Source organism: Rhizobium sp. WYCCWR 11128 (genome assembly GCF_013416305.1).
GTDB lineage: Bacteria > Pseudomonadota > Alphaproteobacteria > Rhizobiales > Rhizobiaceae > Rhizobium > Rhizobium indicum.
Map to the genome: position 1 here is coordinate 114705 of NZ_JACCEZ010000004.1, position 57671 is coordinate 172375.

50 protein-coding genes, 1 tRNA gene and 2 pseudogenes (2 of these 53 cut by a window edge) are annotated in these 57671 nt (G+C 58.0%); 32 read left to right on the forward strand and 21 right to left on the reverse strand.

The genetic code is table 11. The features are described from left to right. The 5 genes from HX898_RS15320 to chvE all read right to left on the reverse strand — a co-directional run. Window positions 1-98 carry the 5' portion of an aldehyde dehydrogenase family protein gene (locus HX898_RS15320; RefSeq protein ID WP_180195027.1) on the reverse strand. Its footprint begins 1336 nt before the window's first position, so only the first 98 of its 1434 coding nucleotides appear in the window; its start codon is at window positions 96-98; its stop codon lies off the left edge, out of view. 69 nt (window positions 99-167) lie between these two features. Next, window positions 168-1163 carry an AraD1 family protein gene (araD1, locus tag HX898_RS15325; protein WP_180195028.1) on the reverse strand — a complete coding sequence of 332 codons (996 nt, stop codon included), beginning with the start codon at window positions 1161-1163 and terminating at the stop codon, window positions 168-170. 118 nt (window positions 1164-1281) lie between these two features. After that, entirely contained in the window at window positions 1282-2487 is a 1206-nt protein-coding gene (gene mmsB, locus HX898_RS15330) for a multiple monosaccharide ABC transporter permease (RefSeq protein ID WP_011653085.1), read from the reverse strand. After that, on the reverse strand, window positions 2484-4022 hold the full coding sequence (gene mmsA / locus HX898_RS15335) for a multiple monosaccharide ABC transporter ATP-binding protein (protein WP_029872334.1): 1539 nt from the start codon (window positions 4020-4022) through the stop codon (window positions 2484-2486). Before mmsA ends, mmsB begins: the two co-directional genes overlap by 4 nt. 92 nt (window positions 4023-4114) lie before the next feature. Then, window positions 4115-5179, reverse strand: a complete 1065-nt coding sequence (gene chvE / locus HX898_RS15340; RefSeq protein ID WP_029872335.1) for a multiple monosaccharide ABC transporter substrate-binding protein — start codon at window positions 5177-5179, stop codon at window positions 4115-4117. A 271-nt stretch (window positions 5180-5450) separates the two neighbouring features. On the opposite strand from chvE, the gene HX898_RS15345 reads away from it, so the two are divergent. From HX898_RS15345 to HX898_RS15355, 3 genes are all read left to right on the forward strand, one after another. Beyond that, entirely contained in the window at window positions 5451-6455 is a 1005-nt protein-coding gene (locus HX898_RS15345; RefSeq protein ID WP_129421650.1) for a LysR family transcriptional regulator, read from the forward strand. Window positions 6456-6615: 160 nt separating this feature from the next. Continuing rightward, entirely contained in the window at window positions 6616-7089 is a 474-nt protein-coding gene (locus tag HX898_RS15350; RefSeq protein ID WP_138386852.1) for a hypothetical protein, read from the forward strand. A 311-nt stretch (window positions 7090-7400) separates the two neighbouring features. Continuing rightward, window positions 7401-8285, forward strand: coding sequence for a Hint domain-containing protein (locus HX898_RS15355; RefSeq protein WP_180195029.1), 885 nt, complete (start codon window positions 7401-7403; stop codon window positions 8283-8285). A 329-nt stretch (window positions 8286-8614) separates the two neighbouring features. Here the strand turns inward: HX898_RS15355 and HX898_RS15360 are convergent, their stop codons facing one another. Next, on the reverse strand, window positions 8615-8896 hold the full coding sequence (locus tag HX898_RS15360) for a hypothetical protein (RefSeq protein WP_003542043.1): 282 nt from the start codon (window positions 8894-8896) through the stop codon (window positions 8615-8617). A gap of 281 nt (window positions 8897-9177) precedes the next feature. Here HX898_RS15360 and iolG point away from each other — a divergent pair, with 281 nt between their 5' ends. Continuing rightward, entirely contained in the window at window positions 9178-10170 is a 993-nt protein-coding gene (gene iolG, locus HX898_RS15365) for an inositol 2-dehydrogenase (RefSeq protein ID WP_138330291.1), read from the forward strand. A gap of 360 nt (window positions 10171-10530) precedes the next feature. On the opposite strand, the gene HX898_RS15370 is transcribed toward iolG, so the two are convergent. Then, window positions 10531-11781, reverse strand: a complete 1251-nt coding sequence (locus HX898_RS15370) for an ROK family transcriptional regulator (RefSeq protein ID WP_138386850.1) — start codon at window positions 11779-11781, stop codon at window positions 10531-10533. Between the two features lie 227 nt (window positions 11782-12008). Here HX898_RS15370 and xylF point away from each other — a divergent pair, with 227 nt between their 5' ends. From xylF to HX898_RS15395, 5 genes are all read left to right on the forward strand, one after another. Next, window positions 12009-13049, forward strand: coding sequence for a D-xylose ABC transporter substrate-binding protein (gene xylF / locus HX898_RS15375; protein WP_003542055.1), 1041 nt, complete (start codon window positions 12009-12011; stop codon window positions 13047-13049). A 266-nt stretch (window positions 13050-13315) separates the two neighbouring features. Continuing rightward, window positions 13316-14629 carry a sugar ABC transporter permease gene (locus HX898_RS15380; protein ID WP_017989150.1) on the forward strand — a complete coding sequence of 438 codons (1314 nt, stop codon included), beginning with the start codon at window positions 13316-13318 and terminating at the stop codon, window positions 14627-14629. 14 nt (window positions 14630-14643) lie between these two features. Beyond that, a complete protein-coding gene (locus HX898_RS15385) occupies window positions 14644-15426 on the forward strand; it encodes an ATP-binding cassette domain-containing protein (RefSeq protein ID WP_003542059.1) in 783 nt (260 codons plus the stop codon). Window positions 15427-15633: 207 nt separating this feature from the next. Continuing rightward, window positions 15634-15710, forward strand: a tRNA-Arg gene (locus tag HX898_RS15390). A 302-nt stretch (window positions 15711-16012) separates the two neighbouring features. After that, window positions 16013-17698: an adenylate/guanylate cyclase domain-containing protein gene (locus HX898_RS15395; RefSeq protein ID WP_246697921.1), complete on the forward strand. Its 1686-nt coding sequence runs from the start codon at window positions 16013-16015 to the stop codon at window positions 17696-17698. A gap of 965 nt (window positions 17699-18663) precedes the next feature. On the opposite strand, the pseudogene HX898_RS15400 reads toward HX898_RS15395, so the two are convergent. The 3 genes and pseudogenes from HX898_RS15400 to HX898_RS15410 all read right to left on the reverse strand — a co-directional run. After that, window positions 18664-18810 (reverse strand): annotated as a pseudogene (locus HX898_RS15400) (transposase domain-containing protein); the annotation flags it as partial. Between the two features lie 61 nt (window positions 18811-18871). Beyond that, window positions 18872-19321 carry a hypothetical protein gene (locus HX898_RS15405; RefSeq protein ID WP_180195174.1) on the reverse strand — a complete coding sequence of 150 codons (450 nt, stop codon included), beginning with the start codon at window positions 19319-19321 and terminating at the stop codon, window positions 18872-18874. 78 nt (window positions 19322-19399) lie between these two features. Continuing rightward, on the reverse strand, window positions 19400-19690 hold the full coding sequence (locus tag HX898_RS15410) for a hypothetical protein (RefSeq protein WP_246697922.1): 291 nt from the start codon (window positions 19688-19690) through the stop codon (window positions 19400-19402). Window positions 19691-19899: 209 nt separating this feature from the next. Between HX898_RS15410 and HX898_RS15415 the strand changes: the two genes are divergently transcribed. After that, window positions 19900-21276: a DUF882 domain-containing protein gene (locus HX898_RS15415; protein ID WP_180195031.1), complete on the forward strand. Its 1377-nt coding sequence runs from the start codon at window positions 19900-19902 to the stop codon at window positions 21274-21276. A 65-nt stretch (window positions 21277-21341) separates the two neighbouring features. Here HX898_RS15415 and HX898_RS15420 read toward each other — a convergent pair whose 3' ends face one another. Further along, on the reverse strand, window positions 21342-23657 hold the full coding sequence (locus HX898_RS15420) for a rhodanese-like domain-containing protein (protein ID WP_180195175.1): 2316 nt from the start codon (window positions 23655-23657) through the stop codon (window positions 21342-21344). Window positions 23658-24579: 922 nt separating this feature from the next. On the opposite strand from HX898_RS15420, the gene HX898_RS15425 reads away from it, so the two are divergent. The 7 genes from HX898_RS15425 to HX898_RS15455 all read left to right on the forward strand — a co-directional run bounded on the left by HX898_RS15425 (window position 24580) and on the right by HX898_RS15455 (window position 35255). After that, the gene (locus tag HX898_RS15425; protein WP_138330287.1) at window positions 24580-25533 is read left to right on the forward strand and encodes an NAD-dependent epimerase/dehydratase family protein; all 954 of its coding nucleotides are present in this window, start codon (window positions 24580-24582) and stop codon (window positions 25531-25533) included. A 31-nt stretch (window positions 25534-25564) separates the two neighbouring features. Then, entirely contained in the window at window positions 25565-26785 is a 1221-nt protein-coding gene (locus HX898_RS15430; protein ID WP_180195032.1) for a glycosyltransferase, read from the forward strand. Further along, window positions 26779-29781 carry a trifunctional glycosyltransferase/class I SAM-dependent methyltransferase/polysaccharide deacetylase gene (locus HX898_RS15435; RefSeq protein ID WP_180195033.1) on the forward strand — a complete coding sequence of 1001 codons (3003 nt, stop codon included), beginning with the start codon at window positions 26779-26781 and terminating at the stop codon, window positions 29779-29781. Before HX898_RS15430 ends, HX898_RS15435 begins: the two co-directional genes overlap by 7 nt. Before the next feature lie 7 nt (window positions 29782-29788). After that, window positions 29789-30865: a glycosyltransferase family A protein gene (locus HX898_RS15440; protein ID WP_180195034.1), complete on the forward strand. Its 1077-nt coding sequence runs from the start codon at window positions 29789-29791 to the stop codon at window positions 30863-30865. Then, window positions 30858-32612 carry an ABC transporter ATP-binding protein gene (locus HX898_RS15445; protein WP_180195035.1) on the forward strand — a complete coding sequence of 585 codons (1755 nt, stop codon included), beginning with the start codon at window positions 30858-30860 and terminating at the stop codon, window positions 32610-32612. The genes HX898_RS15440 and HX898_RS15445 overlap by 8 nt, the downstream gene beginning before the upstream one ends. Then, on the forward strand, window positions 32609-33733 hold the full coding sequence (locus tag HX898_RS15450) for a glycosyltransferase family A protein (protein ID WP_171598489.1): 1125 nt from the start codon (window positions 32609-32611) through the stop codon (window positions 33731-33733). The genes HX898_RS15445 and HX898_RS15450 overlap by 4 nt, the downstream gene beginning before the upstream one ends. 1315 nt (window positions 33734-35048) lie before the next feature. Next, entirely contained in the window at window positions 35049-35255 is a 207-nt protein-coding gene (locus HX898_RS15455) for a hypothetical protein (protein WP_003542083.1), read from the forward strand. A gap of 399 nt (window positions 35256-35654) precedes the next feature. Here the strand turns inward: HX898_RS15455 and HX898_RS15460 are convergent, their stop codons facing one another. The 7 genes and pseudogenes from HX898_RS15460 to HX898_RS15490 all read right to left on the reverse strand — a co-directional run. Then, window positions 35655-35903 carry a hypothetical protein gene (locus tag HX898_RS15460; RefSeq protein WP_180195036.1) on the reverse strand — a complete coding sequence of 83 codons (249 nt, stop codon included), beginning with the start codon at window positions 35901-35903 and terminating at the stop codon, window positions 35655-35657. Window positions 35904-36005: 102 nt separating this feature from the next. Continuing rightward, window positions 36006-36713 (reverse strand): TfuA-like protein, encoded by a 708-nt coding sequence (locus HX898_RS15465; RefSeq protein ID WP_138330281.1) that lies wholly within the window; start codon window positions 36711-36713, stop codon window positions 36006-36008. Further along, window positions 36710-37918, reverse strand: coding sequence for a YcaO-like family protein (locus HX898_RS15470; protein WP_180195037.1), 1209 nt, complete (start codon window positions 37916-37918; stop codon window positions 36710-36712). Before HX898_RS15470 ends, HX898_RS15465 begins: the two co-directional genes overlap by 4 nt. 42 nt (window positions 37919-37960) lie before the next feature. Continuing rightward, window positions 37961-38173 (reverse strand): hypothetical protein, encoded by a 213-nt coding sequence (locus tag HX898_RS15475; RefSeq protein ID WP_003561841.1) that lies wholly within the window; start codon window positions 38171-38173, stop codon window positions 37961-37963. A 20-nt stretch (window positions 38174-38193) separates the two neighbouring features. Then, a complete protein-coding gene (locus HX898_RS15480; protein WP_180195038.1) occupies window positions 38194-40041 on the reverse strand; it encodes a peptide antibiotic resistance protein in 1848 nt (615 codons plus the stop codon). Between the two features lie 9 nt (window positions 40042-40050). Next, a complete protein-coding gene (locus HX898_RS15485) occupies window positions 40051-40476 on the reverse strand; it encodes a helix-turn-helix transcriptional regulator (RefSeq protein WP_138330278.1) in 426 nt (141 codons plus the stop codon). Window positions 40477-40647: 171 nt separating this feature from the next. Continuing rightward, window positions 40648-40848, reverse strand: a pseudogene (locus tag HX898_RS15490) (hypothetical protein); the annotation flags it as partial. A 124-nt stretch (window positions 40849-40972) separates the two neighbouring features. Between HX898_RS15490 and HX898_RS15495 the strand changes: the two are divergent. After that, on the forward strand, window positions 40973-41863 hold the full coding sequence (locus HX898_RS15495) for a DUF6030 family protein (protein WP_180195040.1): 891 nt from the start codon (window positions 40973-40975) through the stop codon (window positions 41861-41863). A 30-nt stretch (window positions 41864-41893) separates the two neighbouring features. Here HX898_RS15495 and HX898_RS15500 read toward each other — a convergent pair whose 3' ends face one another. Next, window positions 41894-42334: a hypothetical protein gene (locus tag HX898_RS15500; protein ID WP_138386840.1), complete on the reverse strand. Its 441-nt coding sequence runs from the start codon at window positions 42332-42334 to the stop codon at window positions 41894-41896. Window positions 42335-42470: 136 nt separating this feature from the next. Between HX898_RS15500 and HX898_RS15505 the strand changes: the two genes are divergently transcribed. The 14 genes from HX898_RS15505 (at window position 42471) to HX898_RS15570 (ending at window position 55912) form a co-directional block, all read left to right on the forward strand. Continuing rightward, complete coding sequence (locus HX898_RS15505; RefSeq protein ID WP_138330274.1) at window positions 42471-43544, forward strand: endo-1,4-beta-xylanase; 1074 nt, start codon at window positions 42471-42473, stop codon at window positions 43542-43544. A 31-nt stretch (window positions 43545-43575) separates the two neighbouring features. Beyond that, complete coding sequence (locus HX898_RS15510) at window positions 43576-44727, forward strand: glycosyltransferase (RefSeq protein ID WP_003542111.1); 1152 nt, start codon at window positions 43576-43578, stop codon at window positions 44725-44727. Continuing rightward, the gene (locus HX898_RS15515) at window positions 44727-45233 is read left to right on the forward strand and encodes an acyltransferase (RefSeq protein WP_003542119.1); all 507 of its coding nucleotides are present in this window, start codon (window positions 44727-44729) and stop codon (window positions 45231-45233) included. Before HX898_RS15510 ends, HX898_RS15515 begins: the two co-directional genes overlap by 1 nt. Next, window positions 45230-46132 carry an exopolysaccharide glucosyl ketal-pyruvate-transferase gene (pssM, locus tag HX898_RS15520; RefSeq protein WP_180195041.1) on the forward strand — a complete coding sequence of 301 codons (903 nt, stop codon included), beginning with the start codon at window positions 45230-45232 and terminating at the stop codon, window positions 46130-46132. Before HX898_RS15515 ends, pssM begins: the two co-directional genes overlap by 4 nt. A 145-nt stretch (window positions 46133-46277) precedes the next feature. Continuing rightward, the gene (locus HX898_RS15525) at window positions 46278-47780 is read left to right on the forward strand and encodes a lipopolysaccharide biosynthesis protein (protein WP_180195042.1); all 1503 of its coding nucleotides are present in this window, start codon (window positions 46278-46280) and stop codon (window positions 47778-47780) included. A 32-nt stretch (window positions 47781-47812) separates the two neighbouring features. Further along, a complete protein-coding gene (locus HX898_RS15530) occupies window positions 47813-48817 on the forward strand; it encodes a polysaccharide pyruvyl transferase family protein (RefSeq protein WP_003561855.1) in 1005 nt (334 codons plus the stop codon). A gap of 40 nt (window positions 48818-48857) precedes the next feature. After that, window positions 48858-49679, forward strand: coding sequence for a galactosyl transferase (locus HX898_RS15535; RefSeq protein ID WP_180195043.1), 822 nt, complete (start codon window positions 48858-48860; stop codon window positions 49677-49679). 83 nt (window positions 49680-49762) lie between these two features. Continuing rightward, complete coding sequence (locus HX898_RS15540; protein ID WP_017961657.1) at window positions 49763-50707, forward strand: glycosyltransferase; 945 nt, start codon at window positions 49763-49765, stop codon at window positions 50705-50707. Between the two features lie 171 nt (window positions 50708-50878). Further along, the gene (locus HX898_RS15545) at window positions 50879-51847 is read left to right on the forward strand and encodes a glycosyltransferase (protein ID WP_180195044.1); all 969 of its coding nucleotides are present in this window, start codon (window positions 50879-50881) and stop codon (window positions 51845-51847) included. Between the two features lie 91 nt (window positions 51848-51938). Then, on the forward strand, window positions 51939-52913 hold the full coding sequence (locus tag HX898_RS15550; RefSeq protein WP_180195045.1) for a glycosyltransferase family 2 protein: 975 nt from the start codon (window positions 51939-51941) through the stop codon (window positions 52911-52913). Next, a complete protein-coding gene (locus tag HX898_RS15555; RefSeq protein WP_180195046.1) occupies window positions 52910-53794 on the forward strand; it encodes a glycosyltransferase family 2 protein in 885 nt (294 codons plus the stop codon). The genes HX898_RS15550 and HX898_RS15555 overlap by 4 nt, the downstream gene beginning before the upstream one ends. After that, a complete protein-coding gene (locus tag HX898_RS15560) occupies window positions 53791-54771 on the forward strand; it encodes a glycosyltransferase family A protein (protein WP_180195047.1) in 981 nt (326 codons plus the stop codon). Before HX898_RS15555 ends, HX898_RS15560 begins: the two co-directional genes overlap by 4 nt. Before the next feature lie 209 nt (window positions 54772-54980). Next, window positions 54981-55439 (forward strand): glucuronosyltransferase, encoded by a 459-nt coding sequence (locus tag HX898_RS15565; RefSeq protein ID WP_129421574.1) that lies wholly within the window; start codon window positions 54981-54983, stop codon window positions 55437-55439. After that, window positions 55436-55912, forward strand: coding sequence for a glycosyltransferase (locus HX898_RS15570; RefSeq protein WP_017961662.1), 477 nt, complete (start codon window positions 55436-55438; stop codon window positions 55910-55912). Before HX898_RS15565 ends, HX898_RS15570 begins: the two co-directional genes overlap by 4 nt. Window positions 55913-55954: 42 nt before the next feature. Here HX898_RS15570 and HX898_RS15575 read toward each other — a convergent pair whose 3' ends face one another. Beyond that, entirely contained in the window at window positions 55955-56650 is a 696-nt protein-coding gene (locus HX898_RS15575) for an SGNH/GDSL hydrolase family protein (protein ID WP_180195176.1), read from the reverse strand. 150 nt (window positions 56651-56800) lie between these two features. Next, window positions 56801-57671, reverse strand: the 3' portion of a protein-coding gene (locus tag HX898_RS15580) for an HlyD family type I secretion periplasmic adaptor subunit (protein ID WP_171598505.1). The gene runs 437 nt beyond the window's last position; only the last 871 of its 1308 coding nucleotides appear in the window; the start codon falls outside the window, past its right edge — the gene reads right to left on this strand; it ends in the stop codon at window positions 56801-56803.

A 57671-nucleotide genomic window follows, 5' to 3' on the forward strand; every position in this document is an offset into this window, starting at 1 on the left:
TAGAGGCCGACGACTTCATTCGTATCCGACGGGTTGATGTTCTTCGTCGCATTCGAGCCGACCCATTCGCCGGCGATCAGATTTTGATAAATGGTCATGGGCTTAACAAGCATCCTTTACCGTTTACGAGCAAAGAGCCGGCCGCCGAATGCGGCCAGGTCTTGAATTCAGAGCTGCCTGACGGCGATCTCTTCCTCGGCGGCCACCTTCAGCGGGTTGCGGAGCGCCAGGCCGAATTCGGCAACTTCGATCTCGAAGACATCGCCCTCTTCGGTCTTGACGCCGTCGGCAAAGGAAAGGGTCGCCGTGCCGAACATATGGACATGCACATCGCCCGGAGCACGGAAGAGGCCATATTTGAAATGGTGATATTCCAGATTGGCGAAGGTGTGCGACATGTTCGCTTCACCTGATAGGAACGGCTTTTCAAAGATCACCTTGTCGCCGCGCTTGATGCGCGAGGTGCCGCGAATATCCTCAGGGGCCGCGCCGACGCGGATTTCCGGGCCGAAGCTGGCCGGGCGCAGCTTCGAATGGGCGAGATAGAGATAGTTGATCCGCTCGGTGACGTGATCGGAAAATTCGTTCGACAGCGCAAAACCGATACGGAAGGGCGAGCCGTCCTTGGCGATCACGTAGATGCCGGCCATCTCCGGCTCTTCGCCGCCGTCGAGCGCGAAGGAGGGCGAGATGAGCGGGGCGCCGGGGGCTGCGGCACCATGGCCGTTGCCCTTGTAGAACCATTCGGGCTGCACGCCCTTTTCGCCTGATTTCGGCTTGCCGTTCTCAAGGCCCATCTTGAACATCTTCATCGAGTCCGTGAGGGTTTCCTCGGCGGCTTCGGTGGTCTTCTTGTGCATGGAATCGCGCGTTGCCGCCGAGCCCAAATGTGTCAGGCCGGTGCCGGTCAGATGCAGGTGCGCGGCATCTGGATGGGTGATCGGCGGAAGGAAGCGGCCTTCCGCATAGGCCTTTTCAAGATCGACGGCATCGCCGTAGCCATGGGCTTCGATGACCGAGGCAAGAGACTTGCCGCCGTCTGCGGTTTCCATCGCCAGCGCATAGACGCTGACGGCGTTCTTGACCGACCTTGCAGCGCCGCCCTGCTCACGCACGGCGACGATGATCTCTCCGTTTGCACCCTTGATCTGTGAAATAAGCACGTCTTCGATCCTTCTCGTTTCGGCGAAGACAGGAAAAAGCTCCGCCTGTCCGGCTCCATCAGGAGCCGGAATCCATCATTCATAGGACTGCGAATGCCTGGCTGGCGCCTTGAGGCGCTCAGCCCTTGTTCTTGTTGTAAACGTCGAAGAACACTGCGGCGAGAAGCACGAGGCCCTTCACCATCTGCTGGAAGTCGATGCCGAGCCCGACGATCGACATCCCGTTATTCATGACGCCCATGATGAACGCGCCGATGACCGCGCCGGTGATCTTGCCGACGCCACCGGACGCCGAGGCGCCGCCGATGAAGCAGGCCGCAATGACGTCGAGCTCGAAACCGACGCCGGCCTTCGGCGTTGCCGAGTTCAGGCGCAGCGCGATGATCATGCCGGCAAGGCCTGCAAGCACGCCCATATTGACGAAGGTGTAGAAGCTCAGCCGCTCGGTATTGATGCCTGAAAGCTTGGTCGCCTTCGAATTGCCGCCCATGGCATAGATGCGACGGCCGATCGTGGTCCGGCGAGTGATGAAGGCGTAGATCGCAATCAGCACCAGCATGACGACGAGAACGTTCGGCAGGCCCTTATAGGTGGAGAGCAGATAGCCGATCCACAGGATGGCGAGCGAAACGACCAGGTTCTGGACGATGAAGAAGCCCATCGGCTCGACATCGATCCCGTGGTCTTCGTTCACCTTGCGGCGGCGCCAGGCGAGGTAGAAGAGGATGACAGGCAGGATCACGGTCAGGATCAGCGAGGTCGACTGCACGGGTGTGCCGGCAATGTCGATCATGTCGCCCGGCAGGAAGCCGGTGCTGATAACCTGGAACTCCTTCGGGAACGGACCGATATTCTTGCCGTTCAGAACTGTCAGCGTCAGGCCGCGGAAAACAAGCATGCCGGCGAGCGTCACGATGAACGACGGAATGCGATGATAGGCGATGAAATAGCCCTGCGCCGCGCCGATGATGCCGCCCACGATCAGGCAGATCAGGCCGGCAAGCCAGAAATTCATGCCCCATGACACGGTGAAGATCGCCGCGAGCGCACCAACAAAGGCGACGATCGAGCCCACCGACAGGTCGATATGGCCGGCGACGATGACGAGCAGCATGCCGAGCGCCATGATGACGATGAAGGAGTTCTGCAGAACAAGGTTCGTCAGGTTGACCGGCTTGAAGAGAATGCCGCCGGTATAGAACTGGAAGAACACCATGATCGCGACGAGTGCGATGAGCATGCCGTATTCACGAATATTGCCGCGGATATAATCGGCAACGGAAACGACGTTGCTATGCTCGGTTGTCGGGTTGACCGGAGTCATTGTCTCTTCTCCCCTGAGCGCATGATAGCGCGCATGATAGTTTCCTGGCTTGCTTCTCCCTTCGGCAGTTCCGCGACGATGCGTCCTTCGTTCATCACGTAGATGCGGTCACATGTGCCAAGCAGTTCGGGCATTTCCGATGAGATCATCAGAACGCCCTTTCCATCGGCGGCAAGCTGGTTGATGATAGTATAGATTTCGTACTTTGCGCCAACGTCGATACCGCGGGTCGGCTCGTCGAGGATCAAAATATCGGGATCGGAAAACAGCCACTTCGACAGCACGACCTTCTGTTGGTTGCCGCCCGAAAGATTGACCGTTTCCTGAAAGACGCCGGAGGAGCGGATGCGCAGCTTCGACCGGTAATCGGTCGCGACCCTCATCTCCTTGATGTCGTCGATGACGCTATTGCTCGAAATCCCATTGAGGTTGGCAAGCGTCGTATTGTGCAGGATACTGTCGCTGAGCACGAGACCGAGTTGCTTGCGGTCCTCGGTGACATAGGCAAGACCGGCGTCGATCGCCTTGCGCACAGTACTGACATCGACAGCCTTGCCATTGACGAAGACCTCGCCGCTGACTTTGTGGCCATAGGATTTGCCGAAAACGCTCATCGCGAATTCGGTGCGGCCGGCACCCATGAGACCGGCAATGCCGACGACCTCGCCCTTGCGGACGTTGACGTTGATGTCGTGCAGCACTTGGCGGTCGCGGTGCTGCTGGTGATAGGCGTTCCAGTTCTTCACTTCGAAGATCGTCTCGCCGATCGGCACGGAGCGCGGCGGATAACGGTCGGCCAGATCTCGGCCCACCATGTTCTTGATGATGATGTCTTCGCTGATCTCGTCCGTGTGACAGTCGAGCGTCTTGACGGTCATGCCGTCGCGCAGGACCGTGATCTGGTCGGCGACCTTGCGGATCTCGTTCAGCTTGTGGGAAATGATGATCGAAGTGATGCCCTGGTTGCGGAACTCGATCAGCAGATTGAGCAGCGCGTCCGAGTCCTTTTCATTGAGCGAAGCGGTAGGTTCGTCGAGGATGAGCAGCTTGACGCTCTTCGACAGCGCCTTGGCGATCTCGACGAGCTGCTGCTTGCCGACGCCGATGTCGGTAACCAGCGTGTTCGGAGATTCCCGCAGACCCACCTTGGTCAGCAGCTTCTTCGTGCGGTTGAACGTCTCTTCCCAGCTGATGACGCCGTTCTTGGCATTCTCGTTGCCGAGGAAGATGTTCTCGCCGATCGAAAGCAGCGGCACGAGCGCCAGTTCCTGGTGGATGATGACGATGCCGATTTCTTCGGAGTCCTTCAGGACCTTGAAGTTGCGCGTCTCGCCTTCATAGACGATGTCGCCTTCATAACTTCCTGTCGGATAGACGCCTGATAGCACTTTCATCAGGGTCGATTTGCCGGCCCCGTTTTCGCCCACCAATGCGTGGATCTCACCCTGGCGAACCTTGAGGTTCACGTTCTCCAGCGCCTTGACGCCCGGGAACGTCTTGGTGATGCTCCGCATTTCGAGGATGGTATTGTCCATAGTCAAAGTTCCAGCGCCTCCAGCCGTCGAGCGGCTAGGCGATCATAAAATCGAAGACCGGAACCCGCAAGCGCGGGTTCCGGTCCCTCTCATTACTTCAGCTTGTCTTCGGTGTAGTAACCGCCGTCGACGAGGATCTGCTTGTAGTTGGTCTTGTCGACGGCAACCGGCTTCAGCAGATAGGACGGAACGATCTTGACGCCGTTGTCGTAGGTCTTCGTGTCGTTGACCTCGGGCTCCTTGCCGGACATGACGGCATCGACCATGGCAACGGTGACCTTGGCGAGTTCGCGGGTGTCCTTGAAGACCGTCGAGTGCTGTTCGCCAGCAATGATCGACTTGACCGACGGAACTTCAGCGTCCTGACCGGAAACAACCGGGAGCGGCTGGTCCGGAGTACCGTAGCCGACGCCCTTCAGCGACGAGATTATGCCGATGGACAGACCGTCATAGGGAGACAGGACGGCATTGACCTTGGCGTCGGTGTAGTTCGCCGAGAGCAGGTTGTCCATGCGGGCCTGGGCCGTTGCAGCGTCCCAACGCAGCGTGCCGACCTTGTCCATGCCGGTCTGGCCGGACTTCACGACGAGCTTGCCGCTGTCGATGTAAGGCTGCAGAACCGACATTGCGCCGTCATAGAAGAAGAAGGCGTTGTTGTCGTCCGGCGAACCGCCGAACAGTTCGATGTTGAACGGGCCCTTGCCGTCCTTGACGCCGAGGGCGTCGACGATGGAGCCAGCCTGCAGAACGCCGACCTGGAAGTTGTCGAAGGTGGCGTAGTAGTCGACGTTGGCCGAGTCGCGGATCAGGCGGTCGTATGCGATCACCTTGATGTTGGCGTCATGAGCCTTCTGGAGAACGTCGGAAAGCGTCGTGCCGTCGATCGAAGCGATGACGAGAACCTTGGCACCCTTGGTGACCATGTTTTCGATCTGCGAAAGCTGGTTCGGAATATCGTCGTCAGCATACTGCAGGTCGGTCTTGTAGCCAGCGGCCTCGAGCTGCTTGACGATGTTGTTGCCGTCGTCGATCCAGCGAGCCGAAGACTTCGTCGGCATCGCGATGCCGACAAGCCCCTTGTCCTGCGCCATTGCCGGCATAACGAACGAAGCGACGCCGAAGGCAGCCGCAGCCATCAATGAGATAATGGATTTCATTTCTCTCTCCCTTGTTAATAGAGCAGCGGACGAAAAATCGCCCGCCCCGAAACTGTGGCAGGTTCCGTATTGGATAATTACTTCAGATGGTGAGAAACGAAGTAGGTCTCCTCCACGATCTCACACGTGTTGAGTGCCAACCAGCACACGGCGGCAAACTGGTATGGATTCCTATAACTGTCAAATAGAATAAGTGGTAATATGCATAACAATTTTGGTATATCGTTAAAAAGTATTACTTTTGATGGAGCGCAGTGAGGAGGCTGCAACCATGACGATTGTTTCTGAGCCATTTTCGATGGATCACGTCGATATCCACAGCGATAATTTCGGCGATGACAGCCTGTTACGCGCAGGACTTAAGCTGAATCACCTGCGCATGATCGTCGCAATCGAAGATAGCGGACAGATTTCCGCCGCAGCCGAGGTTCTGAACATTTCGCAGCCTGCCGCGTCGCGGATGTTGTCCGAAATGGAATCGATCACCAAGACGTCGCTCTATGAGCGCGTGGCCCGCGGCGTGGTGCTGACGACCTTCGGCGCAGCGCTTGCTCGAAGGGCTCGGAAGATCCTCCTGGAGCTGCGCGAGGCGAGCCGCGAGATCGGTGAATTGAAAAGCGGCAAGGGCGGCTCGGTCTTCATCGGCGCAGTGACGGCGCCGGCCATGAGCCTCGTCGTGCCGGCAATCAACAAGGTGCGCAAGGCCTATCCCGGCATTGAGATCAACATCCAGGTGGAGACGAGCAACGTGCTTGCCCGCGAGCTGCTCGCCGCCCGCCATGACTTCATCATCGGCCGCATTCCCGATGATCTCAATCCGCGCCTGTTCGAGGTGAAGGAGATCGGCATCGAACGGGCTTGCCTGATCGTGCGCAGCCGCCATCCGCTCATGAAGCAAAAGACGAGCAGCCTCGCCGAGGTCAGGGATTACGACTGGGTGTTCCAGCCGCCGGGTACGCTGCTGCGCCGCACGATCGAGGACGTCTTCCTGTCGCGTGGCGTGGCGTTGCCCGAAAACATCGTCAACACCTCCTCGCTGCTTTTGACCTGCGCCATCATCTGCGAAACCGATGCGATCGCTCCCGTCGCCGTCGATGTCGCGCAGTTCCTTGCAAGCCAGGGCTCGAAGGCTTCCGATGTGCGCATGCTGCCGATCGATTTCGACATCAACGTCAAGCCCTACAGCATGATCACCGCCAGAGAACGGGCGCTGCCGCCGAGTGCAAGGCTGCTCTACGACATCATCCTCGAGGAGAGCCGCAAGCAGGCCGGCTGACGACAGCCGCAAGCCCTGCGCCATCTTGCTCTCTTTTAATACGCCTCGAGCAATTCCAGCAAAAGTGTGTAGCGGTTTTGCGTCCGGAATTGCGTGAACAAGGAGATAGAGCATTTCCGTGGTTCGAAGAAAAAGCGGAAATGCTCTCAAGGAAGGCGGGATGCTGTTCGGGCAGTCGGTATTTCAATCAGTCCTCGAGCGGCTGAAGGCGGAGGACGAGACGGACGAAGGCGCCGAGGCGCCGGCGGCCCATCGGGTGCCGGGCCTTGCGACCGGGCTTGCCTTCGATGTCATGGAAGGTGTCTCGGCCGCCTCACAACGCGTCGGCCAGGCCTATTTCGACAATCTGGATCTCGATCCCGCCGCCGCGCTCGCGGAGGAACCGGCGTCTGCGCCTCCACCCGAGCCCGTCATGCCGGACCATCTCGCCCGCATCGCTCCGGAAGAGATCGCTGCAGAACTGGCGATCGTTGCCGCCGATACCCAACAGACACTGAACGAGAAGCGGCGCGCCTTTGCCAAGGCCAATCATCCTGATGGCGTCGCAGAGCCTTTCCGCGACAATGCCAACAGGCGCATGATGATCGCCAATCTGCTGATCGACGAGGCGATGCGCCGCCTGTCGCACAGCTGAAGCTTTCTCGCGAACGCAGGCAAACATTCCGAGGCTTTGGAAGAGCCGCCGTTTCCGGCTCGATTCGCGAGCTCTATATGGGCTGTTTTTCCTGCGCTTCAACCGGTGCTCATGGTGCTCAGTCTGATTCTTTCGCGCTCGGGTAGCAGAGAAATATGCTGCTTTTTACTACCGGCAATAGCGTATTTCGGGACCCCCGTAGACCATGCCTACGCCCTTGTCGGTAGGACCTAGCGCAATTTAGCGAAATTGAATGCGATACAACCCAGTGTAACATAGGGCGGTGTAAATGTTTTCAGGAGAGCGCCGACATGTCATCTACGGAAGATCCGAAGCTACCACGCAATACTGCGCGCAGACATTTTCTAGGTGTAGCCGCAGCCGCCGGAGCTCGTCTTGCCGGCGTGGCCGCCTTGGCCACAGCAATTACCACCTCTCCGGCCAACGCGCTGGGGCGGCTTTGGGGACGGGGCGGCACCGGTGGAAACGGCGGCTCTGGCGGGGGCGGTGGCTCAGGCGGAAGTGGTGGCTCCAGTGGCGGTGGCGGCAGCGGGAGCGGCCCACAATGTTTCCTGCGGGGAACGGCGATCCTCACGGATTGCGGTGAGAAGCCTGTCGAGGATCTGCGCATCGGCGATCGCATTGCCCTTCCTGACGGTAGCACCCGTCCGGTAAAGTGGGTCGGCCGCCAAAGTTTCAAGAAGAGCGGCGCGCGCTGGCAGAAGGACGTCGTGCCGATCCGGGTTTCCCGCCACGCACTGGACGGGCACACACCTCATTCGGATCTCTATCTGTCGCCTGGCCATGCGCTGCACCTGAACGGCATTCTGATCCAGGTGAAGGACCTCGTGAACGGCAAGACGATTGCATCGGTCACTCCCGCCGCCGACGTATCGATCGATTACTATGCCGTCATGCTCGATACGCACGAAGCTATCCTTGCCGAAGGTGCTGAGGCCGAGTCCTTCCATCTGAAGAACAGCAATCACGAGAACTTCTGCAATTTTCCAGAGTACGAGCGCCTCTATGGCAAGGAACGCATCGTGATGACATCTTTTGCGCCGTTGCTGGGAGGTGGCTGGTCACATTTGAAAGCGCTTCTCCTGCTCGGCGTTTCGCCGCTGGTCCCGATGCACGATCCATTCGGGGATGCCTGCGAAAAGATCGACGCGAAAGCCAAGGAACTGTCACTCTGACAGGACGGGAATGCGCCGGAGATCGGGCTGGCTGCACGCGAAGCCGTGCGTCGGTTTTGCGATCGTATCAAACAAAAACGTCAAGCGTGGCGCGCATCGGAAAGATCGCGCCACGCTTCGATTATTCGGCCCTCTTCTCTTCGTCTACTGCCGCTCGTCCCCGCCCGCGTCATCGGGTGTGACTACTGCCGCCGTGTCCGGTGAAGGCACACCCACACCGCCGGCCAGCACCCCCCACGGTATTGCCTCTGCCCTTCCTCGACAATGCGACGAAGCGGATGATGCTCGCCAATCTGCTGATCGAAGCGCTGCGGCGAATCGCCCGCTGATTATTCCGCCTGCCCGTCCTTGGAAGGCTTTTCAGCGGTCGCCGCAGGCCCTTCTTCTTCCTCGGCGTCAGGCTGCGCGGCCGGCTCGGTGGCTGGTGGCTGCGGCTTGAAGGTCCAGAACAATATATAGAAGGAATAGGCGCCCGCCCCGCCCGCGAGCACGCCCCAGAACGGATCGCCGGTGACGAACTCGACCACGGCCCAGCCGAAGCAGACGGCAACGATGGCAACTCGCACCCAAAGGCGCCGGTATGCCGGATGGTTCGGATCGATCAGCTGCATCTTTACCCCGCGGTCGGATATGTCGCACTGCCCTCGGCCTGTGCCGCGCTTGTCTCTAAAGCCTTTCCTGGCCAGATTAAAGTATTCTGTTGGCTCAAACGGTATCGAATGTTCGAGAAGCCGGCTCCAGCAGAACGCTTCAATCCGAGCCGGAAATGCTCTGGTTCGAATCTTGCAAATGTGAAAGATCCGAGGCCTTGACGCGACGCAGAGAAGGTGGAATGAAAATTCCAGAAATTTGACAATTCGGTTTATTTGTTCCGAATTCAAGGGAGGTTGGAATGACAGTGAGATTTGGTCTTCTTGGCGCCGGCCGCATCGGCAAGGTTCATGCGAAGGCTGTCAGCAGCGACGCCAATGCAAAGCTCGTCGCGGTCGCCGACGCCTTTCCGCAGGCAGCTGAAGCCATCGCCTCCGCCTATGGCTGCGAGGTCCGCACCATCGAGGCGATCGAAGCCGCCAAGGATATCGACGCCGTCGTCATCTGCACGCCGACGGATACCCATGCCGACCTGATCGAGCGCTTCGCCCGCGCCGGCAAGGCGATCTTCTGCGAAAAGCCGATCGATCTCGACGTCGCCCGCGTCAAGGCCTGCATCAAGGTGGTGGAAGAGACCGGCGCCAAGCTGATGGTCGGCTTCAACCGCCGCTTCGACCCGCATTTCATGGCTGTCCGCAAGGTCATCGACGAAGGCAAGATCGGCGATGTCGAGATGGTGACGATCACCTCGCGCGATCCCGGCGCCCCGCCGGTCGACTATATCAAGCGGTCGGGCGGTATCTTCCGCGACATGACGATTCACGATTTCGACATGGCCCGCTTCCTGCTCGGCGAAGAACCGGTGTCGGTTTTCGCGACCGCTGCTGTTCTCGTCGACAAGGCGATTGGCGAAGCTGGCGACTACGACAGCGTTTCGGTGATCCTGCAGACCGCATCCGGCAAGCAGGCGATCATCTCCAACTCCCGCCGCGCCACCTATGGCTATGACCAGCGTATCGAGGCACACGGCTCCAAGGGCCTCGTCTCGGCCGAGAACCAGCGTCCTGTTTCGATCGAAGTCGCCAACGGCGACGGCTATACCCGCCCGCCGCTGCATGATTTCTTCATGACCCGCTACACCGAAGCCTATGCCAACGAGATCGCCAGCTTCATTTCGGCGATCGAGAAGGGCTCGAAGATCTCTCCATCAGGCGCCGATGGTCTCGCAGCGCTGGCACTCGCCGATGCCGCGGTCCAGTCCGTCAAGGAAGGCAAGCTCATCAAGATCGGCTGACGGCCCTCTCCGGACCGGAAGCCATGCATGAGATGGCCGGGCGCTTGCCCGGCCATTTCGCGTTTCAGAGATCTTTTGGTGAACGGCGTGCTGCGACGCCCCCCTCTGGCCTGCCGGCCATCTCCCCCACAGGTGGGGAGATTGGCTGGGCGCGCGCTCGCCCGACAACAGGCATCACAGCACGACGAAACGCTAGACGGGCGGTAAGGTTTAGCCACTTGTGATCTCCCCACCTGTGGGGGAGATGGCCGGCAGGCCAGAGGGGGCTGGCACGGCACACCCCTCAAAGTCGCATACTACCGCATACTACCGACTGGCCCGTTGCTGCTGCAATCACCACACGTCGGTTGAAAGAAACCCTCACCCCGATTCCTGAATAATCGCCGATGCCTGGATTCCCTGAACGCCCGACAGAACGATATCCTCGTCGATCACCGACAGCGCCCGGTTCAGATGTCCTTCGAAGACGAGAATCTGCTCGTCGGCCACCACCCTGATCTCGGGCATGCCCTCCATGCGCACGATATGCGATTGGCCGAGACCCTCTTCGATCCCTTGCCGAAGCAGGTCGTAATAACGCGTGCCCGGCCCGGTGATGGCGATCGGCATGCGCTCCGTCAGGCTCAGCATGCGCGACAGCCCGTTGCCGAGCGCCAGCCCCGCCTGGCGGAAGGCAAAGGCGGGGACGCGGTGGCCCTGGCGCGCCTTTGCGGCGATCTTGTCCAGTTCCGCCACCGGCACGAACTTTGCCGGGATCGTATCGAGCGGCACTTCGAAGGCACTGCGCAGGATCGCGTAGAAACCGGCATAGGCCTCGATGCAGCCACGTGTGCCGCAGCGGCAGAGCCCGCCATTGGCCATGTGCAGCATGTGCCCGAAATTGGGTGCCGATATTTCCTGGCCCGTCTGGTTCCCGCGCCTGACGATGCCGAGCCCGACGCTATGGCCGAGCGAAAGGGCGGCGAGCGAGCGGAAATCGGCGCCCTTCAAGATCTCCTCACGCGCGCCGAGCGCTGCCGCGACCAGCAGCGTCTCGTTGTCGAGGATCACCTTGGCCTGCCATTCCGGCCGGAGTGCTGATTCGAAATCGATCTGCTCGCTGCCGAAGATCGGCGACCAGACGAGAACCGGCTCGGTGGAATTGACCAGCCCCTTGCTGCTGATCGAGATCAGCAGCACCTTTTCTTGGCTGATCTTCGAGCGATCGAGAATCCGCAAAAGCCCGGCCCGCACCGCCGCGACAAAGCGGACGGCACCCGCAGGATCATGGGAACGTTCCTCGCTGAAGCGGTCGATCAGCTTGCCGGCATAATCGACCAGCGAATATTGCACCGCATCCGAGGAGATGATGACGACGATGAGATAGCCGCAATCGCGCCGCTGGCGCAGCAGCACGCGCGGCCGGCCGCGGCCGCTTGCCGGCTGCTGTTCCGATTTTTCGATGACCTGGGCTTTTTCCAGCTCAGTGGTGATCGCCGAGATGGTGGCCGATGACAGCCCGGTGGAATCGGATATTTCGGTATGCGCGAGCGCACCGTGGCGACGCAGCACGGACAGCACGAGCACGCTGTTTCTCTGCCGGACCAGCTCCGTGCTCGACTTGGTCAGCATGAATGCCGCCCTCTCCTCCTGCTTGCTCTTCCCGTGGTTTCCACTGCATCTCCAGCCGCTGTTTCGCAAGGAAATTAAGCTGGCAGTGCAGTGTTGACAGTTGAAAAAATCTCTGACACTAAATTTCTCGACTGTCGAGAAAAAAATCCGAACCTTTCTCGACAGCTATTCGCGGTGGCCGGAGGAAGCATGGGCTGGGCCGGTCGCAATCCACTCGGGAGGACATTATGAAGTCTATTTTGAAATTGATGGCGGGTGCTGCCATCCTCGTTTCCGTGCATACCGCTGCCATGGCTGCCGATCTGGTCGTCGGTGTTTCCTGGTCGAATTTCCAGGAAGAACGCTGGAAGACGGACGAAGCCGCCATCAAGAAGGCTCTCGAAGCCAAGGGCGCCAAGTATATTTCCGCTGACGCGCAGTCTTCTGCCGCAAAGCAGCTGACCGACGTCGAATCGCTGATCTCGCAGGGCGCCAACGCGCTGATCATTCTCGCCCAGGACTCCGATGCGATCGGCCCGGCCATCGAAAAGGCCGCCGCTGAAGGCATCCCCGTCGTCGGCTATGACCGCCTGATCGAAAACCCGGCTGCCTTCTACATCACCTTCGACAACAAGGAAGTCGGCCGCCTGCAGGCTGAAGGCGTTTTCAAGGCCAAGCCGGAAGGCAATTACGTCTTCATCAAGGGCTCGTCTTCCGATCCGAACGCAGACTTCCTGTTCTCGGGCCAGCAGGAAGTGCTGAAGGCCGCTATCGACGCCGGCAAGATCAAGAACGTCGGCGAAGCTTATACCGACGGCTGGCTGCCGGAGAACGCTCAGCGCAACATGGAGCAGTTCCTGACCGCCAACAACAACAAGGTTGACGCCGTCGTCGCTTCCAACGACGGCACTGCCGGCGGCGCCATCGCGGCGCTCGACGCGCAGGGTCTGGCCGGCTCCGTTCCGGTTTCCGGCCAGGACGGTGACAAGGCAGCCCTCAACCGCATCGCTCTCGGCACGCAGACGGTTTCCGTCTGGAAGGACAGCCGCGAACTCGGCCAGCGCGCCGCTGAAATCGCTCTCGACCTCGCCGGCGGCAAGGACATGAGCAAGATCGACGGCGCCCAGGCTTTCAAGGGCGGCCCGAAGGGCGTTGAAATGCAGTCGGTCTTCCTGAAGCCGCTTGCGATCACCAAGGACAATCTGAACGTCGTCATCGACGCCGGCTGGATCTCCAAGGCGGAAGCGTGCCAGGGCGTCAAGGCCGACAGCGTCGCTGCCTGCAAGTAAGCCATGGGCTTGTAACTGAAATTGCCGGCGCCGCAGCGGAACACCGCTGCGGCGCCGGATGCGGATGAGAACTCCAACGACGAAGTTTTCTCCGCTTCGCCGCACCATCGCGGGTTTTCATTCCCTGCCGGAAGGGTGTCGCGACGCCACGCGACCGGCTTCCGGAAGCATCGCGATGGTGAGTTGAAGAACAGACGCATGACGCCGATGGCAGCCTCTAGCGCGCTGGCGCATCCGTCCAAACAAAGTGGGGGAACGGCAAACCCATGGCCGAAATGGTAAAATCCACAACATCAAGCGGACCGCGAGCGGCGGAAGCCAGTCCGGTGACCCGCTTCTTCCGCGCCACCGAGATCGACACACGTCTGCTCGGCATGATCGGCGCGCTGATCATCATCTGGATCGGTTTCCACATCATCACCGGCGGCCTCTTCCTGACCCCGCGCAATCTCTGGAACCTCTCGGTCCAGACGACCGATATCGCCGTCATGACGACGGGCATGGTGCTGATCATCGTCACCCGAAACATCGACCTGTCGGTCGGCTCCGTGCTCGGCCTCTGCGGCATGATCATGGGCGTGACGCAGGCCAAGATCCTGCCGGAATATATCGGCTTCGATAGCCCCTTCACCTGGGCGATCACGCTGCTGGTCGGATTGGCGGCAGGCTGCCTGATCGGCGCCTTCCAGGGCATCATCATCGCCTTCCTCAACGTTCCCTCCTTCATCGTCACGCTCGGCGGCCTGCTCGTCTGGCGCGGCGCCACTTGGCTCGTCACCAGCGGTCAGACGGTTGCCCCGATGGACCAGACCTTCCGCATCATGGGCGGCGGCGCCGAAGGCTCGATCGGCGCCACCTGGAGCTGGATCGTCGGCATCTGCGCCTGCCTCTTCGTTATCGCCAGCATCGTCGGCTCACGCCGGCAGCGCCGGCGCTTCGGTTTCCCGCGCCGGCCGATGTGGGCTGAATATTTCCTCGCCGTCCTGAGCTGCGTGCTCATCCTCGGTGCGGTCTGGATCGCCAACAGCTATTACTGGCCGATCAACATCGCCAAGAAATATGCCGAGACCAACAATATTCCCTGGCCCGAAACCGGCCTGGATATCCCCTACGGCATCGCCGTTCCGGTGTTGATCGCCATCGTCGTCGGCATCATCATGACCTTCATCGCGACAAGGCTGCGCTTCGGCCGCTATGTCTTCGCAATCGGCGGCAACCCCGAAGCGGCCGAGCTCGCCGGCATCAAGACCCGCTGGGTCACCGTGCGCATCTTCGCGCTGATGGGCATTTTGGCCGCTATCGCGGCCGCGATTTCCACCGCCCGCCTCAACGCCGCAACCAACTCGCAGGGTACGCTCGACGAGCTCTACACCATCGCCGCCGCCGTCATCGGCGGAACGTCGCTGGCAGGCGGCACCGGCACCATCGCCGGCGCCATGCTCGGTGCGCTCGTCATGCAGTCGCTGCAATCGGGCATGGTGCTTGCGCATGTCGATACGCCGCTCCAGAGCGTCGTCGTCGGCACCGTCCTTGTCGTGGCGGTCTGGCTCGACACCGTCTACCGCGCCCGTGCCAAGTGAGAGGAGCCCTAGACATGGCTGATCAACGCACTCCCCTCGTGGAACTGAAAAACATCTCGATCTCCTTCGGCGGCATTCACGCCGTGGACAATGCCTCGGTCGATCTCTACCCCGGCGAAGTCGTCGCATTGCTCGGCCACAACGGCGCCGGCAAGTCGACGCTCATCAAGATCCTCTCCGGCGCCTACAAGCGCGATGGCGGCGAGATCCTGATCAACGGCGAACCGGCCGACATCCGCAATCCGCGCGATGCCAAGAAATACGGGATCGAGACGATCTACCAGACGCTCGCCGTTGCCGACAATGTCGACGCCGCAGCCAACCTCTATCTCGGCCGCGAGCTGAAGACCCGCTGGGGCACGCTCGACGACGTCGCGATGGAAGCCTCGGCCCGCGAGGTGATGGGGCGGCTCAACCCCAACTTCAAGCGCTTCAAAGAGCCGGTGAAGGCGCTTTCGGGCGGCCAGCGGCAATCGGTGGCGATCGCCCGTGCGATCCTCTTCAACGCCCGCATCCTGATCATGGACGAGCCGACGGCGGCCCTTGGCCCCCAGGAGACGGCGCAGGTCGGCGAGCTGATCAAGCAGCTGAAGAAGGAAGGCATCGGCATCTTCCTCATCAGCCACGACATCCACGACGTCTTCGACCTCGCCGACCGCGTCTCGGTGATGAAGAACGGCCAGGTCGTCGGCCACGCCCGCACCGAGGACGTGACCAAGGACGAAGTCCTCGGCATGATCATCCTCGGCAAGGTGCCGCCTAAGGCAATCCCCGGCCCCGGCGCCATGCAGATCTGACCGCCGCTAGGCGACAGTGCGCGACAACCCCGCTCCGCCGCCCGCAAGGCCGGCGGAGTTTTTTTATGTAGCGTTCCCCAGGCTGACGGATAAAAACACCCTGGAAACCACAAGCACCCGTATTTCTGAGAATTTCGCGATTGAAGCCAGCCGCAAGCTAGGCTAAGAACCACCCATCGGACAGGCGATTCAAACCGCCTTCGGCATGCACCCGTAGCTCAGCTGGATAGAGTGTTGGATTCCGATTCCAAAGGTCACAGGTTCGAATCCTGTCGGGTGCGCCACCGTTTTGAAGACTGCCCCTAGCCATAAAATGCGCCTAGTAAGCCCGCGTAGGTTTGCGCCTACGGGCAGAGGTTTGGTATTTTTTCCGCGATAGCTCTGCGCCTGAGCCTTTTAAGGGCAGCAGAGCAACATCTTCCCCCCAAGGCGGCGTAAATGGCAGGTCAACCAATGCTGGGTTGCGGAGCGTTATCCCTCCCGCTGCATGACATCAGTGCCGTAAGACTGTACATTCCATTCGAAGCACTTGCCGTTTACTCGGGATTTGTCACAGATGTCCTCTTCGCCCACCACCAGACGACTGATGGCCATCCTGACGGCGGACGTTGTCGGTTATTCGCGCATGATGGAAGCCGACGAAGAAGGAGCCCTGGCAAGCGTGAGTCGCTTGCAAGAAGAGATCCTCAAGCCTCGAATCCTCAAGAGTGGCGGTCGGACAATCAAAGTTATGGGTGATGGCCTACTCTCGATATTCGAAAGCCCGGCCGTCGCCATCTCGACGGCGTTGCAGGTACAGCATCTGCTGGCCAGCGAGGCTGTAGCTGCCAGTGGCACCGATCCTCTTCGAATTCGAATTGGTATAAACTACGCCGAGGTCATGATCACTCAGGACGATGTGTTCGGCGACGGCGTGAATGTTGCGGCGCGCCTCGAACAACACGCGTTACCGGATGGCATCTGCATCTCAGAAACAACGCACGACATCCTTCCAGAGGAATTGCAGCGGCTGTTTGTAGATGGAGGACTGCTACATCTGAAAAATATTTCCAGGCCGGTGCGTGCATGGTATTGGCCTCGCACTCCCACAATAGAGCAGTCAATTCGAACCGTCGTCGCCGTCCTTCCCTTCCAAAGCGCAGATGAAGCAGCGAACGAGTTCCTCGTCGACGGCTTTACTGAGGACATCATCTCCGGTCTGGCAAGATTCAGGAGCCTGTCGGTGATTGCGGTATCCTCAGCGTTTGCGTTCCGTGATCGCTCGGAGGGTTTAAAGGAAGTTGGGCGCAAGCTCGCCGCCAACTATCTCGTAACAGGCAACATGCGTCGGTCGGGAGACGAGGTTCGGATCACGGTACGGATGATCCAAGCCGACACGGAGCGGTTGGTCTGGTCTGAGAAATATCAGCGGCAAGCGGCAGATATCTTCAGCATCCAGGACGAGATCGTGAAAATGATTGTCGCAAATCTCGCGGGCCAAATCGAAAGCTGTGATTATCGAGAGTCCATCCGGCGGCCGCCGACCAGCCTCGCTGCTTACGAATATTATCTGCGAGGGCTCGTGCATCTCAGAGGCTACGAGCCGGATGACAACGTCAAGGCAGTGGAGATGTTCGAAGCAGCGGTTGCGGGCGACGGAGGCTTTGCACTGGCACACTCTCATCTTGCATTGGCGAGGATAGCGGTCGGCGGCTATTCCAACGCGCCGGCGGCTGTACTTCGCGACGGGATCGCCCTCGCTCGTCATGCCGTAAAGTTAGACGAGGGAGAGGCTGGCGCCCATCGTGTACTCGGGCTCGCTCACCTTTACTTGAAGGATTTTGACAACTCCGAGAGAGAATTCCGCCTGGCATATAAGCTCAATTCCAGTGACGCCCATGCATTGGTCCAGCTCGGCGGACTTCTGGCAAGGCGAAACCGTATGGACGAAGCGCTTCCCTTGGTCGAAGAAGGGATGCGGCTCAACCCCTACCCGCCTCACTGGTATCACGCAGTTTTGGGTAATCTTCTCTATTTTAAGGGCGACTACGAGCAGGCCCTAGCGGCGCTAAAGCAGCTACCGAACCCCGGAAAGTATACCAGCACCCGAATGATCGCCTGCTTGTCTATGGCGGGCCGCTCCCAGGAAGCTGCCGCACTTGCCAAAAGCGTTCGCGAAAATCATCCAGATCTGACGATCGGGGAGTTTTTGGCGCGAGGGATCGTTGTCGAAACTGCCGAACAGACTGAGAAATTCAGACAGGGCCTGTTGGGAACGGGATTGCCGGAGTGATAGGACGTCGATGGCCACGTCCAGCGGCGGGCCGCGAGGCTTGTTGGTACCGTCGAAGGCCTTGTGAAGAGGCAGGCGAAGCTTGCAGTGCTGCATTAGAGCTGTTCCAGTCCAGATCGACTTTTCCGCGAACTGAGCTTGGGTGGCGCCTACCGTGCTCGGGGCCACGCGAACGTCGCACGATGACTTGATCTGGCAAACGCGCTTCGCACCGCCTTTCCCCGGCGTCGTTTCGGGTGATGCCGGCTAGAAGATCGTCGCGTCCTCTTCCCGCTCTTGAAATCGACACTATCATCGGCTATCTACAATTCATCGGCGTTGCTGGTGAGCGCTCCACGTGAGTGTTCGCGACTGCCGAAGTCGCTTATCTGCTTTTGACCACGGATGTACTGGCACTGGTGTGGAGAGCGATGTCGAGAAGGTCGGTGCGGTTTCGCCCCGGCCTTTTTTGTTGCCTGTCTATCAGCGCGAAGCTCCCGGCCAATTGTTCAATGGCTCTTCCGGCTCTACTCTTGGACGATCGTCAGCAGGGCATGCAAACGGATCGAGGGACGGATTGATTGATGGTGTCACCTTGGCACTGACATCGACGAATTATTGCGAGTGAGTCGGACTTCGGTCCGATGGTAGACAGCATTCTCTGCTAATTTCCGTTCCGCTGAGACTGCAAAACTCAGCACGAAAAGGGTGTCTGCCCCTGATCCGGAGCACCCTTTTCAAACTCTTTTTCGGGAATCCCCCTTAACCCTCGGCACCGACGGTTCGCGGGCGGCCAATCTCCCGATTGATCATGGGCATAGGTAATCTGTCGGAGCATCTTGCGTGCGATGGTGTTGCCAGTTCCATCGCATCTTAAGCAGGCCGTCGTCAAAGTCGAAGTCTGTCATTTCCTCGGCTTCCTCGCGAATTTGAACGCCCAGACCGCCAGGATTTGACCAGCCCGTGGTCGGCTCTTCAACCGGACAGTTCCACGGCAATAGCTCATCGATACGGCTCTGCTTGTGACCATTGACGATGGCAGTGAGCGTGGCGGTCAGATAGGTCGGCGGATCGACGGCATTGAGTTTGCAGGTCTCCATGAGCGAAGCGATGGTCGCCCAGTTCTCCTGCCCCTGCCCTCGCCTTCAAATCGAACGTAGAACGGTCGCGCGCGCAACACGTCTTCGAGCAAGATCAATCCTGGTTTGGTAACGGCTTACCCTCGTAGCGCACGCGAAAATTCCTCCTGTGAAAATCCTGCTCGAAGCAGACGAAGAGGAGCTCCAGGTCATTGGCGCTGTCGCGCTTCCCAAGGAGACTGAGCGTGACAACCATAACGCCGCTGTATCCGCGCGTCAGGCGGAAAGCCGCGTTGCGGATGTCAGTCCCTTCTGGATCCTTCCGGTCTTCGCGGCGCTCATAGATGACCCAGAAGCGGGCAGCATCCCAAGTCTGCCGTAGGATTTGCCTGACCTCTGCCTTGAACTCTTCGGCATCCATTGCCGGACCCCAAGACAATGCCGTCTCGCCCGCATCGCTAACGACATTGAGGTAACCGTCATATTGATAAACGCCTGACAGTGACCGTTCGATCATCTCGAATGCGGTGTTTTCGCTGATTGTTGTTTTGAAGAGAATTGCCATGGAATCGATGCGTTTCACTAACGACCTGTCGGTGAGACGACGAGACTACAGGGCGTCGCCTGGGCGAGCAATGGTGACTTAATTGACGGGTATCCGAGTCCGCCGCATCGTTCCGGAAATCTGCCTGTACATACCGGAGACATAGGTAACAGAACGTCCCCAAGACATGGGTGACAACCTTGTGCCGAACGGGTTGTCGATGGTTTGCAAAGTCGTCTGCTCCAGATCGATATATCCGAGATCATAGCGCATGAAGCTGACGAGCCAAACGCCGTCATCGACCTCCTCGATGTCGAGCCTCTGGCCGGCCATGACTGTGAAGATATTGATCTTCTTGCGGTACATGCAGATGCGGCCGCAATTGGTCATCAGTACGTCACGCTCGTGGAAGCGGATTTGTGCTTGGCTCCGATGAATGGGCGCAGGGGCGCAATTCGCCTCGGGTGGTGGCCCGCATCCTCAACTCACCAACCTTCCACATCCGCTCGTTAGCAATTTATTGACCATAAGCTGGCTTTACTGAGCGTGATGGATGCGGAGATCCCCGCACACCGTCGAGTGTTTGGTGTAGGACGGAATTGTTCGTGTTGAAGTATCCAGTGCAAGGATTATCGGGCGGAGCCTTGGGCCGAATTGCCACGCTCCTGTCGCGTGCGGAACGGTTCGTCGCGAAGACTATTCTGCCGGCTCTGTTTGCGCTGCCGGCACTTGTCGGTTCTGCATCATTTGCCTCGGCGGAAGATCGCGCCCTGAAGCTGTTCTTTACCCATACGGGCGAGAGGGCCACGATTACCTACAAGCGGGACGGAAAGTTCGATCCAAAGGGCCTCGCCCAGATCAATCGGTTTCTGCGCGATTGGCGAAGGAACGAGCCGACCCGGATGGACCCCAGGCTGCTCGACCTGGTCTGGGAGGTGTACAAGCGCAGCGGCGGCAAGGACTACATCCACATCGTCTCCGCCTATCGTTCGCCCACCACCAACAACATGCTCCGCAACCGCTCGCGCAGCACGGGCGTCGCCAAGAAGAGCCAGCACATGCTGGGCAAGGCGATGGATTTCTATGTTCCCGGCGTGAAGCTTTCGACGCTGCGGGCGCTTGCAATGCAGATGCAGGGCGGCGGTGTTGGATATTATCCGACCTCGGGATCGCCCTTCGTGCATCTCGACGTCGGTAACGTTAGGGCATGGCCCCGCATGTCCCGGCAAGAACTCGCTCGAATATTCCCGAATGGGCAGACGATGCATCTCCCGGCCGATGGCCGGCCGCTGCCGGGATACAATCAGGCGATTGCGAACTACAAGAAGCGCGGCGGCCCCACCTCGATCCAGATCGCCAGCACCGCTGGAGAAGACGAAGAGGTGGGCGCATCGACCAGGTCGAGCGGCGATACCACAGACAATAAACTCGTGACGGCGCTGCTACCCACGCCCCGAAGCCGAGCGGTGAATGCGCTCGCGCTGCAGACCGACGCCGCCCAGCGGGATGACAAGCGGTCCGCTGGGGATGTTTCATCTTTGCCGATTCCGATACCGGCGATGCGGCCTCCCGCCCTTAAGCACGACGCTGATGTGGATGACAAACTGGAGACTGCGTCGATCGGCCCAATTGATGTCCTTCCGGATAAACCGGCGTCTGCATTGCCGGCCTATGCCCGCTTCGAGCCCCGCCCTGTTGCACACCAGGCCTCCAGGCAGGGCGCCGATATGATCGCCTCCCTGCCGATGACCGCTTCCTGGGAAGAAGCAAGTTTCTTCGGATCGACGTCCGACGCGGCGCTGATGAAATGGGCGCTGCATTCTCCCGGCGAGGTGATGGGATTGAACGCGCCTCGCGTTTCCCCCCGCACGGTTCATCGGGAGGCGAATGTCGCAACATCAGGTGAGGATATCATTCCGCTCGCCGCCACAGACCTGTTCGATGCGAGCCGGCTTGCGTCGCCCCCGGAGGGCTGACATCAATCATCAGAGCTTGATGCGCAGCACCTCTTACGACATGCGACTTCAGGCACGGTATCCGCTTATTGTCCCGGAGCGGTCTCTATGGGGTAGTGAGCATCCTCCCACGCGGGAAAACCACCGGCAAAGTGGTAGACATTCTTAAACCCCCATACCAAGGCTTTCGCCGATGCGTAGGCGGAATCGCCGCAATATTTGCCGTGGCATGAGAAAATCACTTCCTCCTCCCTGCTCACGGCCTTCGACAGCGTGTCCTTTGCCAAAACCTCTACGACCGATAGGTTGATGGCTCCAGGCGCATGCCCGCGACCAAAGCTCAGAGCGGTGCGCACATCGACGAGCTTGACGCCGCGGTCGTGCAGCCGCTTGGCCGTCGGGGCGTCTATTTCAGTGGCTCCCTTGATATTGTATTCCCCGTTGCTTTTGCCGATCAGGCGAGCGTATTCGTCATAGGAAATATCTGTGCCCGCTCCCTCCGGCACTCCGGCTTTGCGCAAGCCCTCCTTCAGGCGCTCGCGATAGGTCGTATCGTAGTTGAAAATGTCGCCGTACCAGTACCATCCCAGTTCCTGCACCGTCAGCGGCGAGTAGCCGGCGGGAACCGCGAGCGCGTTGTATTTTTCGATGTTTTCCTGAACGCCGTCCGTCCGCCCGAGGTGGCCGAAGCTCGACACCAGCGTGGCGTAGTCTTCACTGACGTCTGATTGCCGGATCACCAGCAGTTCGAGGTTCTTCACCGCCTCCTCATATTTCTCCTGGTGGAACTGTGAAATCGCAAGAACCCTGAGATAGCTCGGCGGATATTGCGGATCGACACGCATGGCTCGTTGCACTTCGCGTTCGGCTTCCGCAGCCTGGGCCGTTGCGTTCAAAATTCGTGCTTTGCTGAGGTGATTTTCGGGATCATTGGAATCGAGTTCCATGGCACGACTGATTTTGGCGAAGGCGTCAGCATACCGGCCCTGCCTTGCCAGCACCTCAGCGGAGATCGCATAGGCAAGCGAATTGGGCTTTCGAATCGCAAGAGCCAGGTGCCGATCCACACGTTCCATCGCCCTCTCGAAGCCAAGGTTGGCGGCCTCCCAATTGGAAACGGCAATCCTCCAATTCGCTGAAGCGAGCGCCGCATGAGCGCGGCTGTAATCGGGGTCGAGCTCGATCGCCCTTTCGAAAAAGGGAATTGCCTTGAGGGTTTCATCCTCGCCGTCGTGGCGCAGGTGATCCCAGCCTTGCAGCAAAGCATCGTAAGCCTGCGGGCTATTCGTCTCCGCCTGCTCGGACTGAGATCGCTCCGCCATTGTGAACTTGACGGTGAGCGCAGACACGATCTCGCCGATGACCTTATCCTGAAGCGTAAAAATGTCGCTCATCGCGCCGTTATAGCGGTCAGCCCATAGATGATGGCCGCCGAGCGCGTCTATGAGCTGTGCGTTGATGCGGACCTGGTTCCCCTGGCGGCGCACGCTGCCTTCCAGGATATAACGGACCCCGAGTTCCTCGGCCACCTGCTGAACTTTGATGGGCTTGCCCTTGTAGGCGAAGGTGGAGTTTCGAGCGATAACAAAGATGCTGGACAGCTTCGAAAGGTCTGTGATCAGATCTTCCGTCATGCCGTCGGCGAAATAGGCCTGTTCCGGATCGGAACTTAGGTTGTCGAACGGCAGGACGGCAATTGACGGCTTGTCAGGCAGCGGGAGTGCCATGCGAGCGATCGATGCCGTTTCCACACTGGTCGTCCACGGACTTAGCCACAATGCACCGAAGGCAGCCACCAGACCCAGAGCCACCGCCGCGAGCGGTCCCCAACTGCGGAGACGCCGGATTTTGAACTGCCAACGAGGAGCGTTTCCATCGAACAGCACGCGGTAGGTGCGTACGGGGCGTACGATGTTTTTGACATGCTGCTCGCCAATAAATTCAAGCGGCAGTTCGAGCTTGCCTTGCAAATGATCGAAAGCAGTGCCGGATACAAAAAGCCCTCCGGACTCACAGATCTGCTCCAGGCGAGCAGCGACGTTTACCCCATCGCCCAGCAAATCATCGCCCTCTACGACGACGTCGCCTAGATTGACGCCCATGCGGAAGAGAAGCCGGTGTTGGGGCAGGATATCCGCCTGGCGTGCCGCAACCTGCTTTTGCAGGGCAACGGCACATAGGACAGCATCCACGACGGAGCCAAATTCCACGATCGCGCCATCGCCCATGAGCTTCACTGTGCGTCCGTGATATTCCGCGAGCAGTGGGTCGAAGACGTCGGAGCGCAATGCCCTCATCGCGGCCAGCGTACCGGCCTCGTCATCCTCGATAAGTCTTGAATAACCAACGATATCGACGGCGAGAATTGCAACCAGCCGCCGCTCGGCATGATCGTCTCCCATGGTCATCCTCTCCAGCGAGGTGACGAAAGCCACGCTTAGCGGATCCTTCGGTCGACGGGAACACTCCTCCGGCCTTCCTTATTCTACTCCAGTTTCCTTCTCCCGACGAATGAACTCTTTCGAAATATGGCTTATCCGGTTCGCGCTGGTCGTATCACCGCCTGCGCGACAAGCATGCAGACGTGTACGCCAATGCGTTCGTATTTCCGTTGGAACAGGCGACGACACTTCCGGACGCATAAACCCGGCAAAATGTTACGCTATCCTTTGCCCGCCTGAAAAGGCGCGCGGGCGCCGTGGTTTGGATGGTCGAACTACGATGCCGCCCGTTTCCGCGCGCAAACTCAGACCAAAGTCCGACCCACCCCGGACTTCGTGCCCATACAAAACCTTCGATCACTGTAATAACAATAATATATTCTCAAGTAACGAGGCGAGAAGATGTGAGAAACTGGATCGACTTCATTGGATCGCATTTATGTAACGCCTTCTACTTAGAAAATGATATCCAGAAACTGGTTGTTGTTGACAATCTTTGCGCCGGACCTTTCGAAAATATTGCGCACATTCGGGATGCCCGTTCTCACAGGCAACCTCAGCTCTCTGGATCCCGAACTCGTCGGAGAGGTTCTCGATACCATGCCGATTCCTTCGATCGAACCGCAAATGGTGACCGTCTCATGGAACGGATGGTCGAGATCGTGCAGGTCGTGATGATCGCGCGACGATCGGCTGTAGCATCCGGTCCGGCCCGGCTGCTCGTTATCGAGCGCGGCATCGGCAGAAACACCTTAAAGTAGGTACTTTTAACAATTAACATCAACAAGCGAGTATTTCTTAGAACTCTTCTAAATAATTGTCATGCATTACAGGCGATGCTAATAAGCAAGTAGCTTAATCTCAAGTCACGAGGCACGAAGCAATGAAAAGCGTATTGATTTCTGGCGGGGCTGGGTTCATCGGATCGCACTTGTGTGATCGACTTTTGCTGAGGACGGACATTCAGAAGCTGGTCGTTGTTGACAACCTCTGGACCGGGCTTTTCGAAAATATCGCGCACATCCGGGACCCCCGTTTCCACTTCGTGAAATCTGATGTCGAGACGCTGCAGACCTCGGATAAATTCGACGAAATCTATCACCTTGCGTCCCCCGCATCGCCGCCGTGGTACATGAAGGAGCCGAAGAGGACGATTTCCGCGAACCTTCTCGGGGCGTTCCGGCTTCTCGATGTGCTGAAGAAGGGCGGACGTTTCTGTTTTACCTCCTCATCCGAAGTCTATGGCGACCCTCTGGTGTCGCCGCAGCCGGAATCCTACAAAGGCCAGGTCGACTGCACCGGACCGCGCTCATCCTACGACGAGAGCAAAAGGTGCACGGAGTCACTGCTGTTCGAGATGCAGCGCACCCAGGGGCTCGACGTCAAGATCGTTCGTCCCTTCAACATCTATGGCCCGCGGACACGTTCCGACGATGGTCGCGCGGTCTCCAACTTCATCACCCAGGCGCTCTCGGGCCGCCCGATTACCGTGTTCGGCGACGGCCTTCAGTCTCGCAGCTGGGGCTATGTCGATGACGTTGTCGATGGTTTCGCGCGGTATTTCTGGATGAATGAAACCGACTATAAGGGGCCTCTGAACGTCGGCAATGATCGCGAGATTTCGGTTCTCGAGGTCGCGCAATATGTCTCCAGGCTCGTTGGCGGCCTGCCGATCGTCTTCGAGCCGTCACCGCCGCAGGACCCCACGAACAGACGGCCGGACTTGACCAATGCCCACTATGTCATGCCCGAATGGTCGTGCAAAATCACCTACGAACAGGGCGTGGCAATGACTCTCGACTGGTTCAGGGAACAAATGAGGCACGCCGCGGAATAAACCATGTCGGCTTTCGAGACTCGCGTCTTGGATGCGCGCGGCGTATGTTCACGGTGCGATTGAGAGAGTGATGATGCGAGAACCAATTCCGTCCGATCTGAAGGATATGAGTTTTCCCGTACCGATTCACTATCTCGATCTCGCCTCCTCTCGTCTCGATGCCGTTTCGCCCCCGATCTCCGATGGGCTCGTGGTCTTTCTGTCGGATGGTCTTCCCGTCGGACAAGCCTATATCGAAAGGCCCGAGACGGCGGCGGCACTCGCCGAGCGTGTCGTGCGACCTGAGACGCTCGAGCATGCGCGTCAAGTCGCGCAAACCCCTGTGCGAAACCGCGACGTCAGCATTCTGATTTGCACAAAGGACCGGCCGGAGGAACTACGCCGTTGCCTGGCCTCGATCCCCCAACAGTCGCTCAGCCCCGTCGAGATCATCGTGGTGGATAATGCATCTGCAGGCGAGGCAACGCGTGGCGTGGTAGAGGAATCGGGCGCAACCTATGTTCGGGAAGATCGGGTCGGGCTGGATTATGCGCGCAATGCGGCGGTTCGTGCGGCAAGAACCGAATTCGTCGCGTTTACGGACGATGACGTAGTCCTCCATGAGCGGTGGCTGGAGAACCTGATGAAGGGGTTCGATCTGCCGGAAATCGCCTGCGTAACCGGGTTGGTCCTTCCCGGAGAACTTGCAACGCCCGCACAGTTTATCTTCGAAAAGCATTGGAGTTTCGGCAGAGGCTATCTGCGGCAGGATTTCAATCAGGACTTCTATACCAGGGATGCACGTTACGGCGCTCCGGTCTGGACGATAGGAGCCGGCGCAAGTCAGGCCATCCGCCGCAAGGTCTTCGACGAGATCGGCCTGTTCGATGTCCGCCTGGACATGGGCGCTGCCGGATGCTCAGGGGATTCCGAATACTGGAACCGGCTCCTCCATCATGGCCATGTCTGCCGCTACGAGCCGACGGCGGTAGCCTGGCACTTTCATCGCAAGGATATGAAGGGGCTCGCCAAACAGATCTACCAATATATGAGTGGCCATGTCGCAGCCCTGCTGGTCCAGTATCAGAACACCGGAAATCACGCCAATCTGCGGCGCATCCTGCTCTCGTTTCCGAAATATTACGCCGGAAGGCTCCGAAGACGGCTTCGCAAAGGCACGACGTCGCACGACGTTTTCCTGAAGCAGGAGATGTTCGGAAGCGTAAACGGCGCTCTCTACGTTCTGCGGCGATGGAAGAGGCCCGCATGGTAATCGCCGCGACGCCTGACATTTCATTCCTCATCCCCGCCTATAATGCAGCCGATACGCTTGCCGAATGTCTTGCCAGCCTGCAGCAGCAGTCGCGAACGAACTGGCAGGCTGTCGTAGTCGATGACGGTTCGACCGACCGCACCTGGGAGGTGCTTGAAGGCATCGCAAGAACGGATAGCCGCATTCGCCTCGCCCGTCAGCCGAATGCCGGCGCAGCGGCGGCGCGAAACCACGCCGCAAGACTGGCAGCCGCACCCCTGCTCTGCATGCTGGATGCCGACGACTGGCTGGATCCGACCTTCATCGAAAACATGCAGCCGGTGGCGGAGAATTCATCTCCAGCAGCCATCGCCTATTGCGCCTTCCGCCGCGTCGCCCCGGACGGCAGGCTTATGCAGGTAGAACAACCTCCCATCATGACGGGAGACATTGCCAAGCGTGAGTTCTCCTCCTTTTGTGCACTCGCCATCCATACGGTTGTCTTTCCCAGAAGCCTTTTTGAGTTTTTGGGAGGCATGGATGAGACCTTGCAGACCTGCGAGGACTGGGATCTTTGGCTTCGCATGGCCTTTGCGGGCGCAGAATTTCGCCGTGTCGACAAGTGCCTCGCTTTCTATAGCATGAAGGCGGACTCGCTCTCCGGCGATCCAACCAAAATGGTGCGTGACGCCATTCGCGTGACAACGAAGGCGCAAGAGCTGCAGATGCAGCAAGGCTTGTCGGCCGAGGGGCCGGAGACAGGTTGGATCACGCCCCCCGTCAGCCAACTGCGCATGCTAGCCTGGGTCGTCGCGGCCAAGTGCGATCCGACTTTGGATATTGCAGCCCTTGCAGCGCTTCTGCCTGAGCTGCCGGACGCCGCGGGCTACGAAAACTTTCTTGCCGGTGTAATCCTGCATGGCTTGCAGACCGGGCTCTCTACTGATCGGGCCGACGATCTCATTGATGTGCTCGATAAATGGCGGCCGACGGTCCTTTTGCTCATCCAACTGATTCAGAAACATTCCCTGCCTGGCACTGCGCGCAAGATCATTGAGGCCGCTTCTTGGCACATATCCGCCGCAAACCCTTTGCGGTCATTCGCCCTTGGCAATGTCCAGGTGGTCAGTGTCGCGCTCGAAACGCTTTCGCGAATCCCCAAGGCCGAACCAGCCGACACACTCATCATGCACGCCTTGTCCGGCGGACAACATGTCGGCTCCTTTGTCGGGCCATTCTGGGGCGATCTTTCGATCCGGGCGCAGATCAGGCTGATCATGCATGAGATGCAGGCAGAAGAACATCTGCAGATGCCCCCCACCCTCGTCTATATCAGTTCGTGGACTAGGGAGGCTTTACGCGGCTACAGAGCCTTCGGCGGGCTCATCATCCGGAATGGCCAACGGCGAGGACGTCTCGAACGAATTTTGGTGCGTATCGGACGCAAGGCTCTTCTTGCCTGCGTGCCAAGCGACAAACAAGACAACGACGCCCGACTGTCCGACATGCTACAAAATCTCCAACGCGGTCTGGCTCCGCGGTTCCGAAATCCCACCCGGTCGCGGCCCGACGAAAAAAAGGGGGGTGAACCCATTCGGTCGGAGGAAGATTACTGGGAGCATATCTTTGAACGCCCGGATCCATGGAACTACGTCTCCGTCTACGAGCAGGTTAAATATGCGCAGACGTTGAGCCTGATCCCGGAAGGGATCGAGAAGGCTCTCGAGCTCGCCTGCGCTGAGGGGATTTTTACCGAGAAGCTGGCGCGAAAGGTCGGCCAGGTGACGGCCACGGATATTTCCCAGCGGGCAATCGACAGAGCTGTCGAGCGGTGCCGCGACCATCGCAACGTCGGGCTTCGCGTGCTCGACTTCGTCAAGAGCGATGTTCCGCCAGAACAGGACCTCGTTATCTGCTCCGAAGTCCTTTACTACATGAAAGACGAGGAGATGCTTGGGGCGGTCTGTCAGAAGATGGCCGCAGCGGTGAAGCCGAATGGCTACCTGATCACTGCCCACGCACATATCCGCCGGGACGAACCCAATCGGACCGGTTTCGACTGGGACAATCCTTTCGGAGTCGGGACGATCAAACAGCTGTTAGCCGCACAACCTGAACTGGCCCTGGAAGAGACGATCGACACCGAACTTTACGCCATCCACCGGTTTAGGAAAGGCCCGGTGGCAGATCCTGTCCTGCGGGTCGAGCGGCATGGAACTCCGCTGGACGCGGATGTGGCAAAGCACATTATCTGGGGGCCGGCTGGTACTGAGCGTGGGGCGGCATGGACAACGGAGGTCACCACCTCGGTTCCCGTCCTCATGTATCACAGGATCGCAGAGGAAGGACCCGCGGCACTCCAGCGCTTCCGCACGCCGCCGGAGATCTTCCGCAAGCAGATGCAGTTCCTTCGGCGACAGGGCTTTTACACGGTGACGGCACAGACCCTGGCGGGGTTTCTGCGCAGCGGCAAGCCGATCCAGGGCCGGCCCGTCATGCTGACTTTTGACGATGCCTACTCGGATTTCCTGGAGGACGCCTTCCCGATCCTTGCCGAGAATGATTTCAGCGCTGACGTATTCGTCGTGACCGATAAAGTCGGCGGTCGATCAGATTGGGATTCTGCCTATGGAGAGCCTGCACCGCTGATGGCGTGGTCGCATATTCAGGAGTTGCACCAAAAGGGCATCAGCTTCGGCTCCCACCTCGCATCCCACACACCAGCCAGTGCGATTGATAACGAAGCCCTGCTGGCCGAAGCCATGCGATCGCGCAATGCGCTGCAAAGCCGACTGGGCAGCTCCGCGGAATCGATCGCACTGCCCTATGGCTCGACGGACTTCAGGGTCCCGGGCATTCTGGCGCTTGCCGGCTACGGGATCGGCTTCACGACACGACCGGCAAAAGCCACATTTTCCGATAATCTCTTCGCTCTGCCACGCCTCGAAGTCCGCGGCGATCGTCCTCTCGAAGCCTTCCCTGAACTGATGGGCCTGCCGGGAGCTTATATCGGATGACAATACCATGACTGGCGCAACGGCCCCTCTCATCACCGTGGTCATACCGGCCTACAATGCCGAGAAGACGCTTGCCGAAACATTGCAAAGCGTCTCTAGCCAGTCCTATGACAAGCTCGAAATCCTTGTGGTCGACGACGGGTCGCGGGATAATACCTTCGATCTTGCGAGCGACTACAGCCTGACCGATCGCCGTGTCCGTGTTCTCCGCCAGGAGAATGGTGGGGTTGCGCGCGCGCGCAACCACGGCATCGAGGACGCACGCGGCCTTTATATAGCCCCTGTCGATGCCGATGATTTATGGCACCCTCGCAAAATCGAACTCCAGCTCGAGGCACTAGGGAAATTTCCGGACGGACGTGGGGTCGCCTACAATTGGTATGCGGCGATCAACGAAAACGGCATCATTTTCGGTAATTCGCGACCAGTCCTGCATCAAGGGACTATCTTCGAACCTCTGTTGCGGGAAAATTTCATCGGCAATGGCAGCACACCCTTGATGCCGCGGGCGGACATTCTTCGCTGCGGCGGCTATGACGCCAGCCTGCGCGACAACGGCGCCGAGGGATGTGAGGATCTGAAACTTTATCTGGCCTTGGCCGAAACCTTGCCCTTTGCGTTGGTTCCCGATTTCCTGACCGGTTATCGCTTTACCAAGGGAAATATGTCCAGCAACGCCTACAGGATGCTCAAGTCCCACGCTCTGGTCATGGCCCCGATCATCACGCGTTACCCGCATTTTACGCGCGACATCCAGACAGCCGAATTCAACACCGCACGCTGGTATTTCAAAAAGGCGTTTCTCGGCAAGGACTTTGCCCAGGTCAAACAGCTGGCGCCGATGATGGTCAGAAAATATTCCTCGCGCCTCGTGGTCCATGCGGTGCAGCAGGGCTGGCGCCAAGCAAAACGCGTCTTGCGGACGGCAAAGCGCGTCCTCGGCAAATCTTCGGCGCGGCCGAAAGCCCGCCTCGGGGGCGCGCCCCTGCCGCAACCCGGAACAGCATTCAGCGATCGTTTCGTGGCCACGCCTGCCAGGGAGGCAATAAGCCTGACCTCTTCGCGGATGGTCGACAATGAATAGGTTTCGAAAGCCGCCTTCCGCTATGCCCGCAAGAGCCTACAACCTAGTCGTTGCGTCTCGGTTTCGCGAGCTTCGGCAACTCGTACCGGCGCTGCGGCTCAAGATGACGGTGATGATCATCCTGGGAATTCTCACAGGGTTCTCCGAAATGGTCGGCATCACCTTTCTGGTCAGCCTCGTCTTTCTTCTCGGGCAGCGAGGTCCCGTTTCCGGCTCCGCCGTGGCATGGCTTCCGGCGTTTTTTGGCGGCATCGACCTCAGTCTTTCGAAGCCTGTCCTGATCGGCATTCTTATCGGCTCCATCCTGTTCCGGATTTTTTTGGGATGCGCCAATTCGCTCATTGCAAGCGCAGTCAACCACCGGATTAGCGACCGCATGCGAGACCGCCTCTACGCCAAGGTCTTGACCATGCCCTTCCAGCGCTTTCAGGACTATGAGCGCAGCGACCTGATCAACGTCATCGCGACCGAATCCTATGCGGTGTCGTCGGCGCATGCCAGCCTCGTACGTCTGGGGGTCAATTTCGGTACGATTGTGATTTTCGGCGTCGGCATGCTGGTCATGGCCTGGCCGATCGCCTTGCTCGCGCTCGCCTTCGGCTTCATCCATAATTTTGTATTGGGTTTCTTTGCCGGTGCCTACCGCCGTCTCGGTGCCTCTGCACTGGCTGCCGTCGAAGCCTTGACACAGTTGAGCTGGACAACGCTACAGACTTTGAAGGCCGTCAAAAGCTTCGGCATGGAAAAGCGCCATCAACAACTCTTCGAGGCGCTTTCCAACGACGTCGGCCAGACCTGGCGCCGGTCGGACTGGATGGGAGCGATAACCTCGCTTCTCAGCGAAATACTGACCTTCGGGGTCATCCTGACGATCATTCTGTCCTCGGAATTCCTGCCGGTGGATTTCAAGGCAGCGCTCTCGGCCACGATCCTTCTTTACAGGCTTCAGCCGCATATCAAGGGATTTGATTCCCAGATTCTCAGCCTTTACGAGATGGAAGCGTCCCTGCAAAACGTACTGGCGCTGCTTTCGGAGAAGGATGACATCAAGCAGGCCTCGCAAGGGGAGAAGGTAAGCCGCCTGGCGGAAGCAATTGTCTTCCACAACGTCTCGTTCGCCTATGAGCGATCGAACGCGCCGGCAGTTCACGATCTCAGCTTCGCAATCAGAGCAGGCGAGACGACGGCTGTAACGGGGCCAAGCGGCTCCGGCAAAACCACAATCCTCAACATGATTCTCGATCTCAACCCGCCGACCCAGGGCCGGATCACGGTCGACGGCAAGGATCTGACAACCATCGACCGTTCCAGCTGGCTGCAACTGCTCTCCGTGTCGGGCCAGGACGTTGAACTGATGGAGGGCACGGTCCTCGACAACATCCGGTTTCGCCGCGATATCTCGGAGCAGGATATCCGCTGGGCGGCCGATGTGGCCTGCGCAACGGAGTTCATCAACGATCTGCCGTACGGCTTCGATGAATGGCTGGGCGACGAGGCGATCCGGCTTTCGGGCGGGCAAAGGCAGCGCATAGGTCTGGCGCGCGCGCTCGCCAGCCGGCCTCAAATCCTGCTGTTGGACGAAGCGACAAGCGCGCTCGACGAAGAGACCGAGATGCGGGTGTTTTCGGCGATGAAAGAAGACGCCGGCAGAACGCTCATCGTCGTTAGCCATCGACCCGCTGTGGCCAGGCTGATGAAGAATCGGATCGATCTCCGCCCTCCCGCTCCCACGTCGAAGCTCGGGTGACGGAGATGGATATGTCAACGATGTCCGGGATTCGGGTGGCCGTCGTGATCCCCGCCTATAACGCCAGAAACTACCTTGCCCAGACGCTCCAGTCCGTCATCGACCAGACCCACAGGGCGCTGGAGATCGTCATCGTCGACGACGGCTCGACGGACGACACTGCCTCGATCTGCCGCCATTTTGCCGCGAGTGATCCAAGGATCCGGATTGTCTCGACTGAAAACCGTGGCGTCGCCGCGGCCCGCAACACCGGGATTGAAGCATCGAAATCCGACTATATCGCCTTCCTCGATGCCGACGACCTATGGCATCGGACCTATATCGAAAGAATGCTTTCGGCTCTCCATCCCCTGCCGAATACCTGGGGCGCGGTCTATGCCCTTCACCGTCACATCGATCCCGAGGGATATTGCACGAGATCCGGTTCGTCACTGAACGCCAGGGACACCATTTTCAACCGTCATCTCGTATTCCGCTTCGTCGGCAATGGCAGCGGCTTCATGGTTCGCCGCGCTGTCATTGAGAAGATCGGTGGCTACGATTCAAGTTACGCCAGGCAGGGTATCGGAGGATGCGAGGATTTCGACTTCGAACTTCGTACAGCCGAGCATTTCAAGATCGAGACGGTGCCGTTGGGTCTAGTGGGATATCGTATTCACTCAGCAGCCATGTCTTCCGACAGGTCGCAAATGGCGCTATCGCTTCTGGCTGTGACCGAGCAATGTATCGCCCGCAATCCACAGCTTTCGACTTTTGTCGCCAATTGCGCCCGCGCGTCGGCGCATCTTTATGCATTCTCAAAATTTGCCGCTTTGAAAGATTGGCGCCGCGCCGCGACCTCGCTCAAGCACATTTATCATCATAGCCCAATGCTTGCTTCCGACGTCCTATACAAATTGATCCTTTCAAAAGCCGACAGAGCCGCACGCAGGACATTGTCCAAAGCCTGGCCGGTCAGGGAACAAAAAAGAAAGAATTTCAAGAAATTCGAAGAGATAGACCCGCTTGTCCCATTGGTTGGCGGTTGGTCACGCTTCAGGACGAAGGCATTGTTCAGGCGCTTGTCGGAGATCGATCGGTCCGGCGAATGCTCTGCGGCGACCTCGTCGCAGGAGGCTTGATGCCTGCCGGCTACACGTCTGCAGGTGGCGCCAGCGCTGATGGCAGTTTTCGCTCGGCCGGTGAAACCGCTAAAGGTTTAACAACCCATCACCCCAATCGGCGTGGCGATTACTCCGCTATCTCTATTACAAACTTTGATGTTTAAGCAGAATAGCAATTAGTAAAAAAGCGAACGAATTATGAAAAAAGCAATCACCCCAATAATGATCTGTGACAATACCAAGTTTTACTGTAATCATGCTTGCGCACGTGCAAGCATTCCTACCGGAGGACCCGTCACCCACCCCGGCGGGTCCTCGACTTTGCTTTTTTTGGCTGGCTGCCAAATGCGACAGCCGTTATCGCTGCATCGGCATAGATAGATTTTACCTCGGACGGTGATACTATGCTGTTGAGTTCAATTTGATCAGAAAATCCCCCATCATCGGCAAGTGAAGAGCAAAATTCGGGTTCTCTTCTGTCAATATTTCGACCATCGCCTCAATTCATCTCGGGGATGCTTTCGGATCCGCAATGAAATTGCGGAGAAAGAAATATCGTCATCAAGTCGAGATTATTATCGGATAGAACTCGATAAGTATCGCTGCCGCAGCGAATAAGAACAACGCCAATGATCACTCTCATACGAAGATTTAATCGTCTTATAATTGACTTTTAAATACAACCATTGTCTGAAATTCATAATTTTACCTTTTGATAAACTTTTACTTGCTGCGCTCAATTATCGACCTCAACTTATTGTGCATACACTTTCAAAAGCATCGGCAGTACCTTCGACACGGGAACAGAAGATCTACGGAAAGCTACTTCCGGCGCCGGGTTCTCAACGACCCGGCAAATGCCTGCATCATCGGTGATGATTGTCACAGCCGATGGCCCCCAACAATCCTGAGACGGTGGCAAGGAGAAAGGTTGCCGGCGTCAAACAAGACTGCTGGATCAAAGCGTAAAATATTGATAAAAAAGGATATTTCTTAATTTTCCGTGACCTGCACCAACCCAATTCGGCCGATAGCATTCGGCCCGTCTTTTCAAAAGTCGGCATATGAGCCTGGGCTCGCCAATTGAAATGCCGACACAAAACTCAACCATGTAAGACATGCCTGTTCTCTTTGACGAGCCTCCCGATACGACACAAGCGATTGGTCGGGGCGCAGTTGACCTGTCCTGATTCAACACGCGGAGGCCAGTGAGATGGCTGACCTGTGTCGAAATGGTCGCACCTCGGCAGCGAATTAACCCTTCATAAAGCATTCGCTTGCTCAACTTATAATTTGTGTCATGGTCACTGTAAGTAGTGAGGGAGCCGACCTGATGAGTGATATAGCATCGCAGATTCCGGAATTTGGTTACGATGAGCGCGTGATGATCTGCCGGAAGCAGATCGAGAAGGCGGTCTATCAGTTCATTGCAAATACGAAGGTCGAGGGATGCGATCCGGCGGAAGTCGCAATGGCCATCGCAGACATTGCCGACGATTACATTCTGTTGCTGGCCCAGAAGCGCAACCTGACCCATTGAGATGAAGGGTCGGTCGCTAATCGGCTGGTCGTGCAGAAGACATTGAGTGCGAATCGCGCCGCCTCCCTGCCCGGAGGCAACGTCAGCGAAGCCGCTTACCCCTCGCTTGAAACCATTCGTGAGACGGATTTCGAACAGCTTTTGAATGAAGCGCCAGCGGCCGGGAACAAGCCGGGCTTCCCTAACAATTGACCCGACGCGCCGAAGCATCGGCACATACCAAGCGTGCGTTTCAGCGTGTTATCTCACCGCGATTGAAATAAACGGCCCCGTTCGATTGATGACTGCTCGGCTGCGCGCAACCACACGAATAACCCCGAAAATCGAAGCTGATTTTCAGGGTTATCGCGGGTTTGAAGTGATGGAGCGTTCTCGGCGCGCCCTGTCAGAAGCGCCGTACTAATGAGTTCTCACACTCACTTGCGGAACCGGGGAGCTCAATTCGGCCAGTTCTCTGGTCAAGCCCTCGCCGACTTCCTGCTTCACTGCCTCGAGCGCAAGGTCGAGGCAATTCGTCGCAAACGGCAGTTTGACATCCTGTGCCACCTGTCGCGCATAGGCGATCATCCGCGCCAACGCGACGAGCTCTTCCAGACCGTCTTCCGCCCCTTGGTCTGCTTCTATCTTGACAACCGATGTCACGCCCATGCCCCATTTCTCCAATGAATTGAAGAATGATACGCGTGTGGAGGTGATCCAGCCCGTGAAAAAAGCGTGACACAACCCTCGGTGACTATTGCCGGTTTCGGTTCACAATGCAGGGCGCGTGGGGAATGAGGTGTCGTTCAGTTTCCAGGGCAGATCGGCAGTCGAGCGAATGTCGCGGACGTCCTGCACCACTTTCAATAATTCCAAGGCATCGATGCGTTTTTGATCGACGGCATTCGACAGAAGTGCCGCCAGCAGGCCCGCACGATCCGTCTCGGCCAGCCCTGCACATTGCTCGACGACCGCCCGCCACGTTCGCTTCTTGAAGAAGATCGCGCTTGCGGCATCTTCGAGCTGCTGGCGCAACCGACTTTCCAGCAGTCCGTGATCCTCCATCGCATCAAGCGTTGCGCTGACATTGACGAGCGGTACCGTCAGCGGCTTGCTGCCCAGCGCGCTCGGCGCGTGCGTGAGCGCGACGGCGGCATCGTCGACCAGCCGGCCGGTGCGATAGTCTTCGAAAATGCGCCCGATCCCGATCATACCGAATGGATGGCATTCGGCAGCGCGCAACGCGCCCATGCTTGCCGCCCCGAGAACCGCGACGCCGAGCGACAGAGCATGGAGAATTTCCTTGTGCCAGACCGGTGCGGCATATTCGAAGCCGCCGTCGATCAGGCCGATGACATTGGCACCCTGCTCCACCGCCGCCAGGACATCGCCTTGCGTGGCAGGCGGCAAGACGCGTATCCGCTCGCCGGCAAGCGACGCCGCATCGGGAAGACTGGGACCTGAGAAAATGAGCTTCAAAACCCTATTGCCCTGGCAAGCGCCCTCGTTCCAAACCGCCGGGCGCGCTCCCCCTCCGGATTTTCGAGCTCGGGAATGACAATCTTGACAACACTGAACGGAAGCGTGTCCTTGCTGAGGCGCACGGCGATCACCGAAACGATCCGCCTGTTTCTGAGCGCGTCGAGCACCTGCTGCAGCAACTGCGCCAGATCCTGTTGCCGATGTCCTGCCACCCCGTCACTGCCGGTAGTGGCAGCGGGCGCTGCGGCAACCGCATCGAAGGCCTGCCGCAGCAGCGGCGGCAGGCGTCGTGAAAAAGTTACAGGAGAAATATCGTCCCTGGCTCCGCTGATATAGGTCAGCCGGGATTGCACGGCTTCCGTCACCGCCCGAATGGCGGCGCGGACGGGAGACGGATGAGCCCCGGTACCGCCGGTCACCTCGACGAGGCGAATGTCCCCAAGCCTGATATCCCCGGCGCCGTGAAGATCCCGGGAGCCCAGAAGGAGGTCCCCAGGACCCAGCATGGCGGTGAAACAGGGGATCCCGATGTCGCTGGTGATATCGAAGAGCCTGAGCGCCAATCCCGAGGTTTCGATCTTGTCGATCAACCCGTCCAGGGCGCCGTCCTCAAAGCCGCGGGGATCGGTGCAGCCGGCATAACGATCCGCTTCCGCGCCCACCTGCCACAACACATGGGCGTCACGCTCGATACGCTCCAGGACGCCGTGAAAGATCGCCTCCTCGACATTGTTTCCCGAGGCCAGGCCATCCGACGACATCCAGTATCGCGCGTCACGTGTGCGGTCGAGCACCACCGCTTCAAAGGGGATATAGACCTCCTCGCCGGTGAGGATATTGACGCCGGCAACCCATTCCGTCTCCTCGTCCGGTCCGAGATCGGGTTTATGAAGAGCGGTCAGGCAGTTCAGCGCGTCGGTCTTGTGCCCCATTGCCTGCAGACGGGAAGAGGTGCCCTGGATGAAATCGACGGAGGGTTCGCCGGCGACCGCCCGTTCAAGGGCTTCCATGACAGTGGATACTTTGGCATCGAGATCGGTCAGGCCCTTTCCCTGGGCAATCACGATCGAGCGGGAATTCGGGGCGTATGCGCACCAGACGGGGATTCCGATATCGTCCAGTCCGGTATGTCGCGCAACCCTGGTGATGCCGAACCCGGCCAAAAGAGGTTCGACGCGGGAAAGGGTTTCCCGCGGCGACATGACCCTGTCTGAATATATGGATCGGTGCGTCAGAATGCCGGCTCAGCCGTCGACGTGACCGGAAAGGGCAACCTGCGCCGAGGAAACCGCGACGGCGAGGTCGACGCCCTTCACGAATGTGCCGCCGGCCTTGCGCAGGCCGTTTGCAGTCGCCAATTCCCCAGTCGGATTGAGAGGCTTGACCGTACCCGCGTCGAGATCGGCAAGCCAGAGACCCGCCTCACCAGGTATACCTATAATGACAGCTTTCGCCATGTAATGCCCCTCAGCTATTGTTAAAAACCGGCCTTCAGCAGGCCCTCTCGATAAAGCTCTTTTTGCCAATCTTCCTTGAAGGGAACGATGGCGAGCCACTTCTCGACGTCGAAGACCGGGTTGATGCTTTCGGCTCGTTGCCGATGGAATAGCGCCCGTTTTCGATCGCCGATCATTGCGCAACTGGCCGCGGCGATGCGATGGGCCGGCGCTTTGTCTTTCATCGCCTCAACATAGGCGATGGCCTCCTCGTACTGTTCCAGGAAGAAGCTCGCTCCCGCAGCGCACCAGAGGTAGGCGTCAGGCGCGATCGGATTGAGCGAAATCGCTCTTCTGATCTTGGCGAGCGCGTCGCCGGGGCGGGATGCATGCACGAGCGTGTCGGCATGGCTGTAGATGACATCGGCAAAATGCGGGCTGAGTTGCTCCGCCAGATCAAGTGCGGCAACACTGGCATCGACATCGCCGAGATAGAGCTTGGTGACGCCAAGCTCGCGATGGCCCGCCGCCGAGGCCGGATCCCGCTCGATGGCCCGAAGCGCGTTCTGCTCCGCCAGATGCAGCAGCTCATTGTTTCCCTGCGCCGTCACGAGCCACTCGCTGGTGAAAGTTCTCGCCAGCCCGGTAAATGACGGAGAGAAATCCGCCTTATGCGACAGCGACTGCTTGAAAGCTTTTCGGGCCCGGCGGATATGCGGCAATGTCAATTTGCTCATCAGGCTCGAGCCGACCAGATAGGCGTGATAGGCCTCAGGATTGGCTTCGAAGCGTAAGCGCTCTTCCTCGTTTTCAGCCAGCTCGCGGGCCACCGACATGGTCAATTGCTGCGCGATCAGCCGTCTCTGACGCGGCAATATATCGGGCGTCATCGTAAAGCGATTGGCCCAGATGATCTCGTCCGTGGGAAAATAAACCAGCTGGGCGAACAATCCCTCTTCGGAAAGCCGTGTATCCAGAAGATAGGCGATCGAGTGACGGGCGACCACGGCAGCCTTCTCGGAGTCACGGCGGATCTGGCCGGCCGTATGGGGCGCTACGATGGAAATGTTTCTGAGCGCGCAGAGTTCGATCGTGACGTCTTCGATCAGGGCGTTGGCAAGCGCAAGCCCGGCATCGGCGTGTTTCGATGTCGGGGGAAGCAGCACCAGCCGAGGTAGGATCAGCGGCGCCTGCGATACGCGTTCGATGTCGGCAGTTGTCTCACCGCCGGCCTCGGAACGCTTCACCTGCACCCTGGCATGGCCGTCGCCGTTCGGCAATCTCTCGCTGAGGGACGAACCGCCGGATAGCCGGTGCAGCAAGGCTCTGACCTGCTCGTCATTCGGATCCCGTTCGAGGATCTGCAGGGCGGCGCCGGAAATGGAGCGCGCAGCGCCGGGCTTTTGCGCATCCGGCAACGCATCCAGCAATGCCTGCCGCAATTGCAGCGCCTGGGCGTCCCGTTGCGCTCTGAACCAGGCGTCTATCAGCTTTGTCGCTGGTTTGATATTTCCGATGAATCCACGCTGGGTCAGTTCGGCGATCGCGTTCAGCCGCTCCAGCGGCGAACCGCCGGCGCGAAAAATATCCAGATCGCTGGAAACCGCCTGCGTGTTGAGGCGAACCGTGGTGGCGGTGAAATCGAAGGGAATTTCGGCGCGTCCGCCGTCTGTCTCGCGGATGCGGGAAAGCAGCTTGCGCAGATTGAGCCGCGCCAGCTCGGGTTCGACGTCATTCCATAGAAACTGAGCCAATTCATAACGGCTGAGTTCATGGCTCGCGCCGGCATAGAGATGGGCCATCATCAACAGGCCCTTGATCGGATAGCGAACCGGGTCGCCATTCGTCTCGATCAACCGCAGATCGCCGAATGTCTGCAGGTGGAGCACGATCCGTCCTCAGCTGTTCACAACCGAATCCTGCAGCTCACTGTCGCTGTCAGGCAATCCCGCGACTGCCAGGCTTTTGGCCAACGCCACCAGCTTTTGCCTGATATTCGGGTCTTCGATGGCGATGAATGCCTTGTTAAGCGCCAGCCCCTCCTTCGAGGACAAAAAGGTGTTCAATTCATTCGTCGCGCCGTCGATCGGTCCGGAGCCGCCGTTCTCGAAGAAAAAGCCGACGGGCACACGAAGAATCTCGGATATGCGCTGAAGACGGCTGGCGCCTATTCTATTCGTTCCCTTTTCGTATTTCTGGATCTGCTGGAAGGTAATACCCAGAAGTTCGGCCAAGCCGTTCTGAGTCATCCCGAGCGTCTTTCGCCGAACGCGCACGCGGTTGCCAACATAGACGTCAATCGAATTCGGCGATTTAGCCTTCATGTGAATAAGTCTCCCGCTTTATCAGCACGCCCGGCTGTATAATGGAGAGTTTAAGCAAGAATGCAACTAAAAGTAAATATTTCGTAAGGATTTTTTTCAGCAGCGCACACAGTAAAAACAACCTGTGGATTATCGCAGCAGCGCCATTTGGCGCGGGTGCACCTGCGTTCTCTATCGCGCACTTCGCAGCCAGCGAATGCTATCCGAAATCACTGCCGCTGCAACACCCTCTCTGAGAGGTTTTTGCGCAACGGCGATCATCGACTTGGCGAAAACGGGAATTCTTCCGACATACTCAAAACGAACATTGTCGAAGCCGGCATCCAGCAGCAGCATGCTCAGCGTGTTTTTCGACCAGAACTTGATATGCCCAATGACGAGGCACAAAGGTGCCCAATTGCCGACAAGAAGCCAAAGATATTTAACGGATAAATGTATACTGCTGGATTTAGACAGCTCGATCGAAACCCCTTCTCGCGCGCCGGAGAAGACAAGCTTGCCCGATAATTCGTCGTCCGCATATGCGAAACAGCCGGTGGGGAAACCGCGGGTTCCCGTGGTCTTCTGGTTGCTGCTGACGATTTCCCTCTCGCTGGTCATGGGAACGGTGCTGCTTTCCAACAACATGAAACACCTAAAGACGGTTAGCCATTATTTTGGCTTCGATCTCTTTCCCCAGGAGGTCAGACCGCCTCCCCCCAAAGCCCTTCCCCGCCCCACACCACCGGCCACCTTCACGCTTCCATTGCATATCATCGAACCGCCGATGGTACAGACCGCGTCGACTTTCCTGCGGACATGGCGGATATCCGGCGCCGCAATGTGTGCGGCGCTGCGCAATGCCGGCATCGAAACCAGCGACTGGGCGGCGGCGAGTTTCAACGCCGATACATTTGAATGCTTTTTCGAGCAGAGCAGCAAGCGGGAGAAGGATCAGCTCCCGAGCTCTATCTTCGTCATCGTTCGCGGCAACGCCGCCGGCACGATCAACAATATGCGCGTGAAAATCATCAATCCCGAGACCGATGAAAATGGCCAGCTCGATCCCGGCATTCTGCGAATTTTCGAAATCATGCTGCAGCAACCGCAATGGCTCGATTTTCACGAGACCCTGAACGCGATCAAGAATCTGAAGGACATCAAGGAAGACGGCTTCGGAGCCAGTATCGGCTTCACCCGCGAGGTACTCAATCCCGGGAATTACAACTTCACGCTCTCGCTGGATGCGACTTCAGGACCTCAGAAAAGTACTAGAAATTATTTTTCCGGCAGAAGATGGCTGCCGTTGCCGGACCCCGCAGTCGAGATCGACAGCGCGCAACCGGAATCAGTCTCCAAACCTCCCCATACCGAAACGCCGGCTGAAAGTCAGGAACATCGGCATTAGGTCTTCGGCTTCATGCCATGCACGGACTGATCACGCCATGTGACTCGCATCGTCGTGATGTCTGGCCATTATCTTGTAGAGCTCTTTCAAACTGTCCGCACTCGGCCGTTCGGTGCTGTCCCCACCCGCCAGACGCCAGACACGCTCGACATTGAGGTCCTGCGTGACTTGAGCAAGGTCTTCGTTCAGCGAGCGAATGACGACCTCCGATCGGCGCAACCGCCACGACATTCTGACCAGCGCTGCGAACGGGAGGAAAATGATGCCGATGATGCCGAGAGCAAGGACCGAGAACTGCCAGTCATCGAGAAGAGACAGACCGCTTCGAACGGTCGCCATAAAAAAAACGGCATTTTGAAATGCCATATGAAAATAGCTCATCAGATAGCTGGACCAATCTTCCATCACGAGCGCCCTCCCCGAGCGGTTTATATCTTGGAATATGCTGAAAAGTCTAGCAGACACCAACAATATCCCCTGCGGGGAAAGTATATTTTAGGTTGTATTACTCTGCTGAATTGAACGCGAATCTCATGGGTCGGTGCCGACGAGTCCGGCCTTTCAAATTCCACCGCGGACATGAAAAAAGCTAACAGTGAGAGATAGAATGAATAGAAGACGTTTCCTCGCCTCGGTTCCGCTCGCTCTGTTGTACGTCCGTACGGGCCAGGCCCTGGCACAGGTGCCTGCCGCTGCAGGGCTGCGCGTCCTTGCCGACAGGAAGTCGTTCCGATTCGGATCGGCAATCGACCTGCAAAACATCAACGATCCAATCGCTGCCGAGATCTACATCGACAACGTCAATTCAATAACGCCACGAAACGAGCTGAAGTGGAATTCGACGGAAAAGAGACCCGGTGTTTTCAGCTTCGGCAGCGCCGACCGCATGGTTGCATTTGCACGCAAAAACAACATGAGGGTTTATGGCCACACGCTGATCTGGTATCGCGTCCCGGGCTGGGTCTCGGACATCACCGACGCAAAGACCATTCAGGCGGCGATGAACCGTCATATAAAACAGGTTGTCACTCGCTATAAGAACTCGATCGATGCATGGGATGTAGTGAACGAACCGTTGGAGTATGATGCACCGGATCTGCGGGATTGTGTTTTCCGACGCCTTCTTGGCGACGATTATATCCGTATGAGTTTCGACATGGCGCACCAGGCCAATCCGGGCGCGACGCTGGTGCTCAACGAAACGCATCTGGAGAAAAAATCCGACGTGTTCGAACAGAAGCGCGCGCGCATCCTGAAAATCGTCGAGGACCTCGTCGCCAAAAAAACGCCGATCAATGCGGTGGGGCTGCAGGCGCATTTCCGCCCCGGCCTCGACCGGATCGATCCGGAAGGAATGGGGCGCTTTTGCGCGGCGCTGAAGGACATGGGTGTCGGCGTTTTCATCACCGAGCTGGATGCGTCTTGCCACTTCCTGAACCGCGACAAAGCCTTCACGCCGGCATCCTACGCCGATATTTTCGGTGACGTGATTACCGTTGCCGCCGAACATGGTGACTTGAAAGGCGTGACGGTATGGGGCATGTCGGAAAAATACGGCGAGCCCGATGAGAAAGCGACCGATCCCGCTGCAGCTTGCACGAAGCGCGTTAATCTTTACGACGAAAACAATGCGCCAAGAAGTGCGGTTGACGGTATCCGGCGGGCAATAGAGGCGATGTGATGCGCAAGACAACGGAGACGCAAACAGATTCATGAAAAAAGCCGTTATTTATGTGGAAAAATTTTTGCCTGCCAGCCAGGCATTTGTTCTCAACCAGGCGGTAGCGTTTCGTTCTTTCGAAGCTGAAATCCTTGCTGGCTCGCGAATTTCTTCGGCCCATACAAAAAAATCCACTGTTCCGGTTCATGACATCCGTCGGTCGCCCGTTGCACGGGCCGGTGAACTGCTTCTGAAAATCCCGCAGATCGGCCTTCCTTTCCTCTTTCCCGCGATCGGCAAAGCCGATCTCGTTCACGCCCATTTTGGCAAGAACGGGTATGTCATCGGTCCATTGGCGCGCGCCGCCGGCAAGCCGCTGGTCACGACGTTCCACGGCTTCGACGCCACCTATCGCGGTGACCCGAAAAAGCCGGGCGGCTTCAATCAGGTGCGTTTCTTCGCCAAGGGCCGGAGCGAGATGGCCGGCTGGAACAGCTGGAACATCGCCGTTTCCGATTTCATCCGCGATCGGCTGCTGGCGCTCGGCTTTCGCGCCGAACGTGTCTATCGCCATCACATCGGCATCGATCTCGATCTCTTCAAAATGGAGCCTCGTCCGCGAAAAAAAGGGCTCGTGGTTTCAATTGCCCGCTTCGTCGACTATAAGGGCCATCGTTTCATGATCGATGCGCTTTCGCGTGTGGCTGCTGCCGGCACCCCTGTCGAATTCGTCATGGTCGGCCAGGGTCCCTTGAAGGAGGAAATCGAAGCACTGGCGCGTCGTTCCTTGCCAAGCGTCACGATCCATGAAAATCTGTCGCAGACTGAGATAAGAGACCTGCTCGCCAGTGCGGAGCTTTATCTTCATGGCAGCGTGACCCTCGACAATGGTCACGCCGAAGCTTTCGGCCTCGCCAATCTTGAGGCGGAAGCCGTCGGTACCCCGGTTGTCGCATTTCGCTCGGGAGGCGTGGGCGAAGCGATCGAAGAGGGGAAAACTGGTTATCTCGTGGAGGAGCGGGATGTCGCGGGAATGGCCGAGGCAGTCGGAAGGCTGCTCAACGACCAGGCTCTGTGGACAGCCTTTAGCGCGCGGGCACCGCTTCTGGTGGCCGAGCGCTTCGACTTACGTCGCCAAACGGGGATGCTCGAGGACTATTACAGTTCCGTGCTAGACGAATTTTCCAGCCGGGGTCGGACTTGATGGTGCAGACAGGAAAAAAGCCGAAGTGGGGACTGAATGTATTTCGGCCGCTGCGGAACAGCATTGTGACGGCCAAATGGCTCTACTATACGAAATTCTGGGGAATGGACATCGATCCGACGGCAAGCTTTTCCTTGAGCGTTCGTTTCGACAAGACCAACCCGAAGGGATTGCATATCGGCGCGGAAACTTACGTCGCCTTTGAGGCTGCGATTCTCACCCACGATCTCACACGCGGGCTCTACCTCCACACGAGGATCGGCAAGCGCTGCTTCATCGGCGCCCGCAGCATCATTCTGCCCGGCGTCGAGATCGGCGACGAATGTGTCATCGGCTCGGGCTCGGTGGTGACCAAGAACGTGCCGCCGCGCTCGCTCGTGGCGGGCAATCCGGCAAAGATTATCCGCAGCGACATCAAGATCATTTCGCGTTACGGACGCATGGCACGCGAAGACGAGACGGTCTCGCAGATCGTGACGCACTTGCCGACTGGAGAAGCACGATGAAGATGTTCGCCTACCGGGGGAAACACGAGAATTTTGGCGACGAACTGAACCATTGGCTCTGGGAGCGTCTGCTGCCCGGCTTCTTCGATGAGGACGAAAGCCAGCTCTTCCTCGGCATCGGCTCGATTCTCTACGACAATTTCGACCCGAACATGCAGAAGATCGTCTTCGGCTCGGGTTATGGCGGCTACACAAACCCGCCGAAAGTCGACGGCAACTGGACCTTCTATTTCGTGCGCGGAAAGAAGACCGCCGAGGTCCTCGGCATTGATCCGAGCTACGCCATCGGCGATTCGGGCATCCTGACGCGCAGCTGCTGGGATGCGAAAAGCATCGAAAAACGTTATCCCGTGTCCTTCATGCCGCACTACGAAAGCGCCATGTACGGCAGCTGGGATAAAGTCTGCGATCTCGCCGGCATCCACTATATCGATCCCCGCTGGTCGGTGGAAAAGGTTCTGACCGAAATCAGCGCATCGCATAAGGTCGTCTCCGAGGCGATGCATGGCTGCATCATATCAGATGCGCTGCGCGTTCCCTGGCGGGCGATCCAGCCCATCGCGCCAGGCAATCGTGCCAAGTGGTATGATTGGGCGAGTGCGCTCGATCTGGAGATCGATTTCGATCCGATCGGCCCGTCAAACCTCGTCGAGGTCGGAGCGTCGCTGGTCCGGAAAAACACCTACCTGCTGAAGAACATAACGTTCCGCCACCGCCGCATCCGGCAACTCACCGGCAATTATGTCTTCGGCTCGACGGTCAAGACATTGCAGCGGGTGGCGGAGAAGCCGGGCCAGCTCAGCACCGATGCGTCTATTGTAAACGCGCACGAGAGAATGCTGGTCGAGCTGAACCGACTGAAGCAGGATTTTTCGAAGAAAACGGCAAGCGTCCTGTGACGCTGCAAACCGGATTCGTGACGAGGCGATAAGGCATGATCCTTTCCAACTCCATCAACACTCTCTCCTCCCGCAAAGGGGAGAGGCACTTTGGACGGGCATCCAGCCCGCAGTCAGTGTCCTTGACGTGCGGAGCCGTTCGACCATGAGCAGTGTTACCGACCGGCTGATCCAGGGCAGCATGTGGCTGAGCCTGTCCCGCGCCATCGTCAACGGGCTTTCGGCACTCAGCACCTTCGTTCTCGCCTGGTACCTCGGACCGTCCGATTTCGGTCTCGTTGCCATTGCAACGACGATCCAGATCATCCTGAGTTCCGTCACCGAACTCTCGCTCAATCAGGCGCTCATCCGCCACGAGGACCCGAGCGAGGTTCATTTCAGCGCGGTTTGGACGCTGAGCGTGACAAGAAGCGCGATCCTGGCTTTGCTGTTTGCCGCCAGTGCGTTTCCAATCGCCGAATTTTATAACGAACCTCGACTGACGAGCGTCATGCTTGCCTTAAGTTTTAGCTTGCTCCTGAGCGGCCTGGCCAACCCACGTCGGGTCATGCTCCAGCGTGATCTGATCTTCTGGCAGGAATTCGTTCTCAACGTATCGCAAAAGCTTGTCGGCTTCGTCGTGACGGTGGCAATCGCTGCGATCTACCAGAGCTATTGGGCTCTTGTTCTCGGCACCCTTGCCTATCAGATTACCAATATCATCGTTTCCTATACCGTCTTGCCGTTCTGGCCACGCATAACCTTCCGGCATGCCCGGGAGTTGTTTTCGTTCTCGCTTTGGCTGACGGCAGGACAGATCGTCAACACGCTGAACTGGCGGATCGAGTATCTGCTGATCGGCAAGATGTTAGGCGCCACGCAGCTAGGCCACTATACCGTCGGCAACACTCTTTCGACGCTGCCGACCCGTGAGGCCACGGCACCGTTGAACCAGACGATTTATCCGGGCTTTTCGAGAGTACGCAACGACCCGGCCCGGTTGATCGCCGCCTATCAGCGCGCGCAGGCGCTTTTGGCTGCAGTGGCGCTTCCGGCAGGAATCGGCATGGCGGTCGTGGCTGATCCGATGATGCGGCTCGCCTTGGGAGAGAAATGGATTCCCGCCATCTTTATCGTCCAGGCGCTCGCATCGGTCTTTGCTCTGCAGACGCTCGGCTCCCTCGTTCAGCCGTTGGGCATGGCAAAGGGTCATACCAAGTTGCTGTTCATCCGCGACGCCCAGATGCTGGTGGTCCGCGTTCCCATCATCATCGTCGGCCTGATGATTGCCGGACTTCCAGGCGTCGTCTATGCGCGTGTGTTGACGGGTTTGATTTCCACCGCGGTCAATATGCTTCTCGTCAAGCGACTGATCGGCCTGCCGTTCTTCCAGCAACTCGGGGCCAACTTCCGCGCGCTTGCCAGCGTCGCATTGATGGCCGCCGGCGTCTGGGGGCTGTCACATGTCCTGAACATGCCGACCGATAAGCTGGGCCTGGCTCTCCATCTGGCCATACTGGTCATCACCGGCGGTATTCTCTATGTCGGTTCCAGCTTTGTCCTTTGGCTCGCGATGAAGAAGCCAAATGGCCCGGAAACCGAAGTTCAGCGTATCTTTGTCAAGTTCCTGTCAAAAGCCAAACGTATGGCCTTACCCAAGTCGGCCTAAAAGCTAAAACGAACATCAACAAGAGAGGCAGAATGACCAGCCAATCCAGAACGGAGCTGATCGCAAAACTTAATGGTATGATCCATGATTGCCTGAAAGACTATGTCTCACGCGATGAACCGCTTGCAATCCTCGATTTTCCCGACATCCGCAATTGCGGCGACTCCGCAATCTGGCTGGGCGAAATGGCCTATCTGAAGGATCGCTTCGGCAAACGCCCGGACTATGTTTCGAGAACGGCGGACTTCTCCGCAGATGAGCTGAAAAAGCGCGTGCCGACCGGTCCGATTTTCATTCATGGCGGCGGCAATTTCGGCGACATCTGGGTTTCCCATCAGGATTTCCGCGAAGCCATCATGGAGCGTTTCCCGGATCGGCAGATCGTCCAGTTCCCGCAGTCTATCCACTACAGTTCACCTGAGCGCATCGAGCAATCCGCACGCGCAATCGCGCGTCACAAGAATTTCGTCCTGCTCGTGCGCGATGAAGAATCGAAGGAATTTTCCGAGAAGCACTTCGACTGCACCGTCCGGCTATGCCCCGACATGGCCTTCGCCATCGGGCCGCTGCCGGACAGGGCTACGCAAATTTCCGTCCTCGCCATGCTGCGAGAGGATGCAGAACGGGTTGGCGGCACCGATCGCAAGATCCCTTCTGATATTCCTGTGGAAGACTGGATCACCGAGTCGAAGCGGAAGGTGGATATCGCCAAGAAGTTGGGGGCAGCTTCGGCTTTCCTGGCACTGAAGCCGAGCGAAGTGGCATTGCGCAAGCTGGACGCCGCAGCGCACAACCGCTTCGAGCGTGGCATCAGCCAAATTTCACGCGCCCGCGCCATCGTTACCGATCGCCTGCATGTCCATATCTGCTCGCTGCTGCTTGGCCGGCCGCATGCCGTATTGGACAACAGCTACGGAAAGATCCGCCGCTTCATGAATGCCTTCTCCGGCGGGACCGACCTTTCATACAAGGCAACATCGCTTGAAGATGGAATCGAGTGGGCGCGTCACCAAGCCGGGCAAGGAGCGCGCGGATGACGGAGACGCTGCGCGCTTGCTGGATCAGGAGGGTAATCCGATGACACTTGTCACCTTCATTATCCCGGTCCGACATCAGGACAATGCCCGCGACTGGAGCAGGTTGAAGGCAAATCTGACCCAGACCGTGGCTTCCATTTCCAATCAGACCAATGGGGACTGGCGCGGCATCATCGTGGCAAACGAAGGCGCCGATCTACCTGACCTGCCGGAAAAATTCTCCGCCGTGCGCGTCACCTTTCCGCCGAACGACCTGCATGAGCTTGGAAAGGGCAGCAAGGAAGACTTCCTTGATGCCTTCCGGGCAGACAAAGGCCGTCGCGTTCTCAGTGGCATGTTGAACGCCACCGACAGTCGCTTCTTCATGATTGTCGATGACGACGATTTCGTCAGTTCGCGAATCGTTCAGCACGTGTCCGAAAATCGGGACGCCAACGGATGGACGATTGACCATGGTTATATCTGGGACGATGGCGGCAACTTCCTGTTTGGCCACGACGACTTCAGCCATCTCTGCGGTACCTCATTGATCATTCGTGCCGATCTCTATGAACTGCCGGAACGCTTTGAGGATGCTTCGCTCGACTGGATCAAGTCGATGCTGGGCAGCCATGTCCGCATAGCGGATATTCTTGGGCAACGGGGAGCGCCGCTCACGAAGCTTCCCTTTCGCGGGGCAGTCTATCGGGTCGCCCACGGCGGATCGCATAGTCAGGCACCGAGCCTGCTGCGACAGTATTTCCTGAACCGCGGCGTACTCACCAAACCGCGGCGGTGGTGGCGCAATCTTCGTAAGCTGAGGATACTCGGCGAGGGTCACAGGCGCGAGTTTTTCGGTAAGACGCGGTCGAACCCCGCCTAAGCGCCGATCCCTTTCGAACATCGCACAGGCAGTCAAAATATGAAAATTTTCTCTTTCGACTTCACCAAGAGGGTTGATAACTGATGTCGGATCTATTGGTCAGCGTGCTTTTTTCATCCTACAATGGCGCCAGCCGCCGGCTGCGCCATACTTTGGATTCCTTGGTGCGCCAAGAGCTTCCCCATGATCGGTGGGAACTGATAGCCGTCGACAACAATAGCAATGACGGCACGTTTGATCTTTTGGAAACCTATAGCGACAAGCTTCCCATCACCATCCTGCAGCAGCGCAAGCCGGGAAAGTCCGGCGCGCTGAATATGGCCTTGGATCGGGTGAAGGGGGATCTCGTCGTCTTTACGGACGACGATGTTCGTGCCGAACCGAACTGGCTGAAAGCGATCGTCGACTGCGCCGCAGCCCATCCGAGTTATGGCGTCTTCGGCGGCAGAATCGTCCCTGAATGGGAGAAAGAACCAAAAGACAGGTTTATCGAATGGATTCCGATGGGATCCACCTTTGCGATAGTCGATGACACCCAAAGCGGACCGTGTGACCCGACGAAAGTCTGGGGCCCGAATACGATCGTCCGGCGAGAGCTGCTCGGAACAAGCGTGCGCTACCGCGAAGATATCGGTCCTCTTCCCGGAAAGATTTTCGCCATGGGTGAAGATGCGGAAATCATCATTCGCCTGGCGGCCAATGGCGCCAAGTCCTATCGATGCGCCGAGGCCGTGGTCCATCATTGGATTCCGGCATCGAGCGTGACGGAGGATTGGGTACAAAAAAGAGGCGAGCGGCTTGGCTACGGCATGCCAGCGCTCTTTCCCGACGAGGTGCCTGGAGGGGTGAGGTTAAGCGGAGTTCCGCTTCCGACCTGGATCGAAAGCGCACAATGGGCCTTCCGGGCAGCAATGCTTTATCTCCTGCCGCGATCGAAGAAACGTTTCTGGGCGATCTGGAAATATTATTACATGCGTGGCTATCGCGCCGGAATTCGCCGATACGTTTCTCAGACGATGACGCAGTAATCGATTGCATAGGAGGCAGTAATTTGAAACTCTCGGTGCTCATCAAAAATTTATGGCAGTATTTGCGCCCACGCATCGACAGCGTTCTATCGCAGGCCCAAGACATCGGTAAAGGCGTGACCCGAATCGCACAGGGAAGCGACCAGACCGAAATGAGGTCCGGAGCATCACATGAGCAAAGTCAAGGTTACAATACTGTTCTCAACTTATAACGGCGAGAAGACTCTGCCAACGATGCTTGACGCACTGTGCGCTTCAACCCTACCGAAGGAAGAATGGAAAATCGTTGCGGTCGACAACAACAGCAGCGACAACACTGCAGCAGTCTTGAATTCCTATAAGGAGCGGCTTCCGCTGGAAGTTTATTTTGAGCCAAAACAAGGTAAGCAGTACGCATTGACTTTGGGCTTCCGCCATCTGGAGGGCGAACTCGTCATTTTAACCGATGACGACGTCATTCCCGCGCCGGATTGGATCGAGCAGTTTCTCACCTTGGCAGATGAGCAGCCACAGTTTGCCATATTCGGCGGCTTAATCACGCCCGAATGGGAGGAAAGGCCTGCTCCGTGGTTAGTCAAGTATGGGCATCTGGGGATTCTTTATGCGCTAAATGGCGGTCTACCCGAGGGGCCGATTTCAGCGGCATTGATATCGGGGCCGAATTCGGCCTTCCGTCGTTCCATTTTAGGATCCAGCTATATCGTTCACGACGGCCTCGGCCCCGATGCCACTGTCGCTCAGTTCCCCATGGGTGAGGATACTGCTTTCGCTCTCAGGTTGGAGAAGAATGGAGCCAAGGCTTTTCACTCGCGGCATCCCGGGGTTCGGCACATTGTCAGGAAGGGCTATGTGAACGAAGGCTGGGTTTTGCGGCGCGGCGAGCGTTATGGCATGGGCTTGGTTATCGTTCGGCCGGACCTCTTCGACAGAAAAACGAAAATTGGCGGTCTGCCCATCGCTAGCGCCTTGAGATGGCTTCTGATGGTGCCGGCCAGCGTCGTCGTCAAGAGATTTCCGCCAAGCGGCGTTCGCTTCAAATTGCTCTGGGCTCAGTCGGTGAGACAGGGGATCCTGCGCCAATTTCTCAAGCAGCGATCTACGATGAATAAAACGATCTACTCTCAGGTCGGTGCCAAATGACAAAAGTACTAAACCGCGGCATCGACAGGAAGTGCTCCAGCTGCGGAGGCAGCGGGCAGGATTTTCGCACGTCAGGAGGCGAGTGGGTTTGATGACGGATCCGAGAATTAGTGTCATCTTTTCGTCCTTCAACGGCGCCAGCAGACGGCTTCAACAGATGCTGGATTCGATGTTGGGGCAAAACCTTCCAGTCGAACAATGGGAACTGATTGCCGTCAACAACAACAGTACAGACGAAACACAGGAGCTTCTCGATCAATATGCAAAGAAGCTTCCAATTGTTGTTGTTAATCATACCCGCCCAGGCAAATCAGGAGCTATGAACGCAGCTCTGGCGATAGCTCGAGGAGCGCTGATCGTTTTTACGGACGACGACGTCGAGGCAGATGCGAACTGGTTGAGTTCGATCGCTGCATGCGCGGAGGCGAACCCGGATTTCGGCGTTATCGGCGGCCGAATTCTTCCAAATTGGGAGCATTATCCCCATGGGGATCCGCTGTTGGACTGGATTCCCATGGGGTCAACCTTCGCCATATCCGACCAGGAATCCAGTGGCCCATGCGACCCGACAAAAATTTGGGGTCCGAACACGACCGTGCGTCGCGAATTGCTTGGCAGCAACGTTCGATTCCGCGAAGATATCGGGCCGCTTCCAGGAGGTCTTTTCGCAATGGGAGAGGATACGGAAATTGTCAGCCGCCTATCCCGAAGCGGCGTGAAAACCTATCGGTGCGCCGAGGCCATTGTTCATCATTGGATTCCAGCCTCTAGCGTTACAGAGGCTTGGGTACAGAAGCGTGGGGAACGTCTTGGCTATGGAATGCCAGCGCTCTTCGCCGAGGACATTCCAAAAGGTATAAGGATCGGGGGAATCCCCTTAAGAACCTGGATCGAGAGCGCCAACTGGGCGGTTCGGGCAGCCCTCCTTTATCCGTTGCCGCGATCAAAGAAGCGGTTCTGGGCCATCTGGAAGTACTATTACATGCGTGGCTACCGCGCCGGACTTCGCCGATACGCACCGGCAGTAAATCATTCTGGTCGACTAGCGCAGGAGGTCGTGCATTGAAATTATCGGTGCTTATCAACAATTTCAATTACGGCCGGTATTTGCGCCCATGCATCGATAGTGTTCTGTCGCAGGTCTATCCCGACTTCGAAGTGATCGTGGTCGACGATGGCTCCACCGATGATTCCCAAGAGATTCTTGCTTCCTATGGCGAGCGGATCCTGACCGTATTGAAGGAAAATGGCGGCCAGGCCTCGAGCTTCAATGCGGGTTTTGCTGCCGCAAGCGGCGATATCCTCTTTCTCCTCGACGCCGATGATGCGTTTCTGCCCGGCAAACTTGCTCGTATCGCCGAGATCTACGATCGCAACGAGATCGACTGGTGCTTCGACCGGGTGACGACCGAGGAAAGCGACCAGCCTCCTGCAGAACTGCAGGTGACACTGTTCGACAAGCGGGATACGCTTCGCAGGGGCGGCTTTCCCTCGCTTCCTGTGCCGACCTCCGGCTTGAGCTTCCGCCGCGATCTGCTGTCTCAGATCCTGCCGATGTCCGTCGCGACCGATGTCGTCCTCAGTGACAATTATATCAAGTTTGCCGCTGCCTTTCTCGGCCGCGGCGCCATCGTCGAAACGCCGCTGACGTTTCAGCGCATTCATGAGTCGAACCGCTACACGGGCACAAGCAGGGCAAAGACGCTGCGCCCGCGGATCATGATCGCGACTGGGCTGGAACTGGCACGCCGCTATGACGGGTTGCAGGCACTCGGCAAGAGCCTCGTGGCCGGCGGAATTGCCGAAACGACATCGCTTCTGAAGCTCCCGAGCGAAGCTCGCAACACGGTGGCCGGCGGTCCGTTTGGCGATGCTGCCGCGACCGAAGTGGCTTTGATGGCGGCGCGCAAGCGTTTGGGAAATATGCTGCGGAGAGGACAGTCATGAATCAGCAAGAGACTTTTCCGCATTCATCCGTCGGCACAGAAGCAGGCGTCGCACCACTGAAGATCACCGTTGGTGTGCTGACCTATCGGCGCCTCGACGGGATCTCCAAGCTGCTTGACGTCATGACGCGCCAGGTCAGGCACCCGGCTCGCCCCTATCATCTCACCATGGTGATCGTGGATAATGATGCGGCTGGCAGCGCGAGGACCACGGTAGAGAGCTTTGGCCAAACAGGTGCCTACGACCTGATCTACGTCATCGAACAAAACCAGGGCATACCCTTTGCACGCAATCGTGCACTGGATTCGGCACCTCCAGGCACTGACCTCTTCTGCTTTCTCGACGATGACGAATGGCCGGTCGACGGCTGGCTGGATGCGATGCTGGAGACACGGGAGAAAAACCGCGCCGATTGCGTCTATGGCCCCGTCCAACCAGTCTATCCCGAAAACCCGCCGGAATATTTCATCAAGGCAAGGGTGTTCGAGCGCAAGAAGAACAAGGACGGTCAACGCATTTCTTATGCGGCCTCGAACAACGTCATGTTCGACTATCCCCTGATCCGTTCATGGAATCTGCGTTTTGAAGAGAAGATGCGCTTCACCGGGGGCACGGATTACCTTTTCTTCAACCAAGCCATCCGCCGGGGCATGCAGGTCTTCTGGGCTGACAAGGCGCTTGTCCATGATATCGTTCCGGCCAGCCGGATGACCTGGAAATGGGTATTGCAAAGACAATACCGGCTCGGCAATACCTTCGCAGTCAGCGAGGTCCTGCATGGCAATCTCAAGCGCCGGATCTATCGCGCGGCCTATGGCGCCACGAGAGTTGTGCTTGGGCTGGTCATGCTGCCGGCGATCTTGATTTCACCCTATTGGGGCATGCGAGCCCTCACCCACCTTCTGCGCGGCGCGGGCATGGTTAATGGGATTCTCGGACATGCATACCAGGAATACAAGCCCAATGCCGCTCTCTGATATTGTTTACGCAGACGCCCTTGGAAGAGTTCTGAGCGTTATTATGTTCGAGCTGAAACATCACAAAGATTGGCTGTCCATGAACTTCAAGGCTTCAATCAACCGGGCCAAAAATGGTACACTTCTACTGAACTATCGTGACCCAATCGCTGTTCGAACAGAACGGTTTTCGCCCTTATCCATCGGTCAAATATAGGAGATGCCTGTTTATGACTGAGAAAAAATTGAAGGTTCTCGCTGCCTCGTCGGGAGGCGGCCACTGGGAACAGCTGATGGCCATGCGCGGCGCATTCGATGGCTGCGATATTGTCTTTGCAACGACCATCCCGGGACTGCTTGCAAAATACGACATTCGGGGCGGACTAGTGCTTCCCGATTGCAGCCGCGACTCGATTACCATGTCGATCCGGTGCTTTTTCACCGCCTTCTCCATCGTCATCAAGCACAGGCCCGACGTCATCATCTCGACTGGTGCCGCACCCGGCCTTTTTTGCCTGCTGGCCGGCAAATTGACGGGCAAGCGGACGATCTGGATCGATAGCGTCGCCAATGTGGAGAAGCTGTCCCTATCGGGTAAATTGGCCGGCCATATTGCGACGCTCTGGCTCACGCAATGGCAACATCTGTCGAGGCCGGATGGCCCCCATTACGCAGGAGCTGTCCTTTGATCCTTGTCACCGTCGGAACGCAGCTGCCGTTTGATCGCCTCGTCAAGGCTGTCGACACCTTCGCAAACGAACTGTCGAAACCGGTTCTGGCGCAGATCGGCAAGGGCACCTACACGCCACAGAATATGAAATGGATCAAGAATATCGAGCCCAAAGACTTTGATAACGTCTTTCGCGATGCAAGTGTCATCGTCTCTCATGCGGGAATTGGCACTGTGCTTACGGCCAAGCGTTTTGGGAAGCCGATCATTCTCGTTCCCCGGCAGGCGGCTCTCGGCGAGCACAGAAACGATCATCAGCTCGCCACGGTAAGCCAGCTCGTGGGCCGGCCGGGCATCTATGTCGCACACACCGATGACGATCTCCGGAACTATCTGCTCGAAGAGCTGGATAGCCCATCTCACGAAGATTCGTCGGAAGCCGGTCGGGCTTCACTGGTGACCTACCTGAAAAACTATATTACGGCAGTCTGACCCCGAGAGCTGTCATAGCCTCTGACGCTTACGAGCGAATTTTCATTCTCCGCAATTGTTGCCGGCGATACGTTTGACGAGCTCAGGCGCGATGATTTTGGAGGCTGTGTCGGGCAGAGGATGCACGCCATCAGGAATTGCCGTGGCCAGATCATCCGGCGTCAGACGCTCCCAATTGGGCCGGTGGTCGACAAACTCCAGACCACGTTTTTGCGCCTCCGCCTGATGTGCCGAGACGTAATTGTCGACAAAGGGGCGGATCAGCCCACGCAGTCCGGAAAACGGATTCATGGCCATGACGATGATCCGCGCTTGCGGCAGGCGCTGCCGGAGCTGATCGAGAATGTCGCCGATATTCTTTCGGCTTTGCGCAAGCGACACAAACCGATGCAATGTCGCATCATTGGCGTAGAGCTCAATCAGGATGATATCCGGCTGCTCGGCAACGACGCGATCAATCTGGGTCAGAGCCCACAGTGACGTTTCACCGCTTTTTGCAACGCTCTCGACCTTCACCGGCTTCTGCAGGCAGGCTGCAAGCTCTGTCTCAAGGGCAGGCTGCCATCCTCCCCGCGCCGTCAAGGATGTTCCGAAGGCCACTATTTTCAGCGGCACGGGACTATCGGCATAGCCGTTCCTGACCGCCGAAAGCATCACCAGACACGCCAGAAACAGAACCAGTCCATAGGCCGGTCGCCTCTCAGTCGGCACCGCTCGCCAAAACTGCAAACATATCATGAGGAGACCTTGCAGCAGGCTTGAGACAATTTCGTGAAATGGCCGCGCATGCCTGTTCGAGCAATGCGAAACCATCCAATCCCCATCCTGGCGGATGACAACGGCTGCTTTGAAACGTCGGGGCTATTAACGACGCGAAACAGCCGCCAATCACTCCTGGCGAAATACGTGCTGCATCTGATCGGTCAGCGGCTTCGTCAGATAGGATATGACGGTCCGATCGCCGATCTTGATGAAGACCTCGGCCGGCATGCCGGGATAGAGCTTTATCGTCTTCATCCTGGCAATGCTTTCAGCTTTCGGCTTGACGCGCAGGGGATAGTAGCTGATGCCCGTGCGCTCATCCTTGACGATATCGGGCGCGATCGAGGTAATCTCACCGCTCACATCAGGCGTCGTGCGTTGATCGAAAGCGCTGAAACGCACATCGACGGACTGGCCGACGTGAACCTGGTCAATATCGCGGGTGGCGACTTTCGCCTCGACCGTAAGTTCGTTATTTTCGGGAACGACGAGCATCAACGTCTGACCGGGATCGATGACACCGTTGACGGTGTGAACCGAAAGTTCGTGAACTCGCCCAGTTAGCGGCGCGGTAATGTCGAGACGGTGCAGCTGATCGACTGCGGTTCCGCGGCGCTCTTCATATTCGGCGATCTGTGCCTCGACGTCGGTCAGGTCCTTGGCGATCTCCGAACGACGATCCTCATCCAGCTGGATTGACTGGCGATCGATCTCGATTGCCTTACCCTCGGCCTCTGCCTTTGCTGCGATTTCCTGGCCGCTGTTGCCCTGGAGATCGGCGCGGGCACGCTTGAGTGTGTTCAAACGCTGAAGCGTGACGAGCCCCTTCTTGTAGAGCGTATCAATGCCCTCAAGCTCTTGTTCGATCAAGCCCAAGGCATCGTTGGTGGCGTTGATCTGAACGACCAACCCCTTTACCTGCTCGCCCAGCTGGTCCTTGCGCGATGCCAACTGGCTCTTCATTCCGATAAGTGCCGTCCTGCGACTGTCGAACAAC

Coding starts and splice junctions, on each gene's coding strand:
- HX898_RS15530 (WP_003561855.1), top strand. CDS start 47,813: ATGACCAGCCAATCCAGAACGGAGCTGATCGCAAAACTTAATGGTATG.
- mmsB (WP_011653085.1), bottom strand. CDS start 2,487: ATGACTCCGGTCAACCCGACAACCGAGCATAGCAACGTCGTTTCCGTT.
- HX898_RS15475 (WP_003561841.1), bottom strand. CDS start 38,173: ATGGCGAAAGCTGTCATTATAGGTATACCTGGTGAGGCGGGTCTCTGG.
- HX898_RS15355 (WP_180195029.1), top strand. CDS start 7,401: ATGTCATCTACGGAAGATCCGAAGCTACCACGCAATACTGCGCGCAGA.
- HX898_RS15345 (WP_129421650.1), top strand. CDS start 5,451: ATGACGATTGTTTCTGAGCCATTTTCGATGGATCACGTCGATATCCAC.
- HX898_RS15565 (WP_129421574.1), top strand. CDS start 54,981: ATGACTGAGAAAAAATTGAAGGTTCTCGCTGCCTCGTCGGGAGGCGGC.
- HX898_RS15430 (WP_180195032.1), top strand. CDS start 25,565: ATGCGCGCGGCGTATGTTCACGGTGCGATTGAGAGAGTGATGATGCGA.
- HX898_RS15560 (WP_180195047.1), top strand. CDS start 53,791: ATGAATCAGCAAGAGACTTTTCCGCATTCATCCGTCGGCACAGAAGCA.
- mmsA (WP_029872334.1), bottom strand. CDS start 4,022: ATGGACAATACCATCCTCGAAATGCGGAGCATCACCAAGACGTTCCCG.
- HX898_RS15385 (WP_003542059.1), top strand. CDS start 14,644: ATGGCTGATCAACGCACTCCCCTCGTGGAACTGAAAAACATCTCGATC.
- HX898_RS15410 (WP_246697922.1), bottom strand. CDS start 19,690: ATGACCAATTGCGGCCGCATCTGCATGTACCGCAAGAAGATCAATATC.
- HX898_RS15505 (WP_138330274.1), top strand. CDS start 42,471: ATGAATAGAAGACGTTTCCTCGCCTCGGTTCCGCTCGCTCTGTTGTAC.
- HX898_RS15525 (WP_180195042.1), top strand. CDS start 46,278: ATGAGCAGTGTTACCGACCGGCTGATCCAGGGCAGCATGTGGCTGAGC.
- HX898_RS15550 (WP_180195045.1), top strand. CDS start 51,939: ATGACGGATCCGAGAATTAGTGTCATCTTTTCGTCCTTCAACGGCGCC.
- HX898_RS15350 (WP_138386852.1), top strand. CDS start 6,616: ATGCTGTTCGGGCAGTCGGTATTTCAATCAGTCCTCGAGCGGCTGAAG.
- chvE (WP_029872335.1), bottom strand. CDS start 5,179: ATGAAATCCATTATCTCATTGATGGCTGCGGCTGCCTTCGGCGTCGCT.
- HX898_RS15380 (WP_017989150.1), top strand. CDS start 13,316: ATGGCCGAAATGGTAAAATCCACAACATCAAGCGGACCGCGAGCGGCG.
- HX898_RS15435 (WP_180195033.1), top strand. CDS start 26,779: ATGGTAATCGCCGCGACGCCTGACATTTCATTCCTCATCCCCGCCTAT.
- HX898_RS15405 (WP_180195174.1), bottom strand. CDS start 19,321: ATGGCAATTCTCTTCAAAACAACAATCAGCGAAAACACCGCATTCGAG.
- xylF (WP_003542055.1), top strand. CDS start 12,009: ATGAAGTCTATTTTGAAATTGATGGCGGGTGCTGCCATCCTCGTTTCC.
- HX898_RS15535 (WP_180195043.1), top strand. CDS start 48,858: ATGACACTTGTCACCTTCATTATCCCGGTCCGACATCAGGACAATGCC.
- HX898_RS15460 (WP_180195036.1), bottom strand. CDS start 35,903: ATGGGCGTGACATCGGTTGTCAAGATAGAAGCAGACCAAGGGGCGGAA.
- HX898_RS15485 (WP_138330278.1), bottom strand. CDS start 40,476: ATGAAGGCTAAATCGCCGAATTCGATTGACGTCTATGTTGGCAACCGC.
- HX898_RS15445 (WP_180195035.1), top strand. CDS start 30,858: ATGAATAGGTTTCGAAAGCCGCCTTCCGCTATGCCCGCAAGAGCCTAC.
- HX898_RS15420 (WP_180195175.1), bottom strand. CDS start 23,657: ATGGGAGACGATCATGCCGAGCGGCGGCTGGTTGCAATTCTCGCCGTC.
- HX898_RS15470 (WP_180195037.1), bottom strand. CDS start 37,918: ATGTCGCCGCGGGAAACCCTTTCCCGCGTCGAACCTCTTTTGGCCGGG.
- HX898_RS15360 (WP_003542043.1), bottom strand. CDS start 8,896: ATGCAGCTGATCGATCCGAACCATCCGGCATACCGGCGCCTTTGGGTG.
- HX898_RS15440 (WP_180195034.1), top strand. CDS start 29,789: ATGACTGGCGCAACGGCCCCTCTCATCACCGTGGTCATACCGGCCTAC.
- pssM (WP_180195041.1), top strand. CDS start 45,230: ATGAAGATGTTCGCCTACCGGGGGAAACACGAGAATTTTGGCGACGAA.
- HX898_RS15455 (WP_003542083.1), top strand. CDS start 35,049: ATGAGTGATATAGCATCGCAGATTCCGGAATTTGGTTACGATGAGCGC.
- HX898_RS15510 (WP_003542111.1), top strand. CDS start 43,576: ATGAAAAAAGCCGTTATTTATGTGGAAAAATTTTTGCCTGCCAGCCAG.
- HX898_RS15575 (WP_180195176.1), bottom strand. CDS start 56,650: ATGATATGTTTGCAGTTTTGGCGAGCGGTGCCGACTGAGAGGCGACCG.
- HX898_RS15425 (WP_138330287.1), top strand. CDS start 24,580: ATGAAAAGCGTATTGATTTCTGGCGGGGCTGGGTTCATCGGATCGCAC.
- iolG (WP_138330291.1), top strand. CDS start 9,178: ATGACAGTGAGATTTGGTCTTCTTGGCGCCGGCCGCATCGGCAAGGTT.
- HX898_RS15370 (WP_138386850.1), bottom strand. CDS start 11,781: ATGCTGACCAAGTCGAGCACGGAGCTGGTCCGGCAGAGAAACAGCGTG.
- HX898_RS15515 (WP_003542119.1), top strand. CDS start 44,727: ATGGTGCAGACAGGAAAAAAGCCGAAGTGGGGACTGAATGTATTTCGG.
- HX898_RS15540 (WP_017961657.1), top strand. CDS start 49,763: ATGTCGGATCTATTGGTCAGCGTGCTTTTTTCATCCTACAATGGCGCC.
- HX898_RS15395 (WP_246697921.1), top strand. CDS start 16,013: ATGGCCATCCTGACGGCGGACGTTGTCGGTTATTCGCGCATGATGGAA.
- HX898_RS15545 (WP_180195044.1), top strand. CDS start 50,879: ATGAGCAAAGTCAAGGTTACAATACTGTTCTCAACTTATAACGGCGAG.